Genomic DNA, 57,671 nt, shown 5'->3' with positions numbered 1-57,671 from the left:
AGTTACCGAACGTGAACTCGTCAAGGACACGCCAATGAGCGAGTACGTCGCCAACCTGGAGAACTTCGATCTGCTGATCGGTGCAGGTGGGGATGGTACGGTCAGCAGCCTCGCCTACGCGGCGCGCTACAAAGACGTGCCCATGCTCGCGTACCCGGCGGGCACCGCCAACCTGATCGCTAAGAATCTTGACTTGCCAAACGACCCTGCCGAACTGGCTGCCGTGTTGGCAGGTGGCCACACCGTCCGGGTGGACCTGGGGGAGATCGAGGTGAGGGGCGAGAAGCGCGGCTTTGCCATGCTCGCCGGCGCCGGCGCGGACGCCGCGATGATCCGCGACTCCGAAGATCTCAAGGAGAAGTACGGTGAACTCGCCTACGTCATCAGCGCGATGCGGCAGATCAATCCCAAAAAGACCACCTTCCACCTCGTCATCGACGGCGAGGAGCGCACCTTCGAGGGCATCGGCGTCATGGCCGCCAACTTCGGCATGGCCAATTACCGCCTGCCCATCACCTCCGATATCAGCCCCAGCGACGGTAAGTTCACGGTCGTGCTCATCAAGGCCGGGAACATCCTGCGCCTGGTGCCCAACATCATTGACTCCGTCCGCGGCAAGCTCGGCCTCGGCGATCCGATGTTCAGCGGCAACCTCGAAACCCTGGAGGCCAAGAGCGTCACCGTGGATGCCGACGAGCCCTTTCCCCTGCAGTTCGACGGTGAGCTCCACGTCGAGACCACGCCGTTTACCGCCAACATCCTGCCGGGTGCCATCCGCTTCCTGACGCCTATCAGGAAAGCGGATCTGGATACCTGAGCCCTTGTAAAAGGAGAAGGTGTTCAAAAAGAGAACGGAGTGTGTGCCGGCAAACGCGACAGCTCCGCGCGAGCGAGGCCGGCAGACAACGCGCGTGGCTCCCCGGTATCGGTCATGATCTTTGGCCATAGCCCATGGTGATTCGGAAAGCGTGTTGGGTGGCCCTGAGCTTTGATGTCCACGAAGGCACAGACGTTCGGGGCTTACGTTCAGATTGCCTCGCCTTCATAAAATTTGTCAGGTCTTCTGCTGCTGCCCCTGAGCGGTTTATCCGTCTTCCCACCTCGAACCGTTCCCTCGAACCGTTCGGAAAGGCGGCTGCTCATCTGTCTCTCACGGCCGTTTTTCTACTGTTGTTTCAAGCAAAGAGAGTGCGACACAAACCTCCTGCTCCTCAGGTAATTCAAGGAGACAACCATGAATATTAAGACCAAAATACCGATGAGCGCCTTCACTGCAACCCTTCTGGCCACTTCCTGTAGGACCGCGAACTCGCTCGTGGATCCCACCACGCTGGGCTTCACGAGTTAAGGCACCGTAGAGAGATACATTACTAAGGAGGATTAGCCCGTTCCCCTCAGTAAAGTATGGAGTAATGTCGGCACGATTTGATCGGATAAGACCATCAGCATACAGGTGAGTTCTGAGGCTGCCCAATCGGTTATGAGTACTACTTTGGCCGGCTTTAAGAGAGGACTCTCAAGTATTTTTGATGCCAGCAAAGTAAGTGTGAACAATGTCTCTTGCGCCAGTGTCGGTAATTTTACAATTACTGATGGGAAGGTGAAACCAAAATATATTAGTGCACAAAGTCATACGCTTGGTATAGACGGTTATGGTAACATAACCCATTATGCCTTCATGTTTGCCCTCATACGGATCCCGATTATTTCGTTAATAAAGGCCACCAGTGAAAGAGGGTGTGCTGCGAGAGAAGATCGGGCTGGGTCTCCAACCAAGCGCACTGTTGAGCAAGAGTCTGAGTGAAGTCCTCCAGCGTGTCAAAGCAGTGATTGGCGACGGTGGGATCGGTTAAAGCCCAGAGCCGTTCGGCGGGTTGCAACTCTGGGGCATACGGTGGCAAGGTCACGGCTTCAACACCAGGTGGATGTCCCTGCACCGCAGGGACATGGAATCCCCCACCATCCTGAACCACGAGGACGTGGTGGTCTTGATCCGCTCCCACACGCTTGGCAAAGGCCGCCATCACGCCTTGGTAGACCTCCTTGTTCAGAACAGGCACCAACCAGAACCGGCTTTCTCCGCTCTCCGGATTGACGAACGCGTAGATGTAGAGCCACTCGTAGCGTGGATGCACGGGACGGACCAGGGGTTGTCCAGTCGGTGCCCAGACCCTACGGAGAATGGGTTGTCAGCCGAGACGATGTTCGTCCATCGCCCACAGCGACACTCGGGCGTGGAGAAGCTCCGTACGGCGGAGCTTCTCCACTCGCGCTTTGTTCTGAACGCTTCCTTGGCTTTCTCGTCTCCCTTGACGTGCCGTGGGCGTGGTTTCTGTGGAGAAAAGCCGGCAGCACGCATGAACGCGTAGGTACGGCTCAGATAGACGTCTTTGCCGAATTCCTGCTTGATCCAGGCCTGCAGCTGCTTGCCTTCCCACACGATGCCCTGCTCGAAATCCTGGTGGATCCGGGCTGCCAGGCGCTGCTGCTCTTCCGGCGTCAAGAGGGTCGGGGCACCGCGGTTGGTCTGTCGCCCTTCTCGCAGCGCCGCGCGGCCCAGTTCCCGATAGCGCTCCAGCAGTGTGGTAGGCCATGACCCGTCTATAGCGACTGATGGACAGGATCTCTTTCAGGGCGCGCTGCTCGCACAGCGGCGCGAAGAACTGTGACCGGCGGCGCTCCACCGCGCAGGTACTGGTCTGAAAAATCCTCCAGAATTCTTCGGCGGAATGTTCAAGGGGTTGGGTAAAAGCAGACTGCCTCATCCATCTAACGTAAATGATCTACTTGGAGCCCGTATTAAACCCAGCAGTGTGAAGGGAGTGGCAAAAAGTGCAAGTCGCCAAATAGGTTCACGGAAACATACACCTTCAGCATCACGCTGAAGCCTGGATGGAGTGTTGTTCATTTGATAGAGACGAACAATCCAGATGAAAAAGCACCTGGCTCAACTTACTCTATTATCTCGGCAGAGGATGGCAGCTGTTACGAAGGACCTTGAGTATTTGTAAAATACCATCTCAATAGGTTTGACTTACCGAGTCACCGCGAATAGGGGTTGACAGGGTGGCGATCAGCCACTGAGGTCAATGAATTTCAGGTTGTGCGCCAGGACGCCCAGCGCGACCTTCAATCGCAGACTGAGGTAGGTCTTGTCCCCAGCGCAGCCCTGCACCCACAAGGACGGAGAAGGCAGATTCGATGCACTTCCTCGCGGCCCCATATTCTTCCTTCCAGCGCGGATCAACCTGCTTGGCGTTCACTTTGGGAGGCGTCAGGCATGTTCCTGACGGGTACCCCTTATCCCCAATCTGTCTTGGAGCGCCGTAGGCGACCCAATCCAGGTTCATGTGGCACAGCACGGTGAAATCATGTTCATTCGCGGGATAAATGTCGTATTTCACGATCTTGCCATTGAGAGCGCTCCAGGCATGCAATTTGAAGCCATACACGGGTCCAGCGGTGCTGAATCCGTGACGAGCCCCACGAAATTTGCACCGAGGTGCGCGTTTGAACGTCGAGACGGGCAGGGGCTCGGAATCGACCACCACGAAGTCCAGGGTCTGGACTTCGGTTGCGAGCCGCTCAACGACTGGGGTCAGTTGAGCCAGTCGAATGCGGGCCTGGGCTTCGGATGGAAAGTGCGGGAAGTGGTTGAGCTTGAGAAACCGCCACCACCGGCTGAAGTACGGCACCTTATGGAGCTTTTGAAGCAGAGCGACCGCGAGCAGTTGAGCGTCTGACATTTTCTCGTATGGGTGAAGCAATTTCGCTGGGATGTGTGGCGCGATCCAGTGGGTGAGGCGCGTCACTGCGGCTTGAAGCGGTAGGAAAGTCAGATCGAGAGGGCTCATGAGCCCTCTCCCTAGCGCCCTTCGGGCCGCCCTTGTCAACCCCTATTCGCGGTGAGTCATAAAATTAACTGTTCGGCACGGGGCCAGCTCCCGTGCCGAACAGTTGCAGGACAATTTGAAGATGTGTGTCTAATTCTGAGATCGCTCCATTTTGCCGTCGAAGTCCTTCAGAAGGAAGGGGCAGAAGAAAAGGCACAAAGGCACGTTCCCACTGGGAACGTGCCTCTCTCTGGGTGTCTGACCGAGGCCAGGGGCGCTGCTGCTTCAAGGGTCACAACAATCGGGTAGGCAAGTTAAGATCCTGAGATTGAGGCGCGTTCGTCTCGGAGCAAGGTGTATGACGCGAGGTGGTGCAGGACGTTCACACCATACTCTTTTTTTCGTGAATGCACCGTTCTGGAGCGCTTTCTCCGTGGCTGATCCTCTACGGGGCCCAGCCCATCTGCAGCCTCAGCCCCTCCTCCCCCCACACCCGAAAACCCTCCCGGGCATACAGCCGTACGGCGGGATTATCCCGCATGACACGCAAGACCAGCGGATGCCCTTCTGCCCGGGCCCGGGTCTGCAGCCACTTCAGGGTGAGGGTCCCCAGACCCCGGCCCTGCGCCTGGGGATGAACGGCCAGGTCGATCAGAAGCAGGTGGCCGCTCCGTCCCGCTGTCAGGAAGGCGCCCACCGCCCGCTCCCCTCGGCAGATCATTTCCCGCTGTGCATGCGGGTACTGCCGGAGATACTCGCGTTCACGCGCCTGGTATTGCAGGGCCAGCAGCGGCTCCCGGACTTCGGGTGGCAACGCCTGGAGATCCGGGCGATTGGCGTGATGAAGTTCGTGCAAAAAGGGCGCGTCGCTGGCTGTGGCGGGCCTCCAGTTCACCCCTGGCCCTGTCACGCGTGCAGGTAGGTCTGCAGCCAGCCGCTGCGTACCGGGTCCAGCCCCGGGTGATGCGCTGGGGGACGGGTCAGCGGCCGGGTGGCCTGCAAGGTCGTGCCCCCGGCACTCAGGAAGAGGGGGGCGATGAGCCGGCCCTGGGCATCGGGCTTCATGGCTCCACGCGCCCCATCAAACGGTGTGCTTGCCAAGGCCGCGATCAGGGCAAGGGGGGTGTGGCCGGGTGCGGCCGCCAGGGCGTGCCGCAGCCACAGGCCTGTATCGAAGCCCAGGGTGGTCAGTGGCCCCGGGGCGCGCCCCAATGCCGCCTGCCACTCAGGGCGCGCCTGCCCTGACCCTGCCGCCAGAGCCTGCAGCACGCCAGCAGTGCCTGGGGGGACGCTCAGACCGCCTGCGGTGACCCGCAGCCCGGCGGTCCGACAAGCCTGGATCACGCCGGGTGCTCCACCACTGGCGAGCACGTGAACTGCGCCCGCGCCGCTCTGGCACGCCAGAGCGGCAAGTTCGGAGGGCGTTCGGCGTTCGGTAGGTGCGTCGATCAGTGTGGTGCCGGTTAGATTCCCCCCGGTCTGGACGAACCCGGCGGTAAAGGCGTAGGGGAGGTCGTAGCCTGCATCGAGCATCGAGATCAGCAGGTGCAGGGGGCCCGCTCCGGACCGGGCGAGGTGCGCGCCGTGGGCCCATTCTGCTTCCCACGCGTGCAGGGACGTGGTGACCGTCAGGGGCGGTGTGGCGGCTCCGCCCGGACGGGGCATCAGCACCCCGATCTCGGCGGCGATCAGGGGCACCGGGCGGGCCGTGAGCAGGGGGTGCAGGGCCGCCGTCAGGCCGTCCCCCAGGGTCACGAGCAGCTGCGCTCCCCCGTCCAGGGCGTCCCGCGCCGCCTGTTGCGCCTCCCGTGGCAGCGCTCCCGTCTGAAAGAGGCTGAGCACCACACCGCTGCCCCGCAGGGCCCGGGTCAATCCCTCCTCGAAGTGGGTGGCGAATCCCGGGTAAGGGCTGCGGCGGGGAACGATAAGTGCCACCCGCAGAGGGGCCGGTACGGCGGCCACAGGCGCGGCGGCCCCCAGACCTCCCAGGGCCAGGGCCGAGAGCGCTCCCAGGGATTTGAGGAGGCCGCGCCGGGTGGAACGGGACGGACCGGACGGATCGTGCGTCCCGGCCTCGGGTTGAAGTTCATTCATGCGGACCTCGGGAGTGCGCGCCGGTTATGACCGTGAAGGATAGATGCCTTGCAGCGCGATGATGTAGTTCAAGGTGAGGTAGGGAGGCATGTTGTTGTGCGGCTGATCGCCCCCAGCGGTCGACACGCTATCGGCAGCCAGCGACGTACCGGGCGAGTCGGATGCATAGGCAGTCAGTTCTGAACTGCGCGCCAGCGCTTTGGCATTGCCTGCGTTACTCTCCGCCGGATCGCTCACGGCCCGCACGGTGTGGGTGTGGGGTGGCAACTCGTTGGACACAAGCGTGACGGTCTCCGACCCTCCCACATCGCCGATGTACCGGGAAGTCAGTCCGGGCGCTGACCCACGGTGCATCGCTGCCCGCCCGCGCAGATCCGGCAAGGCGAACGTTGACGTCCCATTGCCGCCGTACATGCTGCCCAGCAGGCTGAACAGGGCCGTGTTCTGCGAGATGGACAGCACTTGACCGTCGCACAGCGCCCAACCGTTGGGAGCAAAATTCCCACTAAAGAGGCGAATCTCGCCGACGAAAGGATCCACACGCCACCTCCTTAATTCTGTTGGGGAAAGATTCCGTAGAGCGAGATGATGTAATTGACAGTCAGGAACGGCGGCATGTTCTCATGGGGCTGCGCGCCACCCGCGGCGGACAGCGCCCTGGGGTCCAGCGATACATTGGGTGTATCCGCCAGAAACAGTTCCCCAACGCTGGACCGGGCCAGGCGGTTCCCGGCGGGGCTCGCGTCCGTGGCCACCTGTGACGACACGCTGAGCGTGTGCGTGTGCACAGGAAGCTGCGTTGCCGTGAGCGTGACCTGTTCTGTCCCTCCCGTGTCGCCGAGCACGAGGTTCTCGGGTATGCCCGGGCCCTGTCCAGCATGTCGAGGAATCCGGCCCTGCAAGTTGGGCAGGGCGAACGTGCTCTGACCGTCTCCGCCGTAGGTGGTGCCGATCAGAGCAAACAGCGTGTCGTATTCCGCAATGGGCAGCATTTGGCCATCGCACATGGCCCAGCCCTGGGGCGCGAAGTTAAAGCCCACCGTCCGAATCTCGCCGATATAGGGGTTTGACATATCAGTTCCTGGAGGGAAAGATTCCCTGAAGAGCGATGATGTAGTTGAGCACCAAGAAAGGTGGCCTGTTCTCGTGCGGCTGCCCTCCCCCGAAGGAGGACACTGCGTCGGGCGAAAGGGCTGTATCGACTGGCCCGGTGCCGTACAGCCGTTCCCCCTGGGCAGGGGCGGCCAGCAGGTTCCCCGCTGGAAGCGGTGTGGTGGCTGGCCGCGAGGATGCGCCCAGCAGGTGGGTGTGGCGGGGCAGCTCGGCCGTGGTGAGGGTATGGAAGGATTCTCCCGCCCTTATTCCGAGCACGCTAAGTCCTGCGTGAACCGCCATGCGCCCCCGCAGGTCTGGCAGGGCGAAGTTCGTCCGGCCGTCGCCACCATAGTAGGTGCCCAGAATGGAAAACAGGGCCTGGTTCTGATTGATGGGCAGCAGTTGCCCGTTGCACATCGCCCAGCCTTTCGGAGCGAAGTTGAAGCTGATCGGACGAATTTCACCAATGAAGGGTTCAGACATGGCGGGTTACCGGTCCCTTTCAGCCGGGGGGAAGCGGCCCATCTAGAAGCTCGGCTCCACACACGTGCCAGCTTGAGCGTTCAGGGTGGCGCTGCTGCGGGTGCGGACGCTGGCCCCATTGTTGCGCGAAGAAATGAACGACTGGACGTTGGAAGCGTTGGTCCCGCTGCCTGTCAACCCCGGCAGCACAAACGTGGTGCCGGACCGCTGCCGGAGCACCACCCCCGAGGTCACCGCACCAGGATCTGGATTGCCCGAGACGTGGTTGTTGTCCAGGTTCGCGCACAGCGTGTTCTGCTCCCCATCTGCCGCGCCGCTCAGCAGGTTCACGCCGTCCAGGGGCAGCGCGGCGGCGGGGGTGGAGACGGTGTTGCCCCGCAGGGTGGCGTCCAGGCGGCCTGCACTCCCCGCGCTGCCTCCCTGGGCCGACAGAGAAAGCCCGTAGAGGCTGTACCCATTGATGGTGTTGTTCTCCAGCAGGAACCGGGCCGCGCCTCCGCCTTGCACCGACACCGTCATACCGTTGCCGCTGCCGGTGGTCGCCAGGTTGACCGTGTTGCCAGTGATGCGGCCCTGATCCACCGAACTGCCTGGGGCGTGTTGCGCCCGGTAAGCCAGCCCCGTGCTGCCAGTCGTGTTGCGGATGGTGTTGCCCGTCAGGGTAAACAGGTTGCTGCCGCTGCCGTCGGGCAGCAACTCTATGCCTGCGCTGCCGTTGCCCTCGAAGGTGCTGTTGCGTACGGTGAGGGACACCCGCCCCGAATCGCTCGCCTCGGTGCGGAACGACAGGCCGGTGCCGCTGTTCTGGACCTTCACCCGGTCGAGCGTGAACTGCAAGGCCGCTGCGCCAGGCTTGATCTGGTACCCAGTCCCGCTGGCCGTCACGGTGCCGCCCGAGTCCGCCGTTCCCGTGCCGGTCACGCTCAGGGTGCCGCCCACGCCCGTCAGGCTGACGCCCGCCCCACCGGCCACCGGGTTGGCCGCGTCCAGCCGCACAGTGGTGGCGTCCAGGGTGCCGGTGTCCAGGGCCAGGGCAGGTCCGGCGCTCGCGGAGACGGTGCCCAGGTTGGCGGTCAGCGTGCCGAAGTTCGTGCCACGGAGGCCGCCAGTGGTGCCCGAGACGTTCAAGCCGCTGACGGTGTTGTTCGTGGCCAGCGTGACGCCGGCGCCCGCCGCGTTGCCCACCATTGGCCGGGCTCCCGCAGGCTCGATGGTGGTTGTGCCGGCGCCCAGCGGCACGGTGAGGGCCACCCCCTGCCCGATCAGCTTCTGACCCGCCTGCAGGGTGATCCCGGCGTTCTGGCCGCTGGCCGTCCCGTTGCCGGTATAGACGTAGAGGATGTCGTTGGGGCCCGAAACGCTTTGCGCCGCGCTCAAGGTCGTCAACGGCGCGCTTCGCCGTCCATCCCCCGGCGCTGCGGCATCGTTCTTGACGTACCACACCCGCTGCCCGACGTTGACTTTGGTCTGGAGCACCCCGGTGGGCGTGGTGCAGTTGCCGTCTGACACACTGTAATCGATGGTATCGGTAACGTTGCCGTCCCCCACCTTCGGGTTGAAGCTGAAGCTGCCGTCGGGTTGGGCCGTGACGTCCCCGCCCCGGGTGCTTGTGGCAGGGGCACTGAAGGTCAGGCTCGGCGTGGTCTGCCCGGCCACCGCCACCGCCTGCACGCGCGACAGGAAGCCGTCGGTGGCCGCCACGTTCAGTCCCGTGTTGCCCACCGTGTTGAGAACAGGCGCCGGGCCAGTGAGGACGAAGTTTCCACCCAGCCGGGCGAGCCGCGCCGTGTTGCCGGCCGTGGTGACCGAGGGAATGAACTTGAGGCGGGGTCCGGTCAAGGGGGTTCCGCACAGGGCCGCCACCTCCGCTGACCCCAGCGCGGTGGCGCGTGCGGCCACCTGGCTGCCCAGCGCCTGTTCCTCCACGCTCTCGGTCACGCGGGTGTTGGGATCGTCCACCGCCTGGAACATCATGCTGAACGAGAAAGGATCGTCACTGGCCGAAGCCTGGAGTGGCACCTTCACGGCGAAGGTCACCACCCCGTCGAATTGAGCTGCGCCGGGCGAGGCAGGCAGGGTCCGGTTGGCCGCCGTCCCCACGTTCCGCACCACGAAACCGTAGGGAAACAGCCGGGTGACGCCCAGGGCCGCCGCCGTCGTCGGCGTCTGAAAGCGGGTGGGGTCCACCTCGCTCTCGGTAAAGATCTGGAAGTCTTCCCCTCCAGGCAACAGCGCGGGCTGACCATTCAGTGGATCGAGCGTCATGCCGTGCGTGGGCAGTACCTGCGGTGCGAGGGCCGCGTTCGCCGCCGTACCATCAAATTTCTTGAAGGTGCTGAGCGGCGTCTCGCCGATGGTGCTCGGCGTGCTAGCTGCCACGAAGGTGAGGTTCTGCCGCGACGAACTGTACGGCACCCCGCTGCCATCGGCGTTGCGGACGCGGAAGGTGGCGTACAGGTAACGCAGGCCGCCTGCACCGCGTGTTCCTGTGGTGAAGGACCCACGTGAAGCCAGCTGAAGCTGAATCCCGGTGCCCGGAGTGTTCAGCGCCTGCCCACTTATCCCGGAGACCGGCAGCGTCTGCGCTGAGGCGGCCATGTCGTCAGAACCGACGTGATCAAAGTGGATTTCCACCAATCCCAGCGCGCGCGCCAGCGGCACGTCGGGATGGACAGGTGTTTCGGTGGGTGCGGGTGCAGCGGGCGTGGGCTGGGAAGCGGTGGGGGGCGGCGTCACGGCCACGGGCGGCGCAGGGGGCGCGCACCCGAGCAGCAAGCCCAGTCCCAACACGGTCCCCAGCCCCAGATGCCCCCTGCGCGGCGGTCTGATCTCTCGTCCGTTCATCAGCAAGGTCCTCCCAGACGTACGGTGGGGGCCTGTGCTGTACCCGCAGTCCGCACCTGGCACACGCGCACGCCGTTCGCCCCGCTGTAGGTGCTGCCCGCCAGGTAAGCCACCTGGACCGTCTGCCCGCCAGACAAGGTGCCCTGAAGGGCAGCCCCCCGCTGCGTCACCGTCTGCTCCCCGGGCGTTGCCTGTTCTTCCAGGCTCTCGGTGACGCGCGGCTGGGTGTCCTCGGCAGCCTGCACGATGATGCGGACCTGGTACGGGTCAGCGGCGGCGGTGGCCTGGAGGGGCAGGCGGTAGGCGAAGGTGACGCGGCCATCGAATTGTCCGGGGCCTGGGTTGCCCGGCAGGGCCCGGCCTGAACCGGAGGCGCTGCGCACCACGAAGCCGTAGGGAAAGAGCCCCGTAACGTGCAAGGCGCCCGCCGTCGTGGCGGGCGTGAAGTTGGCTGGGTCCGCTTCCGCCTCGGTGAACACCTGAAAATCAGCGGCGTTCGCTACCACAAGCGCCCGGTTCTGCACCGGGCTGTACTGCATGCCGTGGGTCGGGAACATGGACAGGGCAATGGTGGGGTCGGCGTTCGTGTTGTCGAAGCGCACGAGCTGACTGACCGCTGTTCCCTGCAGCGTGGCCGCCGTACTGGCAGCAAAGAAGGTCAAGTTCTTGCGGGCGTCGGCATAAGCCGCGTCCCCCTGAACGTTCGCGTTACGGACCTTGAAGGTGGCCGAAAGGTAACGCTGCCCCCCGGCGCCCCGGTCCCCCACGTCAAAGGCCCCGCTCGACAACAGTTGCAGTTGGAGGCCTCCGGGCAGGGTCGTTAGCGACTGTCCCACCACCCCCGAGGGCACGGGCCGTACAGAGGCGTTCACGGTGGACGACCCCAGTCCCGTAAAGGTCAGCTCCAGCAGACCCAGGGTCTGGTGTTCTGCGGCAATGGGGGGCGACTGAGCACACCCAACCAGCAGGGCCGAAACACCGAAAGCAAGCCACGGCCGGGGAATGCCGAGTTTCTGAGGTTTGACCTCGGGGCCATAAGGGAATGCAGTCATGGGTTCATCCCTTCACAGAACTGAGAAGTCGACTCGCGCGCCAGCACCGCCTGTGCCAACGGACTTAATGGTCACGGCCGAGAGGCGCAAAAGGCCAACTCAAGCTTCCACTGATGGGAACAGTCTGCGCCAACGTCATCACCTGCCACGGACCGAGCGGCCGCAGCTGTGGAAGCAAATAGGATTTCCGTTCACGGGGTCCTTCCCGCTCGTCCTGAGGAATGGGTGGCAAACTTTTGAGGGTCATGAGGACATGTTAACCTTTTGGCCACCTGATCCGCAGACTTTCTGCGCGTTCGTCACCTGATTCCAGCTGCAGTTGAGCTGCTCGTCGGTCTTCGCTGTGACCGTGACGCCCTGGACCGTGATGCTGACGCGGTTCCCAACCGTATAGATCTGGGCTTCCCTCCAGCAGGAAGGACTGCAGAAGGACGTGGTGAAGTTCGGGAGGTGCTTCATGCCCAGGGCTGGACCTGGTAAGGCCCGAACAGGGGCCCAACGCTGACTCCAACCTGGAGTAATGGGGGCGTAGGCGAGGCGGGGCCTCCAGCAGGGCGATAGACTCCATGATGCGGGTCAAGCCCAGTGTTGAGCGCGCGGTCGATCTTCAGGATGTTCAGCGGTCCCTTGACCCTCGGAAGAAGAGTGCGGGGGCAGCGCGCAAAATCACCGGTCCCGCATTCGCCATGGGGCTGTTTCGGAGCCAGGTTCAGACGCGCAGGACCCCCGGCTCAGGGTCGCCCTGGCCCACAACCTTAAATTCTGCGACCTCATCCTTTGCCTTTACCTTGGATCACAACACGCAATGTTGAAGAGTTGTCCTGGGCCCTGCTGTCCCTGCTTGGACCTCCCAGGCAATGGCAACATTGTGGGACGCCTCCGCTGCAGCTCCGCGCGAGGACCAGGACGCAACTTGCAACGCGTTCAGGTCACCTCACGCAGGGGTGGCCGGTCCGGTCTCCTGACGCCGTGCAGTGTGGCGGTTGGCGTAGCACCTCCCCGACTGGGCCTGACATCATCAACCCAGCCGCACCGGAGGTCTTTCCCATGATGTACACCGGAATTCCAACTGTTCTTGCCAACGACACCTCTGGGCGTATCTCGCAACTGCTGGCCCAGGCCGACCCACTGGTGGTGTCTGACGTGCAGGCGGCCATGGCGCTCACTCAGGAGGCGATGCGCCTGGCGGCTGACGGGGGGCATGAACGTGCGTATGGGCAGGCGCTGTGTCTGTACGGCGCGACCCTGTTCTTCCAGTCGCGCTACGACGATGCCCGCGCAGCGTACACCGAGGCCCGCACGGTGAGCCGGGCACTCGCGGACGCGGGCATCGAAAGCCGCGCCGTAAATGGCCTCGGCATCATCGCGCGCGCGCTCGGGGACTACGCCGCGACGATGGAGGCGTTCATGACCAGTGCGCAACTGGCGCGCGCGCATGGTGATCAACTGGGGGAGCTGCGCGCGCTCAGCAATATGGCGCTGCTACACAATCAACTCGGAGATCACGGGGCGGCGCTGAGCATGCAGCGCGAAGTGATGGCGGGCGCGTTGGCAGCGGGCCAGCGGGTGCTGGAGTCCTCGGCGGGCGTGAACGCTGTGGCTGCCCTGCACGCTCTGGGCGATCACGCAGCGGCGCTGGCGCTGGCGGATGAGCGCCTGGAGGTGACGGCGCAGCTTGGATTGCAGGAGCATCAGGTGCTGCTGCGCATGTACCGCGCGCGCAGTCTGCTGGGACTGGCGCAGCCGGACGCGGCACTGCGCGAAACAGAAGGCCTGCTGGACTGGGCCCTGGGGCAGGGCAACGCAAACAACATCACCCTGCTGCTGCTCACTGTCGGCCGGGCGCACGCAGCGCTCGGGGCGCATCGGGAGGCCCGCGAGTCCCTGGAACGGGCGCTGGACCTCAGCCGGGAATCCAGCTTGCGCCCCCGTGAGGTCGAGGCGCTTCAGGCGCTAAGTGAACTCGCCGCCGCGCAGGGTGAGCATGCTCAGGCGTACACGCATCTGCTGGCCTACCACACACTGGAAACCCAACTGCGCACCGAAACAGTCGAGCATAAAGTGAAGGTCATGTCGGTGCAGCAGCAACTTGAGCATCTGCAACGCGAAGCGGTGCTGACCCGCGCGCGCGCAGAGGAGCTTGAAGCGCGTGTGGCCGAGCGGACCCTGGACCTGCAACGTGTGAACACCGAGCTCAGCGTCCTCACCCATTCCCTGGAAGCGCAGGTGGAAGAGCGTACCCGCGCGCTGAAGGACAGCCAGGTGAAACTGCTTGCCATGGAGAAGCTCGCCAGTTTGGGGCGGTTGACGGCGGGTCTGGCGCATGAGATCAACACCCCGCTGGCTTCGGTCATGGGCATCATGGAACACGCCCGCACGCTGGCAGAGGAGTACCGGGAATCCATCGGTCACGGCGGCGTCACAGATGACGATCACCGTGAAATTGCCAATGAACTGCTGGGTGACCTTCAGCAGGCTGGACAGGGCGCGGCCCGCATCGGGGAATTCATCCGCAACATGCGGGGGCACACCCGAAACGTGGCGAGCGGAGCGGTGCGCATTGACCTGCCGCCGCTGATCAGTGACACGCTGGCGATGCTCGTGTACCAGGCGCGTGAGATGAACGTCGCGCTGAACTTTACGCCCGCGCAGGAAGGATGTGCGGTGAACGGGGAGCCCGGGCGGTTTACGCAGGTACTGACGAACCTGGTGCTCAACGGAATGCACGCCGCAAGTGGCCTGCCTGGCGCGCAGGTCACCGTGGATGTGGCGTGTACACAAAAAGGCGTGGTGCTGAGCGTGCAGGACAATGGCTGCGGAATTGCTGATGACGTGCTGCCGAACATCTTTGATCCGCTGTTCACGACCCGTGAGGTCGGCCAGGGCACGGGCCTGGGCCTGAGTATCGTGCACGACATCATTACGGGGCATTTCTCCGGAGAGATTGACGTCATCACCGAGGTAGGGGTAGGCACGACCATGCGGGTGACCCTGCCGGGCGCCTGAGGGGGCGGGGCGCGTCGGTCGGTGGGTTTCGAGCAGATTCGATGAAAGCAGTCCCTGTGCAAAGAGGGCGCTGAATGCGCTGCACCAGGTTCGTACGCTCTCTCGGAGGAGTGGCGTCCTCATGGGCGTCCGTTCCCGACGGTAGGGCACGGCGCTCCCCCACGAGAGCAGCAGTTCTTCGGCGTCCCGAGCGCTGCGCCTGAAGCGGGGACCGGGCCAGCTGGCGCAGCGAGAGGGAACCGGTCCCCAAGTTCAGGTTCTCTCAGCGGGTGGTGGGGAACCCCAGGTCAACCCGGCTGGTCGCCGGATCGGGCCAGCGGCTGGTCACCACCTTGGCCCGGGTGTAGAACTGCACGCCCTCGGGGCCGTACATGTGGGTGTCGCCGAACAGGCTGGCCTTCCAACCCCCGAAGGAGTAGTACGCGACGGGCACCGGCACGGGCACGTTGATGCCCACCATCCCCACCTCCACGTCGAACTGGAACTGCCGCGCTGCGCCGCCGTCCCGCGTGAAAATCGCCGTCCCGTTGCCGTAAGGATTGCTGTTCACCAGGGTCAGGGCCTCGGCGTAGGTGTCGGCGCGGACCACGCACAGCACCGGGCCGAAAATCTCGTCGTCGTAGCAGGCCATGCCGGGCTGCACCCGGTCAATCAGGGTGGCTCCCAGGAAAAAGCCCTCCGCAGGGGCACTGTGGATGCGGCCATCTACCACCACTTGCGCGCCCTCCTGCTCGGCGCGGTCGATGTATCCGCGCACCCGGTCCCGGTGCTCACGGGTGATGAGGGGACCCATCTCGCTGCTCGCGTCGTCACCCGGTCCGACGCGCAGTTTGGGCAGGCGTTCGGCGATGGCGTCCACGAGGGGGTCGGCCGCAGTCCCCACTGCCAGAACCACGCTGACCGCCATGCAGCGCTCGCCCGCACTGCCGTAGGCCGCACTCACCGCCGCGTCCGCCGCGAGGTCGATGTCCGCGTCCGGCAGGACAATCATGTGGTTTTTCGCGCCCCCAAGCGCCTGCACGCGTTTGCCGTGGCGGGTTCCCGTTTCGTACACGTACTGGGCGATGGGCGTGCTGCCCACAAACGATACGGCTGCCACGTCGGGGTGGGTCAGCAGCCGGTCGACCGCCACTTTGTCGCCGTGAACGACGTTCAGAACGCCGTCTGGCAGCCCCGCTTCCTTCAGCAGTTCGGCGAGCAGGAGGGTCACGCTGGGGTCGCGCTCGCTGGGCTTCAGGACAAAGGTGTTGCCGCACGCCAGCGCGTTGGCAAGCATCCACAGCGGCACCATCGCCGGAAAGTTGAAGGGCGTGATGCCCGCGACCACCCCCAACGGTTGCCGGATGCTGTACACGTCCACTCCGCGGGAAGCCCCCTCGCTGTAACCGCCTTTGAGGAGGTGGGGCACCCCGCAGGCGAACTCGACGTTCTCCAGGCCCCGCGCCAGTTCGCCCAACGCGTCCGCGTGGGTCTTGCCGTGCTCCAGGGTGATCAGCCGGGCCAGGTCGTCCCGGCGGGCCACCAGCCGCTCCCGAAAGCCGAACAGAATCTCCGAACGCCGGGACAGCGACGTCTCCCGCCAGGCTGGAAAGGCCGCCCGCGCCGCAGTGACCGCCCGGTCCACCTCAGCCACGTCCGCGAGGTCCACCTCGGCCTGGACCTGCCCGGTGGCCGGGTTGTACACGTTTTGCGTGCGGCCCATCCCGGGCGTGCGCGCTCCGGAGAGCCAGTGCGGAATGCGGGGCAGGGTAGAGGGGGGGATGGGAGCGGGTTCGACCTGGGTCATGGGAATCTCCTGTGAAGTGGGGCGTCGGGGCGTCAGTCGGCCGCGACGCCGAGCAGTTGCCGGTCGAGCATGGCGAGGGCGTCCTCGTACACGGCCAGTCCCTCGTCGAGTTCGGCGCGGGTGATGACGAGCGGGGGACAGACCCACAAGAAGTTGAAGCGGCTGTACGCGTACACGCGGTGGGCTTTGAGGTAGGCGGCCAGCGCATTCATCTCCGGGCTGCTGCCGCCGTAGGGCGCGAGCGGCGCCTTGCTGCCCTTGTCCCGAACGAGTTCCAGCACGCTGAACAGGCCCTTGATCCGCACGTCACCCACACAGGCGTAGCGGTCCCGCATGGCGAGGAGGCGCCCTTCCAGGTACGCACCCTGCTCACGCACATTCTCAAAAATCCGCTCCTCCTCGTACACCCGCAGGTTGGCAACGCCCGCCGCACAACTTACCGGATGGCCAGAGTACGTCAGGCCGCCCCAGAGCATGTGGTCCTCGAAGTAGGCGGCGATCTGCTCATTCACAATGACGGCGCCCAGCGGCATGTAACCGCTCGTGAGGCCCTTGGCGCAGGTCACGATGTCGGGCATGATGCCGTAATGCTGCGTGGAGAGGTACGTGCCGGTGCGCCCAAAACCGCTCATGACCTCGTCCGTGATCAGCAGGATGCCGTACTTGTCGCACAGGGCACGCAGGCGGGGGTAGTAGTCGTCCGGAGGTACCAGCAGGCCGTTGCTGCCCGTGATGCCCTCCACCAGCACCGCCGCGATGTTCTGCGGTCCCTCCATCTGGATGACCTCCTCGATGTGGGACACGCACTCGCGTCCGCAACTGTCGGGCGTCTTTCCGAAGGGGCAGCGGTAGCAGTAGGGATCGAAGACGCGGACGATGCCCGGCATGCCCGGCTCGACCGGCCAGCGCCGCATATCCCCACTCGCGGTCATGCTGCCCATGGTCGCGCCGTGGTACGAGCGGTAGCGGGTGATGATCTTGTGCCGCCCCGTGAAGTGCCGGGCCATCTTGATCGCGTTCTCGTTGGCCTCGCTGCCGCCAAGGGTGAAAAAGGTCTTGGCGAGGCCCGTGACCTCGCTGAGCTTGGTGCCCAGTTCGGCGCGGGGTCCAGTGGCAAAGCCGGGTCCAGCGAAGCACAGGGTGTCCACCTGCGCCTTGATGGCCTCCAGCACCTTGGGGTGCTGGTGCCCAACGTTGAGGTTGATGAGCTGGCTGGAAAAGTCGAGCCAGCGCGCGCCCGTATCGTCGAAGAAGTACACGCCCTGGCCGCCAGTCATGTGGATGGGGTTGGCCTGAGACTGCACCGACCAGGAAAATAGGGTGTGTTCGCGGTTCTGGCGGGTGACTTCGTCCATACGCGCCTCCAGCGGTAAAGGGAACAGGGGGAAAACACGGGAGAGGTGCTCGCCTGCCCGGGCAGGGGGCGAAACAACAAGGGCCGTACAGGGACCCGGGTGTGGATTGAGACCTTCTTATTCTGGCGCTGGGCGCAACAAATCCTCAAGAGACAGGGTGTCCAGTTCAGCACCAGGCAGGGGCATGCGGCGCAGGGCCAGAGCGACGCTCAGCGTCACGTGCCGTCCCTCCAGATCGCCCAGCATGCCCCGCAACTGCTCCAGGCGGTAATAGACGGTCTGACGACGTACCCCGAGTTGCCGGGCCACTTCGGCCACGTTGAAGTTGGTGCGGGTCAGGGCATCGAGGGTGCCGAGCAGGGCGGCGCGAGGACGGGGCGGCAGGTCGAGCAGCGGCCCAAGCTGCGCGCGCAGGAAGGGCAGCGCCCGGCCCGTTTCGGTCAGTGCGTCGAGTATGGGGGCGAGTTGACCGGTCCCCACGGTCGCCACCGGCGTAGGCTCGTGCAGGATGCGGTCATGGGCTGCGCGGGTGAGGTCCGCAAAGCGCACCTCCTGGGAAAAGACGATCAGCGGAAAGTCGATCAGCCGCGCGGCATGCAGCAGGGGCGCGGGCACAGCCTGGAGAGGATGCACGAGCTCGAGAACCAGGCCCAGCGCGCCAGCCTCCGCCAACGCGTGCAGGTACGTGACCTGGCCGTCCTCACCGCAGCGGGCCAGTTCGAGGCCGGTCGAGAGCAGCAGTTCACCGCCCGACAGAAAACGGCGCACATCCAGAATCTCCATGACGTGCACCCACGTCACCCGGCCGTCCAGCGCGCCCTGACCGCTCAGCACCTGCGCCCCCACGAACTGCGGCAGCGCCAGCACTTCCCGGAGGGTCGGCAGGGTCATGGGACCGTCCCCGCGGGAAGCTGCGTCAGCCACTGCGCGGTCCGCTGCGCCAGGTCAGCCAGTGCCCGCACGCTCAGCTCCAGATGCTCCTCCCGGGTGTCCTCGATCTTGTTGTGGCTGATTCCCCGCAGCGACTGCACGAACAGCATGACCGTCGGTATCCCGGCGCGGGCCACCTCGGCAGCGTCGTGCAGCGGCCCACTGGGGAGGCGGTGGCTTTGCGCGGTCACCTGCAGGATGGACCGGTCGCCCAGCTCAATCAGGTCGGGGTGAAAGGGAATCGGCCCGATGTGCCATAAATCGGCGAACGTCACGGTGCAGCCGCCCTCTTCGGCGAATTGCGCCGCGGTCGTCCGGGCATCGGCCCACATCGCTGCGAGCTTCTCTGCGTCGAGGTGCCGCTGATCGAGCGTGATCTCGCAGGTTTCCACCACGCTGGTCACGATGCCTGGCAAGGTCTTGACGCTCCCTACGGTGCAGACGCCACCATGCCGCGCGGCAATGGTATAGATCTCCTGACTCAAGCGTGCCGCCGCGAGGAGGGCGTCTCGCCGGGCGTGCATGGGCGTGCTGCCGGAATGCGCTGCCTGCCCGCGAAAGGTCAGCGTATGCCGCTCGACGCCCACGGTACCGAGAACCACGCCGAGGGGCAATCCCAGTTCTTCCAATACGGGCCCCTGCTCGATATGCAGTTCGAGATACGCGCCAGCGTGCCGCAGCTCCCGTCCGGCCTGCGGCGCGTCCGCGAGCGTTACCCCCACCCCTTTCAGCGCGTCTTCCAGCGAAACGCCGTCGCGGTCTTTCAGGCGGGCCATCTCCTCCACGTTCAGGTGCCCGCTGACGGCGCTCGAACCGTAGAGGCTGCGGCCAAAGCGCGCGCCTTCCTCATCGGCCCAGTCCACCAGCCGCACCGTCACCGGAGGCGTTCCCGCCGCCGCGAAGCACCGCAGCACCTCCAGCCCCGCCAGCACGTTCAGGCAACCGTCCAGCCAGCCGCCATTGGGCACGCTGTCGAGGTGGCCCCCGATGAGCAGCGCCGTCTCCGACGCTCCCCGCAGCGTGGCCCAGAAGTTGCCCGCCTCGTCCATGTGCTGCTCGACGGGCAATTCATCCAGCCGTTCCTGCAGAAACGTTCGGGCCGCACGCCAGGTCGGCGTGAACGCCACACGCTGCGCACCTTCCTCGTCGCCCGTCAGCGCCCGCAGCGCTTTCAGGTCACTGAGCACGCGTCCGGGCTGGGGGTCTGCCATCATGCGCTCTCCTCCTTCCGCGTCACTTTTTCTTGCCGGTGGCGGCTTCCCAGACGCTGTAATCCACGACGGCGGCGCTGGGGTTGGCCTTGAGGATACCGAGGCTGCGCAGCAGGCTCACGTTCGCCGCATAGGTTTTGGGGTCGAGGAACCCGGCGCGGCCCTGGAGGGTCGGACCGGCGCGGTAGAGCTTGGCGACCTCCGTCATCTGCCAGGTCTGGTGCGCCCTGGCGTCGCTGCGTGAGCCGGACCCCTTGCAGGTGTTGCCGCAGCGGGGCAGCACGATTGATACCGCCTGCGCCTGGTTCTTCGCCGCGTCGTCCCAGCCTTTCAGACTCGCGCGGACGAGCTTGGCCGCCACTTCACGCCCACTCAGGCCGCTGCCCTTGAAGTTCTTCTCGTTCAGGACGCGCTCGCTGGTAAACATCAGGTCTTCGAGGAGGTTGATGCCGTAGTCGGCCGTCTTGAACACGCGCAGCTTGTCCATCGGGTAGCCCAGCCCCATGATCTGGTCGAGTTCGTTGTAGGTCATGGCGCTCACCACGTCCACCTTGCCCGGAAACACCAGGCCCGGGTCGAAGGGGTAGGTGACGGCCTGCACGTCGGGTTTTCCAGCGCTGCTGTCCAGGCTGGTCGTCAGCCCGGTCTTCTTCATCAGGGCGACGGCGGGGTATTCGTTGCCACTGGGCCAGACCCCGAGCCGTTTGCCCTTGAATTCGGCAGGCTTGGTGATGCCGCTGCTCTTGAGGGTCACCAGCGTGTACCCGCTCTTCTGGAAAATCTGGGCGATGTGCACCACCGGCAGCCCCTGCTGACGCGCGGTAAGCAGGTCCGTGATCCAGGTGGTGCCGAAATCCGCCGCTCCAGTGGCCACCGTTTGGATGGGGCTCTGGTCCCCGATGGGCAGCAACTGCACGTCCAGGCCCTCGGCCTTGTAGTACCCCTTGTCCAGCGCCACGAAAAAGCCTGCGAACTGCGCCTGCGGAAACCATTTGAGCTGGAGCTTCACGGGCGTGAGCTTCTGCGCGCCCGCAGACGAGAGCAGGCAGGCGGCGGTCAGGGCAATCAGCTTCAGGGGGGATGCGGTCATGAAAACCTCCGGGGTGGGGGAGAAGGTGGCTGGGCGGAAAAAGTGCGGAAGCGAGGTTAATCAGGCCGCTGCCACCGAAGTGCCCAGCGCTCGAGCAGGCTGATTGCCCCGAAAAACGCGAGGCCCAGCGCGGCAGTCACGACGATGGCCGCCCACACGACGCCGAGGTTGAAGCGGCCCGCCTCAATCTGGATGCGGAACCCCAGGCCCTGTCCGGTCGAACCGAAGAACTCGCCCACCACCGCGCCGATCAGGGCGAGCGTCGAAGCGACCTTCAGCGCATTGAACAGGTAGGGCAGCGCAGCGGGAATGCGCACCCGAGCCAGCACCTGCGCGGGCGTCATGGCGTACGTGCGCGCGAGGTCGAGCAGCAGCGGCGAAGCGCTGTTCAGGCCGCGCGAAACGTTGAGGACCACAGGGAAGAACACAGTGATGGCCACGATGACCGCTTTGCTGGGCCACTCCAGGCCGGCGGCACGCACCACGACCGGGGCGAGCGCGACGATGGGTACGCTGCTGAGCAGCGCGGTGTACGGCAGCAGGCCCAGTTCCAGAAAGCGGCTGCGGCTGACCAGCAGGGCCGTGACCAGCCCGGCCAGCACGCCCGCGCAGTAGCCGACCAGCGTCTCCCGCAGGAAGGTCACGCCCAGGTCGGCCGTGAGGGCTGCGCGCGCCTCCCAGAGGGACTGCGCCACGCGCGAAGGGGTGGGAATCAGCCCCGCCGGAACGTTTTGCGCGCGCAGCAGGGCTTCGGAGGCCAGCACCGCGAGGACGAAGGCGAGGACCGCCGCCAGCACCCCCGGACGCCTGGAGAGAACGCGGACACCAGCGAGGCCCACAACCAGGCCCACCAGCGTCAGGACGAGGGCCGGAAGGCGCAATTCGGCGGGCACCTGCTCGTAGGGCCGCAGCCATACGCTGGCAGCGAGCAGCAGGCCGGCACCGAGCACGTACCCGGCCCAGGCCCGGCCCAGGGAGGACGGCGCGGGCATCAAGCGCGGTTGGAGGGCGCGGACCGCCACGGCGTCACCCACCTTTCCAGCAGGCCCATCAGTCCGACCAGCCCAATGCCGAGTGCGGCGCAGTACAGCATGATCACCCACAGCGCCAGGGTGTCCGAAGCGCGCGAGTTCTCCGCGAGCATCTTGCCCAGCCCGACGAAACTGATGGTGCTGCTTTCGGCCACGAGCGTGCCGATCAACGCAGCGGTGGCGGCCACCTTCAGTCCTGTAAAGAGGTAAGGCAACGCGGCCGGCATCCGCACCCGGAAAAACACCTGCGCGGGCGCCGCGTGGTACGTCCGCATCAGTTCCAGATGGAGGGGATCGGCGCTACGCAAGCCCCGCGCCACGCCCACAGCGATGGGGAAAAAGGCAATGTAGGCGGCGATCAGCACTTTGGGGAGCCAGCCCTGCACGCCGTACTGCCCCAGCAGCACCGCCAGCATCGGGGCGAGCGCGATCACCGGAACGGTCTGCGACGCAATCAGCCACGGCAGCACCACCCGTTCGAACGCGCCGCTCAGCACCATCAGCGCGGCGAGCAGCAGTCCCGTGACTGTGGCGAGCAGCAGTCCCAGCAGGGTCTCGCCCGCGGTGACCAGCAGGTTGTACGGCGCGCTCGTCTGGGCCATCGGCGGGGTGCTGAGCGTTCCGAACGCCCTCAGCAGCTGACCCGGTGCGGGCAGCACCGGGTCACGAAGCTCGGTGGCACATGCCAGCGCCGAGGAGCAGCCCAGTTCTGCTCCACTCGCGAGGGCGCGGGCTGCGCTGCCGCTGTTGGCCCAGAGCATAAGCGGCCAGTACAGCGCCAGGCCCAGCAGGGCGACGCCCAGCATGGGCAGCAGTGCCGGAGGAAGCCGGGAGCGGCGCACGGTGGTCACGCGTGACCCTCGCGCAGGCGCTCGCGCACCGCGGTGCACAGCTCAAAAAAACGTGTTGATCCGCGCGTTTCCACGCCGCGTGGATGCGGGAGGTCCACATCGATCACGTCCGAGATGCGCCCGGGCCGCGCGGTCATCACGACGACGCGCGTGCTGAGAAACACCGCCTCGCTGATCGAGTGGGTCACGAACACCACCGTTTTGCCCGTTTCCTGCCACAGCCGCAGCAGTTCGAGGTTCAACCGCTCGCGCGTGATTTCGTCGAGTGCGCCGAACGGCTCGTCCATCAGCAGCAGTCCGGGATTCAGGGCCAGGGCGCGCGCGATGGAGACCCGCTGCTGCATCCCGCCCGACAGTTGCCAGGGCCGGTGGCCTTCGAAGCCCTCCAGGCCCACGAGGTTCAGCATGGTGCGCGCGCGCGCCGTTGCCTCCGCCGGTGCCAGACGGCTGAGGTCGAGCGGCAGCGTGACGTTTTGCAAGACGGTGCGCCAGTCCATCAACGCGGGGGCCTGGAACACATAGCCGTACGCCCGGGCTTCGCGCGCCTCCCGGGGTGTCAGGCCCGAGAGGCGCAACTCTCCGGCAGTCGGCTGGTCGAGGTCTGCGATCAGCCGCAGCAGCGTGGTCTTGCCGCAGCCCGACGGCCCAATCAGCGAGATGAATTCGCCAGGCTGGATGTCGAGGTCCGCGCCCTGCAGGGCCACCGTCTCGCCGCCGCCCTCCCCAGGAAAGACCTTGCTGACGTTCTCCACGCGGATGCCGCTTGCGGCGGGGGGTGGGACGGCGCCCGTGCGGGCGGGCCGCGCCGTCATACCGGCACCAGGCCGCGCGCTGCCGCCCCCTCCGGCATGCGCCGCAGCAACTGCCCCCTCGCCGGGTCACCGACGAAAATGCCGTCGCGCACCGCGACCTGACCGCGCACGGTGACGACGCTGGGACGGCCGTGGATGGCCCAGCCCTCGAACCCGCTGTAATCATTGTTGACGGTGGTGGTCGCGACGCTGACGGTGCCCGCATACGCCGGGTCATAGATCACCAGGTCGGCGTCGCTGCCCACGGCGACCGTGCCCTTGCGGGGAAAGAGGCCAAACAACCGCGCCGCGCGGGTGCTGAGCGCGTCCACGAAGCGGTGCAGATCCAGCCGTCCGGCGCCCACCCCATAGGTGTACAGCAAGTTCACCCGGTCCTGAATGCAGGGAATGCCGTTGGGGATCGCGGTGAAGGCGCCGCGTCCCATGTCCTTTTGCGCAAGATCGAAGGGGCAGTGATCGGTCCCCACCGTGTCGATCATTCCGGCTTGCAGCGCGTTCCACAAGACCTTCTGGTTGCGGGCGTCGCGCAGGGGTGGACTCATCACGTACCGCGCGCCCTCGAAGTCGGGCCGCTGGGCGTAGGTCTTGTCGAGCAGCAGGTGCGGCACCACGACCTCCACGCCCAGCGGTACGCCGCGCGCTTTGGCACTTAGAGCGGCCTTCAGTGCCGCTTCGTTGGACAGGTGAACCACGTACCCGCGCGCGCCCGTCATCTCCAGAAAGGTGGCAAAACGGTGCGTGCCGTCGGCCTCCACCGCTTCTGGACGGCTGGGTTCGTGCCACTCAGGGCCGGTTTTGCCTTCGGCGAGCAGCCGGCCCTGAAGCTGCGCCACGAGCTCGGCGTTCTCGCAGTGGGCGGTGACGATCACGCCCAGCTCCCGCGCGAGGGTGAGCGCTCCGTAGAGCTCCTCGTCACCGACGCCGAACGCCCCCTTGTACGCCAGGAAGACCTTGAAGGAGGTGGTGCCGTCCGCGACGATCTCGCGCAGTTGCGCCTGGGTCTGGGCATCGAAGCGGGTGACGCCCATATGGAAGGCGTAGTCGCAGGCGCTGCGGCCCGCCGCCTTGCTCTTCCACAGCTCATATCCCTGCAGCGCGTCCTCGTGGCCCGCCGGGCAGACCATCTCGATGTAGGACGTTGTTCCCCCGATCAGGGCGGCCTGACTGGCCGTGGCGTGGGTGTCCTTGGCGAAGGTGCCCATGAAGGGCAGGTGGATATGCACGTGAGGGTCAATAAAACCGGGGAACACGTATTTGCCCGCGGCATCGATGGTTTCGGTGCCTGGCGGAACGTCGAGATCAACGCCGATACGCGTGATGACCTCGCCCTCGGCATACACGTCCGCCACGTACCGCGTATCGGCCGTGACAATCTCACCGCCCCTGATCAGTAGTCCCATACGCCTCCCTTCCGTCTCAGTGAATCTCGATTCCCGTCTCTGCGCGGAACGCGTTCATCGCGGCCCACTCCTGCGTCACTTCAGGCCGTGTGGCGGTCAGCTCATTCCACGTCACGCTTTCGCGCCCAGAGGGCACGCTGACCATTTCGATGCAGCCGTCCACCGGGCAGACGTTCGCGCACAGCGCGCAGCCCACGCAGTCCGATTCACGCACCACGGGCTGGGGCCGGGTGTCGGCGACCTGGCGTCCGTTGACCCGCGGATCGAAGCCGGGCTGAACCCGCACACCATCGGCGGCGTACAGATCGATGCACTGGTGGGCGGTGTCGTTGCAGGCCACGTAGCAGAGGTTGCAATTGATGCACTTGTCGGGGTTGATGCGCGCCACTGCCTGGTACGCGAGGTCAAGGTCCGCGAACGTGCTGACCTGCGGCAGGCTGCGGCCCGCGAAGTCGTAGATCGTGGCAAAGCCCTTGTCGTCCATCCAGTTGGACAGGCCGTCGATCAGGTCTTCTACGATGCGGTAACCGTGGTGCATCGCAGCGGTGCAAACCTGCACGGCGCTGGCCCCGAGCAACATGAATTCGGCAGCGTCGCGCCAGGTTTCGATGCCGCCCATCCCACACACGGGTACGCCGCTGCGCAGCACTTCCGGGTCGGTCAGCAGTTCGGTGAGCATATTCAGCGCGATGGGTTTCACGGCTGGTCCCGCATATCCGCCGTGTGTGCCTCGCCCCCCGATATTGGGCGTGATCTGCAGGGTGTCGAGGTCCACCTTCATGATGCTGTTGATGGTGTTGATGAGGCTCAGGGCGTGGGCGCCCCCCGCAATGGCTGCATGGGCGGGCTCTGTGATGCGCGTGACGTTCGGGGTGAGTTTGACGATCACCGGGAGCCGGGTGACGCTGGTGACCCAGTGGGTGTTGAGCTGGCACATCTCGGGCACCTGCCCCACCGCGGCGCCCATGCCGCGTTCGCTCATGCCCTGCGGACAACCGTAGTTCAGCTCAATGCCGTCCGCGCCGGTGTCTTCGATCATCATCACCATGTCCCGCCACGCCTGTGGGTCGGCCTCCACCATTGCGGAGACGATCAGGGCGCGGTCGGGCCACAACCGCTTGATCTCCGCGATTTCGCGGAGGTTCACGTCCAGCGGTCGGTCGGAAATCAGCTCGACGTTGTTGATCGCCATCATCCGGCGTCCGCCCAGCGTCAGGCCGCCGTAGCGGTTGCTGATGTTGAGGACGGGCGCGCCGATGGTCTTCCAGACCGCGCCGCCCCAGCCGTGCTCAAAGGCGCGGTGAATCTGCGCGCCGCTGTTTGTGGGCGGGGCGGAAGCCAGCCAGAAAGGATTGGGCGCGCGGATACCTGCGAAATTGATGCTCAGATCAGCCATGCAGGGCCTCCGGTTCGGGGGTGACGCTCAGGGACGCGGCGCTCGGAGACCGCTCAGCGCGCCGCGCGGCGATATCGCGGTGGATGGCCGCCGCCGCGATCTTGCCGTCCTGCACAGCCATGACGGTGCTTGCGCTGCCACGCACGCGCACCCAGTCGCCGCCCGCATACACCCGGGGCAGGTTGGTGCGCAGATCGTCGTCCACCCGGACGTATCCGCCTTCCAGCTCGAGGTCGAGCGTGCGGGCCAGCGTAGGTTTCTCCTGGCCGATTGCGCTGATCACCTGATCGCACGGCAGGACGAACTCACTGCCGGGCACCGCGACCGGCCGTGGACGGCCCGAGACGTCGGGCTCGCCAAGAGCGACCTCCAAGCATTCCAGGCCCAGAACAACGCCGGCCTCGTTCGTGAGGACCCGTACCGGCTGGGCGTAGAAGCGGAACTGGACGCCCTCGTGCAGCGCGAATTCGTACTCGTGGCGGTAAGCGGTCATCTCCCGCTCGCCCCGGCGGTAGACCATCGTGACCTGCGCTCCAGCGCGGCGGGCGATGGTGGCGGCGTCAATGGCGGTGTTCCCCGCACCAATGACGGTAACGGTGCGTCCCACACCGATATTGGCCGGGTCCATCTTGCTCGCCTCGATAAAGGTGAGGCCGTCGGTGATCGCCTCCTCGCCCGGAATGCCCACAGCCGGAACAGCGCCCAGGCCGAGGGCGAGGAAGACCGCGTCGTAGATGTCCAGCAGCGTTTGCAGATCGGCTTTCCCCGTCAGTTCCCGGTTCGTCTGAATGTCGACGCCCAGGTCGCGCAGGGCCTGGACTTCGCGCAGGGCCACTTCCACCGGTTCGCGCAGCACAACGATGCCGTAGGTCGAGAGGCCTCCAGCCAGTTCACGTTTTTCCAGCAGCGTGACTTCGTAACCGAGCTTGGCGAGTTCGGCGGCGGCGCTGATCCCCGCTGGACCGCCGCCGACCACAGCCACCCGCGCTCCCTGCTCCGGACCTGGCTGAAAGACCTGTATACCGCGTTCCTGCACGTGGTCCACGGCGTAGCGTTGCAGCCGTCCGATGGCGATGGCCTTGTGGTCGGGGCCAAGAACGCAGGCCCCTTCGCACAGCTCCTGCACTGGACAGACGCGCCCGCAGGTGCCTCCTAGAAAATTGGCTTCCAGAATCGTGCGCGCGCTGCCGCGTAAGTTGCCGGTGGCGATCTTCCGGATAAAGGTGGGTATATCGATGTGCGTGGGGCACGCCTGCAAGCACGGCGCGTCGTAGCAGTACAGGCAGCGGTTGGCCTCAACGCTGGCCTCGTGGGCGCTGAGGGGGGGGAGCAGTTCCTGGAAGGCGGTATGGGGGCCGTCGGTCACGCTGCAGTCTCCTTCCTGTGCGCTGCTTGCCGTCTTCCCTGGACCGATAAAACGCCAGAGGAGGAGCAGCGCCCCCGGTCCGGTCCCTCACAGGAGACGATTAACCGAATTGAAACTAGATTAAGGTACGTTTTACATTTAAACAAGGGGCAGAATGTAAAAAGTGATGTCAGTTCTGCTGTCTGTCCTACTTTTTACGAACAGATTGCAGCATCTCCTCGCAACCCTGAGGCGTTGACGGGATGGGAGGTGCCTCCCGCTTGATCTCTCGACAGAGGGTGCTGAAGCTGCTGTGGCTAAACTTTGCCCTCATCATACGCCCAGAGGAGCGGTTCTGGCAGTTCCCCCAAGCAGGTTTGGGGCAAGGTACTGGGGGAGGGTGACGCGGCGAGCAGTCAGAACCGCCCTGGGTACCGGTTCCCTCTCGCTGCGCCAGCTGGCCCAGTCCCCGCTTCAGGCGCAGCGCTCGGGACGCCGAAGAACTGCGGCTCTCGTGGGGGAGCGCCGCGCCCCACCGTCGGGAACGGACGCCCATGAGGACGCCACTCCTCCGAGAGAGCGTACGAACCTGATGCAACGCATTCAGCGTCCTCTTTGCACAGGACTGCGCCAGCGGAGACCCTGCCGGGTTTCCCAGTGGCACCTCGACGTTACGGCACGTGGTTAGCGGCGGAGTGAGCCATCGGCTGTGACGGGCCGTCGACGAACACGGCGCCGTGCTAAACGTCCTGCTTCTGCAACATCGGGACACCAAGGCTGCCAAGTCGTTCTTTCGGCACCTGTTGGGGAGGTAGGGCACGCCAGAGTGATCCACACCGACAAGCTCTGAAGTTGCGGCGCAGCTCTACGGCAACTTGCCCTGCTCCACACAGCGCGGCACGTCCTGAAGTCGCACCTGTGCGCACCTGCAGTTCACGCGCGCGCGTTCAACGTGCTGTGCAAACTGCACCCGTTGCCCTGGGCGTCCCCGCACTTGTCTCACCCGGCGTTGCTGCATCGCCTGTGCTGCCGGTCATCTTCATCGCGGCGAGTGATGCCGCGTCATCCAGCCAACGTGAAGACCGGGCTGTTCTGTCCGCTGACCGTGAATCTGAGGTGGCACACGTTGTAACAAAGGACCCGGGTGTCACTCCTGTTTTGTCGGGAATACCGATCCTGACTTGCCGTCTGCTGCACCGGAAGTGCAAGCGCTCTCCATGGTGAGTGCCCCACCAACAGAAACCCCAGACCTCGAAGTTACACTCCCGCTGCACAACCACGGTGAGTTGCGGACCCTGTACACGGCGGCAGCGGGAACGCGCCCCACCACCGAGGCGATGACTCAAGCCATGCAGGTACCTTGTGCGGCCAGAGTTGGGTGACCTGGGCCTGGCGGGGAGCTGCGCCAGGGAGACGCGACAGGAGAAGGTCTTGCTGACCGATCGCCTGGTGGCGTTGATGGAGAGGGTCCCGGTACAACCGGAAGATCTTCAGGAGTGGCTCTTCACGCAACTGGAGGCGTTTGACCGTGGGATGCAGCATATCGTTCAAGGCCACCGCTGGGTCCCAGCATTTCAGCACCACACGGGAAAGGGCGCTCCGGGCGTGGCCGCCCTTCCCCATCAGGTGCTTGCGCTGCAACGGCTGGACGACCGCCGTCGTGGTGGAGTGAATGAGTTGCGAGAGAGCTGTCCGCCTAGAGTGAAGTGTGACCAGTCCAGGGTGGGAGATGCCAGAGCGCGGTGGGGACAGCCGCTTCGAGCAACTGTTCTCCGTCATGCCGATCGCGAGTGCGATCGCCCGTGCTGAAGACGGATCTATGCTGAATGCCAACGACGCCTGGCTCACGCTCCTCGGGTACTCCAGAGAAGACGTCATGGGGAAGCCCACCCGGAGCCTGAACCTCTGGGTAAACCTGACAGACCAGGCGCATGTGGGACAACTCATGGAACGCCACGGCCGCGTACATGACCTGGAAGTGCCGATTCGTTCTCGCAGCGGTGAAACCGTCTACGTGCTGTTGTCCATCGAAGCCATGTCGTTCGGTGGTGAAGCCTGCTTCCTGTTCATGATGGTAAACATCACGGCGCGCAAACAGGCGGAGCAGGAACGCAAGGAAACGCGAGCGTTGTTCGAGGCGCTCTTCAAGGAGTCGCCCGACGCCATCTTGTTGATTGACCCCCACGCGACAGACGTGAACTGGAAGATTGTGGAGTGTAACGAAGCCGCATGCCGCATGAACGGCTTTGCTTCCGGTGAACTTATCGGGCAGTCCGTGCGGGTGTTGGACACGGTGGACACCGCGGTACCGACAGATACCGAACTTCAGGAGCAGCAGCGTTTCCTGGAGCAAGTCCGCCAGAGTGGTCACGTCCACTTCGAGAATGTGCATCGTCGGAAGGACGGGAGCGTGTACCCGGTGGAAATCAGCACAACGGTGGTTCACATTGGTGGCCGAGAATTGGTCCTCGGGATTGACCGGGACATCACTGGGCGCAAGCGAACGGAGGAAGCCGTCGCGCGGAGTGAGGTGCGCTTCCGCTCGCTGGTGCAGAACAGTAACGACATCATCAGCGTCCTGAACCGTGGCGGGTACTTCCTGTATGCCAGTCCAGCCATGACTTCCATTCTTGGGTACGAGGTGGAAGACCTAAAGGGGCGTACCTGTCTGGAAGTGATGCATCCTGATGAACACGCGGCGATCCTTCAGACGTTCATGGAAGTGCTGCTCGGTGGCCCGGGTACGACGCGACAACTCACGAGTCGTTTCCAGCACGCTGTCACCAAAGAGTGGCGCTGGGTGGAATGGCTCGCGTCGAACTACGTGGATGACCCGAACGTGCGAGGTGTCGTGTTCAATTCTCGGGACGTGACAGACCGCATCCGCGCGGATGCTGAACTGGACGAGAGCAGACGCACGCTCGAAGTGCTGTTTGATCACTCGCCGGACGGCATTATGCTGGTTGACTTCGCGGGTGACATGCCAGTCCTGCGCTGCAATGAAGTCGCGGCGAGAATGAATGGGTACCTCCCGCATGAGCTGATTGGTCAGAGCGTATACGTACTTTTGTCGGATGGGGAGACGCTGCTCGCTGACCCAGCCGCAAATGATGCGTTTCGGGAGCGAGCGCGTTCGGCGGGCATCCTGCGGTTCGAGACGCAACATAGACGCAAGGATGGAACGCTTTATCCACTGGAGGTCCACACCACTCTCCTGAACATCGGCGGGCAGGAGATGCTATTGAGCCTGGAGCGGGACATCAGTGATCGCCGCAGAGCAGAGGAGGCGCTCAGGACCAGCCAGGAGCGCTTGATGATGAGCGAGAAGCTTGCAGGACTGGGGCGTCTCACTGCTGGTCTCGCCCACGAGATCAACACGCCTCTGGCAGCCACCATGAACTACTTGCGGGAAGCTGAACACCTGGCGCAGGAGTACCTGGATTCGATCGGCCACTCGGACGTGACCGAGGATGATCACCGAGAGATCGGACGGGAGCTGAAGTCATCCATCATGGAGGCGAGCAAAACGGTGTCGCGGATTGGCGAGTTCATTCGGTCCATTCGCGGACATACCCGGGATACGGTGACAGGGGTGCAAACCTTCGACGCGGTTAAGCTGGTTTCGGAGACGCTATTGATGATTGCCCATCAGGCGAGGACTGCAAAAATTGACTTGCTGCTGGAGCAGACAAAGGACGCGGTGTTGTTGCAAGGTGAACCGTCACGCTTTACGCAGGTCGTGACAAACCTGGTGGTCAATGGTATCCACGCGTGTGAGGAAAGCGGGAAAGCGAAGGGGAGCGTCTCCGTCCGCTTCGCTGTCGAAGATGGGAAGCGCGTCATGCGTGTGGAGGACACGGGCACCGGCATTCCCCCAGCGGTCCTCCCGCGAATCTTCGATCCAATGTTTACGACGAAGGACGTCGGGAAAGGCACGGGTCTGGGCTTGCCGATTATTCGCGACATCGTGACGGGGCACTTCCATGGAGAAATTGAGGTTGAGACACATGTGGGTGAGGGCACGGCGTTCACGGTGATCTTTCCACCGATGGCGAGTGACGTCTTGATCGCGTAGGCTTCCCCGGGCCAGAGGGTCTGAGTATGCCAGCAAGAAGGGCGGCCGTGCACAGGCCGAATTATCGGTGAGGTCATAGTCCCGTTCTGCACGTCCTGATTGTTCGGGAGCATGCCGTTCTCGACCCACCATCACGCGCTGCACCATTCCAATACACGCGTGTGGCACCTTGCCCTCGCCACTGGTTTGGAGGAACATGCCGATGAAATCTCACCGCTGCGGTCTTCCTGCTGAATCCGGATCATGTCGCGCAGCAAGGGCGTCTTCCCAGTACCGGTGGACCAATGCGTTCAACCGTCGCCGCAGTGAGCGGCAATGGTTCGGCAACGCCGAATGGGGCGCGTCCCAAGCGGAACCCGCCGATGCCCGCCAGACTGTCCATATTTTGGAAGCGATTTACGCGGTGAAGTGTGGGGTCGGTCCCGCGCCGTCTGTCCTCGTGTAACCAGTTACTGGAGTCAATCACGAGGAGGTCCCCATTCGCCGTGACGCGCAGGCACGTGACGCTGACGCTCGCGTATGCCCCTTCCCCGCCTTGGCTGAGTGCAACGTCAACTTCCTCTACTTCGCGCACCCGCGGCCCGGTCATGAGGTCGTCCAGGATGAGCACCCTGCCGGTGTGTCGTGGTCGGTGGAGTGGAAGGGTGAGGGTCTGAAGAAAATGAGAGCTGTGTGAGGCGCTGAGAAGGCCAGGAAGGGGCTTTGAAATGTTTTTGAGTGGTACAGGAGGGGAGTAGAAAAAGACATGAAGTGAGGGGGCATCTTCACTTCACTGGAAAGAGAGTTGGATCCTTCGAAAAGGATGGTCATTCAGGTGGGTTATTTGGGGGGAAGCGGCGCTTCTTTTTACTCCGGAATAGATCTCCGGCCTTCTCTTACCTAAGACTGATTAGGTAAGAGAAGGCGTCCAAAAATTTAGCAGGCAACAAAAGGGCCTCCCGTCCCCAGATTCACCCCTCGAGCTTCTTCTTACCCCCATCTTGGGTCGCCTGACGTACACCAAAGATGAGGCCAAGAAGCTCGGAGGGAACCTGTGGGTACTCGTGGTAGTCAACGCCCAGCCGCTCGGCATGAGCGCCAGGAGGTTTCAAGGACGCCGAGTTCAGCCAGGTCCCTGTATGCCGGGCCTTCCCCGCTGCCTCTTGGACAGGGAATCGCGCCTCGCCTGGGTGCCAAGCAGTGCGGGCGTCCAGAATGCGATCATCATGCAGTTCACCACGCCTTCCATCAGTTCCCAGGCGTCCTGATGGTGGAGGATCGGCGGCCAGATGAACATGCCGAAGCCAACGACGGTGAACAGGTACGTCACTCTCGACAGCTACGGCTGAAACAGTGACACTTCGCGCATCCAATCTCCTTTGTAGGGCTGACGTAGATTTATTTAAATCCGGGGACCATTTCCTCTTTATCACTGCTTCTAAAGACGAGTTGCATAGGAGGCAGGCCCAGTAATTTGACCAAGATTTCAACAGTCCCGGCACGTTGACGCACTCGACGCTTTGGAGACAGTCGGGTGCGTCGGGTCAAGTACATAGCAGGCCTGGGTTGCGAACCCTTGGTGTAGCAAGGGTCACTCCGATGGGGAGCAACTGACTCGGGAGTCGGAGGACCGACGCACTTTCAGCCGGACGGCAGGTATGAACTTACCGGGTTGCCGACGATGCTCAAGCGCATCGTTCGTCTTCGCCAAGCGGTGACCTCAATGCCTGGTACCGACGTATTTTCACTTTGAAATCATTATGACAAAGTGTGCCAGCGCCTCTATTGCCACCCCCCGTTGGCGTGGGCCGGTTCGCATCTTGAGCATCGGCCGATCAGCAGTGGGTGACATCCTCTGGGTCCTTTGCTCCGGGCCACTCCAGTTCAGAACTGCCTCAACAAGTTTTCCCTGCCAGCGCCAGTGATTGTGTTGCAGTGTCACAGCGTGCTGGGAGCGGCGCCACACTTCCGGGAATGACGAGGTGCAGGGCAGTCTGATGCTGAGCGAGCCGCTGTGTGGCGTTGACGGAGCACCATGTGGAGGTGCTGTGGAATGCAGGGACAGCAGTACCTGGTGGTGCGGTGGACCGGAGACAGGGGGCGGCGAGTGGGGGCTGGTCTGAGGGACTATGAACGCTGTCTCTTGCATGAAAAACACGTGTGCAGGACACTGGGGCTGAGGAAAGGACGTGGGATGCGCGAGACGGCCATGCAAGGGCAGACGTGGTGACGGCACTGAACCTGCGCCGGGCGCAGGTCCGGTCTCCTCAAGATCAGGGGCGCCGGATTCCCGCACACTTTACGGCCCAGCAACGGGCCTTTGTTCAGGCGGTCCGGGATACGCCCCAGCACCTCGTCTTGCGTGCTACGGCGGGAAGTGGGAAAACGACGACCTTGACGGAAGCCGCCTGGCATCTGGATGTCGGGCGCCCTGTCATTTACTTCGCGTATAACAAGCACTCCGTCACGGAGGTCGGGCCGCGCCTGCCGCCCCGCGTTTGGGCGAGCACGCTTCATGCGTACGGTCGTCGCCTCCTGTGTAAAGAACGGGATGCACAGCTGGAGGTAGACCCGGAGAAGAGTCTGCGCCTGGCACACACGTTGTACCAGGACGAGCGTGTGGATCGCCGTGTGATTCGCGCAGCGGGACGGGTATGGGATGCCGCTCGGGAGTACGGCTTGGACGGGGACGCGCACGAAGATGATTTGGTGGGATTGGCTCTCGCGGCGGAATGGCCGGAGGATCAAGGCCTCCCTGCGCTGCGCCGAGTCATGCATGGGATGCGGCAGTTGAGTCTGCAGGCGTGGCAGGAAGGGGGGCTCCCGGACTTCACGGATTTCCTGTGGTTGCCTCTGGAGCTGGGGTATGCGGCAGGAAGTCTGGGTGTGGCGCTGGTGGATGAGGCGCAGGATTTGACGCCACTGCGGCAATGGTTCGTGACGCATCTGCTGGGCTTGCAGGAGGAAGTGCAGCAGGCTGGACGGCTCATTGCGGTCGGGGATCCCGAGCAGTCAATCTACGGATACGCGGGTGCTGATCCCGCAGGGTTATGGCGTCTGGCACAGCGAATCGGCGCTCGGGAGTTGCCGTTGAGCGTGTCGTTCCGTTGTCCGGGAACACACATTGCTTTGGCGCGGAACGCGAGTTCGTTTATTGAACCTGCTCCACAAGTCAAGCCCGGAGTGGTCGACCATATCGAGGCGGACAAGGCTGTATACAGGCGGGGGGACGTCATCTTGTCCCGCCTGAATGCACCGCTGGTGCGTGCTGCACTCATCCTGATGACCCGGAACGTGAGTGTGCACATCCGGGGACGGGACTTGGCGGTGCGTCTGGAGACGGCGGCGCAGGAAGCGTTTCCAGAGACGTTTGGTCAAGAACTCGTGCGGGACCTGGTGAACGCCGTGTACGAGCGGCGGGCCAAGCCACTCGTCACGAAAGCGAGGGAAGGTGACCTCGCAGCGAAGAAGGCGTTGGGGGAACTCAAGGACTTATGCGCGTGCTTGCGTCTCCTGGCCTTGCGGGCGGTCTCGATGGGGGGAGGGAAGACGGACGCCAACGGGGTGTCGGGGGTCCTGCGGGGGTTGTATCACGAGGATGCGGACGTGCTGCTCAGCACAGTGCACCGGGCGAAGGGATTGGAGTGGGACCGGGTGACGGTGTTGTACCCGGAGTTGATGCCTTCCCCGCATGGAGACCCAGAAGAAGAACGATGCGTGTTGTTCGTTGCATTGACGCGCAGCAAGGATACGTTGCGTCTGGCCTACGGGAAGGAGAGCTGGGCGAACGGGTGGCGACTCAAGCCGGCAGATCTTCCGCAAGCGGTTCCGCACGAAGAGGAGGTGGTGTGGCACGCCGAACCGCTGCTTCCCCTGACCCCGTCGTCTGACGTCGTGCAGAAAGGTGGGCGGGCGGAGGTGGTGTCTCGGCAAGCGTCGGCAGAACATGTTCCGCAACCCCCGCGACGGCAGACGTCCGGTGTGCGGCCGGAGGACCTGGCGGCGCACGCGCAGCGTGTCCGGGAAGCAACGCGGACGGTGAAGTTGGAGGATGGACGTCCCCTGGCATTGTTCAATGGTTCCGACGTAATGCAGGTATCCCTGTTGTGGGAGCGTCTGGAAGCGCTGGTGGAAGAACCGCGGCCGGCATTACAGGAGTGGGCGCAAGGGTCCTTGACGTTGCTGCGTTCAGTGACGGGGAAGCGCGTCCACCTGGACCTGGGGGTGCTGACCCTGGTGGAGCGCGCGGCGAATCAGGTGCGTTTGGCTGTGCCGTTGTTGCAGGCATTGGACGCGAAACAGGTGCCGGTGGTGGTGTTCGCGGAGAGTTTTGCGCGGTTACGGGTGGGGCAAGTGACGCGGCGCGGGGACCGGGTATGGAGCGTGACGGTGGAGGGTCAGGCGTTGCGGTTTGATCCCCGCACGGGAGAGTTGCTGGGAGAAGGGTTCACGCCCCGAGCTGTACATCTTCGGTGGAAAGCGTCGTAGCAGGGGCCAGGACGGCTTGACGGTGGGCCTGGGGAGGGCCTCACGGCGCAGGATGCTCCGCAGTTCCGTCTCTGAGAGGCGTGCGCGGTAGGGGCGGTCGTCGGTGAGGGCACCATGTCGCACGCGGCGGTGAGGGAGGCAGTTTGAGTCCGTTTGGCACGCGGTGCGGTGGGCGCGGCCGGGGTCATGTCGGGCAACGAGGATGGGAGGCAGGGTGAGGGGTTCTGGGGAAGGGCTGGGCATGCTTCCTGGGGGAGTCGGATGGGGCGTTGCGCATCCTTGCGTGCCGGGGGAGGCCGGAGATCACGCTGGAGAATCTTGAGGAAGGCGTGATTGACTTCAGGACCCTCGGGGAAGAGACCCGGCGCAGACTGCAGAACAGTCGCCAGAAGGGGCAGAGCCTCGGCAACTCCCGCAAGCAGGGGCAAGAAGCCCACAAAGCCAAGCGCACCACCCAGAAGTAACCCCACCTTCTGGAGCATTTGTCATAGTAATGGCATGAAGTTAGGGGGCGGGCGAGGGTACAGTCTGGGTCCGCGGGAACGGATGGTGGCGGCGGTAGAAGGCGGACAGACGGCCCAGCCACGCCCTCACCGTCACTGGCCTGACGGGTATGGTCGCTCTCCTGGCCGGAGGTCACTCCAGCCTGTCCGTGCTGGCAGACGGGACCGTGCGAGCCTGGAGCCAGAACTCCTCCGGGCAGCCGGGCAACGGCAGCAAGAACAGCAGCACGCCCGTCTCCATCTCCGGCGTGGCCCAACCCCTGACCATTTTGACCGGCACGAGGAGCAGCAAATGCAAAGGTGTCGCGCCTCATCCCTGTTTGTGGGGATAGCGGTACTCCTGTCCAATGAGCTGTGGAGGTGGTCTGCGGTGCGTGTTCTGCTATTTACGTACTCTATGTGTGCTTGTATAGGGGCATGATGGAGACGGGGAACGTGATGATTCAGGAGCAATTGCTGTCTCCAGGAGCAGACGAGCTCGCGGCGTTCTTGCGCCGTCACACGCAGAAGCGGGATTGTTTGGTGCGCGTGGCGGGCTTAGCGGAAGTGACGTACCACGGACGGGCGACGAGCACGGTGGACAGGGGCTCGTGCCCGCTGCTCTTGAAGCGGGATGGGAGTGTGCGGGTCCATTCGCCGAAGGGGGTGGAGTCCATGAACTGGCAGCAGCGGACGGACGATCTCTCGGCGTTCGTGGAGGACGGGCAGTGCGTGTTGATCGCGTCCAGGTGGAGCTGGAACGAGGTGGTGCGCATGGTCTTCCTGGAAGCTGCACTGGCGCTTGCGTTCGCGTTGACCGAGGAAGCGGGCTTTGTGCTGGCTGGGTCTGAGCCCGGTCTTCAAGGGGCGCTCACGAGGAATCCTAACCCGATTGGGCCTGGCTTACACACGCTGAAGCGCGAGTCGTTGGTGGACTCAGGCGGTATTGATTTGTACGCGCAGGGCCAGCAGCTCCGGTACGTCGGGGTGGAGGTGAGGCGGGGGCGAGCACTGCAGGATGAGGTCTCACCGCTGGGACAATCCGTGGCTTCCGTGCAACGAACCGTCGGGAACGCGGTGGTGCGGGAGATCTTGGCTGCTCCCTCCATCACTGCTCCTGCACCTCTTCAGCTGGGAACCCGGAACTTTGAGTCCTGCGGGGTACGGACCCTCGCCCTGCCCGAACCTAAAGCGCTGCAACCGTCCTTGTTCGGGGAAGGGTGGTGAGGCCGTGAGTACGCTCGTGATCGTGGAGAGTCCAGCAAAAGCGAAGAAGATCGCGGGGTATCTCGGGAGTGGGTATGTGGTGCGCGCGAGTCTTGGCCATGTGCGGGACTTGCCTTCCAGTAAGGGGGAGATTCCGGAGAAGTACCGCCAGGAGGCCTGGGCGAACCTGGGCGTGAACCCGGAGAACTTCCAGCCCATCTACGTGGTGCCGAGCAAGAAGAGCCAGACGGTGCGGGAACTCAAAGCGGCAGCGAAGCAGGCAGACCGAATCTTGTTCGCTTCTGATGCGGATCGGGAAGGGGAAGCCATCGCGTGGCATCTCTCCCGACTGCTGGGCGTGAAAGAGCCCGAGCGGATGACGTTTACGGAGATCACGAAGCCTGCCTTGCAAAAAGCCGCGGCTCAGACTCGCCCCTTGAATCTCCAACTGGTGGCGGCCCAAGAAGCCCGGCGAGTGATTGATCGATTGGTGGGGTACACGGTCTCTCCCCTGCTCTGGAACAGTGTGGGGAGTGGGTTGAGTGCGGGCCGGGTGCAGAGTGCGGCGTTGATGCTGCTCGCGGAGCGGGACTTGGCGCGGATGCGCTTTGTGCCGTCGTCGTACTGGCTGGTCCGGGCGGACGCGCAGACGAAGCCGAAGTTCATGGCGACGGTGATCGCGGTGCGGAGCCGGGAGCATCCGGAAGGCAAACCGCTGGCGAAAGCGAGCGACTTCACGTCAGATGGGAAGCTGAAAGGCGGCGTAAATGTGTTGCAGCTGACCGCTGAGCAGGCGAATGCTCTGGCCGCCCACTTGGATAACCGCCCGGCCACCGTCATGGATGTGGAGAAGAGCGAGGTCCGGGTGCGACCTGCACCCCCCTTCACGACGAGTACGTTGCAGCAGGCAGCAGGACGAATTGGGCTTGGGGCAAAAGCAGCGATGGATGCTGCGCAGCGGTTGTACGAGGGGGGGTACATCACGTACCACCGCACGGATAGTCCGGCGTTGAGTGATGAGGCGCTGGAGGCCGCTCGGCAGGAAGCCGTTCGGCTGTTCGGTCCGGACGCTGTACCGGCCAGGCCCCGGCAGTACGCGACGCGGAACGCCAACGCGCAAGAAGCGCACGAGGCCATCCGCCCGGCGGGAACGGCCTGGCGCACGCCGGAGTCCGTGGGCTTGGACGGGGTGGACGGGGCGTTGTACCGCATGGTGTACGAGCGGACGGTGGCGTCCCAGATGCACGACGCCCTGTACGAGAAGACGCAGGTGACGCTGGTGTGCGGTGCAGCCACGCTCACGGCTATGGGCCGAGTGCTGTTGGTGGCTGGGCATACGGCGTTGTTCGCGCAGGAGAAGGAGGAGGAGTCAGACCAACGTCTCCCTCCCCTGTCGGTAGGTCAGACCTTTCCCTTGAAGGCGCGCAAGCCGGAGGAGAAGAAGACGAGTGCGCCGACGCGGTACAGCGAGGCAACGCTCGTACAAGCGATGGAGAAAGCGGGGATCGGGCGGCCCAGCACGTACGCGCAGACACTCGCGACGTTGCAGAACCGGGGGTACACCGTGCTGATGGGCAAGCACCTGGCAGTGACGGCCACGGGGCTCCTCGTGACTGCGTATCTGGGGCGGCATCTGCCGGACGTGCTCGCACGGGAGTTCACCGCAACGATGGAAGCAGGCCTCGACGAGATCGCGCAGGGGGGAACGACGCGAATCGCGTACTTGACGCGCTTCTGGACGCAAGGCCTCGCACTTGGTATCCAAGGGGCGCGCCGGGAAGCGCCGGAACTGGCTTTGCCACACTTGCCTGGGGTGTTCTTGCACGCGGGGATTCAAGGGCCAGGATTGACTGTGGAGGGGCGACGCTTCAAGTTGCCGGAAGGGGTGATTCCGGCAGAGTTGACGCCAGATGACGTGCAGGCGGTGGTGTTGGGGGCGTGGGCTCCACCGAAGGCTCGGGCGACCTCCTCAGGCAGTCAGGCGCGGACGACGCGTTCCCGGACGGTGAAGGCGGAAGGCGAGACGCCCACATCTCGGAAGCGGCGTGCAAAAGCGGAAGGTGAGGGAAGCACGGCTGCCAAGCCGAGGAAGGCAGGGACACGGAAGCGTCGAACAGCGTAGGTGGGATGAGCGGTTTTGTTCGTTGAAGGCGTCTGTTTTCCCGGTTTGGCTGGGGTAGAACAGGAGTGGTTCCGTCCGCGGAGTGGGGTGCATGACAACCGGGGATGGAGGCGCAAAACGGAACGTGCGAAAAGCACCCGGAGGGCCGTCCGGGTGCTGAAAGGCGGTGATATTCTTATGCTCTCTTCCCGGAGCTGCGCCCTCCCTCTTGCCCTCGTTGGACGGTCTTTGCTGTAAAAAAGGTTCCACTTAATCAGTTGTTAAATCATGGGCCAACTCGAGCGGAGCGAGAAGGAAAAACGGTGGCAGAGAGGTGTGGAAGCTCCGAAGCGGAGTGGAGGGGATAGAACGCATGATCCGGAAACGGTATGAGACGGGCCGTTACCTCTCGCCATTCCAGGGCACGCAAAAGAGACCAGCGCCTGGGTGGGCGCTGGGATGTGGGGGAAGCGTTACTCGGGGTCGCTGAGCGCGCCCTTTAGGGTGCTCGCGGCTTTGAAGGCGACCTTCTTGCCAGCGGGAATCTGAATGCGCTCGCTCGTGCCGGGACGCACACCGGTACGGGCCGCGGTTTCCCGAACGCTGAAGGTTCCCAGGCCGGGGAGTCCGACGCTCTGACCTTTTTGCACGCCCCGCACGACGATTTCCATAAAGGCATTGACGGCCTGGTCCGCCTGCTTCTTGGTCAGACCGGTTTTCTGTGCGACCTGCTCCACGAGCTGGGTCTTGGCGACCTTGGTGCTCTTGGCCGAAGCGGCTTCGGCCTTCGGGGCGGGTTCAGCGGCGGGAGCCGCCTTCGCGGAGGCCTTCGTTGACTTTTTCGTCATGCTGGGCAGTTTGACCGATGGCCACGGCGAAAAGCAAGCGGGAGGACTTCGACTGGGCTCTTCCAGAATCTGCTTGAGATGCAGGTGGGCCTCAAACCCGTTCTTTTTGCTTTGAGGCGGCTTTCGCGCAATTTGATGCGGGAGAGCGTTTGGACCCGGTCGGGTGTGATCTGCGCGCCGAGCGCTGGGTCTGCCATCAGGTCTGCGAGGCTGGTGGGGAGGGCGCCCGCAGTGCCGGGCAAGCGGTCACTCAACAGAAAGCGGCTTTCCGAGAACGCCTGAAGGCCGGAAGAATGGACGTTGAGCGACCTCAACCGCTTGCTGGTCTGCCAAGCCTCAGAACGTGCCCGGTGCTCCTGACTTCAGTGGATGGCAGGGCGAGGATTGGTGCCGCGAGTATGTTCCTGTGCGTGAAGCGAGGTGAGCGTGCGGCGTACGGCTTGCTCGTTGGGCGTGGGCTGGAAGCTGAAGTTCAGGGCGAACGCCGACCCGTCCAGTACGTAGGCCTCCTCGAACTCGTAGAACATCTCGCCAAATTCGCGTGCCACGGGGCTAAACAGTCCCGCGATCCGGATAAGGGCTTTGGGGAGGACGCCAGGACGAGCTGGAACGCCCCCTTCCCGCGCCACAAGCTCGATCCAACGACGGCCGGTCAGCGGAACGTCTGTTGGAACGTGCCACACCCGTCCAAGGGCGCGTTCATGCGTTCCCAAGATGGCCAGTCCCCGGGCATAGTCCTCAATGAATGACAGGCTGTGCAGGCGGTCAAGGCGGGCGGGCCACTGCACGGCCTTTCCGGCGGCCGCCTTGCGGAAGAAGTTCAGGTCAGCCACGCTCGCCTCCACGCCTGGCCCGAAGAAGGAAGACGCCCGCCCAATGACGACGCGCGCCTGGCCTGCCCGGTGAGCCGTGAGCAGACGGTCAGCCACCTTCGCCCTCACCTTGCCCTTACGGTCCGTTGCGACCGCTGGAAGGCCCTCGTGGATTGGCCCAGTCACTGGGCCATACGCGTACAGGTTATCCACCATCACCAACCGAGTATCTGGTGAGGGGAGGGCCAAAAGCACGTTCTCGATGAGAGCGGGAAATTCCTCGGGCCAGCGGTGGTAGGGGGGCTGGGCTGCCATGTAGATGACTGAGGCGTCCGCGAGTACCGCGCGTAGGGACTCAAGGTTTGTCAAATCGGCGGCGCGCCACTCTACTCCCGCAGGCCAGCCCCCACGGTTTGATCGGGACACAGCGCGTACGCGGTGCCCGAGGTGGGCGAGTTCGTTCACGAGGGTGCGGCCGGCTGCGCCTGTGCCGCCAAGGACGACATGCAGGTTGCTAGATGTGGTCATGGTGTTCTCCAGATATGAGGTTGAGGCGGGTGGAGGCCAAGGAATTGAGGCCCACGGCCGGTTCGGGCGCTGTAGGAAGGTCAACCCCAAGACCAGCAACCAGGGCTTCAAGAGACATTGAGGACCAGCCCTAGCGGTATTCCGAGAACTTCGTCAAGCAAGAGGCTCCAAGACGGGAAGTGGGCATATGGCTGGTAGAGGGATGACCTCTCGCCTCATTACCGTCCTTACTGTACCGTCTAAAATGGACGGTGTGAGAAAAGCCTACACTTCTGCCAGCCCTCACGCAAGTAGCGCTGCCTTGAATCTTCAGAGGTGCGTCCATCTCGTCCTGCGCCGCTCTGCAGTCTCCGGATACACCGTGAGGCGTTGCCTTGAGCGAGTGCACACGGCGCAGGACATGGAGCAGCGTGAGGCGCTGCGGGCCTTGGGCGGGCTGTTGACCCGGATCACTGGGCCAGCACCGACTCGAAAGGCCGCCAGGCGGAAGGACCTCCTCAATTGGTCTGATGGGCGTGAAGCTCTGTCGCGTTCAGGCGGCCCTGAGCGCGTATCCTTAGTCCTCTGACAGTTCAGATGGTTCCGTGTGCTTCGGCATCCCAAAATTTCGCGCGAATGTTCGCAACATGCACGTCCACCACATTACGCTGGCCCGGCTGGGTTGCCCGCCAGCGTTCCTGCGCGTTGTCCTCCATCTTGCTGATGGAGGAGGGCATGCCTTGATCGTACGGAGGAGGCCACGGGACGGGCTGATGTACAAGGGCCTTGATTCAATAGGCGTGCTGGATCGTCGTTCTCGGCGTCCGTGCTCGCCACGATGCACCATCAAACCGCAGGCCTTTGGTGAGCGGCCGGATGATCACGCCGCCCTCGTAACGCGCCTGCTCATTGAGGAAGGGCCGGGCGTGTTGGAGCGCTGTGACTTGGCGCTCGACTTCCAGGACGCGGCGCGTCACGGTCGCAATATTCCGGTGGCCTTCCGCATGCAGGCCCTTCACGGCCTGAGCAATCAATTTTCGCCAGGGGTGCCCCATCAAGGCGTAAGACCTCTCCCCTACCGCGGTAGAACAGCATTCCTGGTCTTGCGCTTTGCCGGCAGAACCGAACGTGGCAAGGTTGAGATCAAGGCCTTTCAGAAGGAGTAGGTGGGATGAACTCTTGCTTTCTGCACGTGGCACATCGGTCAATTTTAATCAGTTGCGCTATGCTTTGCCGCCCTGCTGTGGTATAGTAAAGGGTGATAATTTTAGAGGGTAAGTACAATGTGCAACAAAATAAAAGGTTATCTATCTTCGCTGAAGGCAAAGCTTTGCCAAAGGGCACCTTAGAAACAGATATAGCCGCGCTCCAGAAGAACTGCGCGGGCACAGGGCGTTGCGATGTACAGGTGATGACCCAGCACGGAATTATGTTCGGAACTTTGATTGAGAAAAAGCCGTTGCAGTTTAGTCTATGGCAATTCGAAGGCCACTTGTCTTTCCCCCCCAGAACATACCCAGGTCTTACACTGAAGAGTTGAGTAGGTACGCTGGCGCAGAAATTCCTCGCGCTTCCACCTCTGTAGGGCGAGGCGCTGGATCACGAGGATGGGAAGTCCGAGCTTCATGGTGATTTCCGCCACCGCCAGGCCCAAGTCCTCCGTACGGTACAGCTACAACAGGGCCGGCGGGCACCTGGCGGAGAAGAGTAACAGCAAGTGGGGAAGGCCCCGGACCGTTCGCCATGCGAACTCATTCAGCCCGAACCCGATGTTTGGGCTCTTTGTAAAACGGTTCAATGGCCCAGGTTGCTTGCCCTCCCAGGCAATACTGTCACCTGGGAGCAACTGCGACGGGACGGGCAAGAAGGTCCGGTCCACACGTGCCAGAGTCAGGGCTTTCCAGGGCCGGTTCGCAAGGGAGGCTCTACCGTCACCTGTCTTGGGTGATTGGGTCGCCGGGTAGAATGCACGCCGACAACAACCCCGAACCTCTGGCTGCGGATCCCTTGCAGAATGGTGGTGAACCCGGAGCCGCTGTCTGTCAGGATTCACATCTCAAAGCGGCACCTTGTTGTCGCTCCGTTTAGTCTTGCTGCGTTTCCCTAAGATCTATGGCAACGTTTCTGACGTGAAGAGACCCGTTTTAGCCTTATCGCCCCGTCACCTGCGTTGGTCTTTTTTCCTACTTGGGCTGGGATTGGGCGTGAGCGCTCTGTTGCGAACAGGCTGGCACTTCGCAGATGCTCTGGTATGGGCCCCCTCCGTTCGCCGACGCATCCCAAGGACACGCGTCCTCAGCGTGACTGGAAGCCCAGAGAACGCAAACCCGGGAGATCTGGCTAATGCTGGGCCTCTCCAGATCACACTCCCCCGAAATGCAGCCACCATTCGTCCGGGGGTCTTAGGCCTGGAGTGGGAGGACGGTGCTGGGACTCGGTACCACGCGCAGCTGGGCCCCAAACTGAGTGAGACCCGCCGTACCGTGACTCGCACCGTGCAGTGGCAGGAAGCTGCCCTCGTGACCGGGCAGGAGGTCTGGCCCAGCACCATTGGCCTCGGTACGCCTATCTCGCGCGGACTGCCTTATAAGGACGTTCTCGTCCCCGCGCAGCATGGGGGGATGCCCGCTTGGCTCGTGCCTGGCAATCCTGCTGGAGAAGTGAGGGGCACCGATTGGGTGATCCTGACCCATGGGTACAAGGGGCTGCGGCAGGACTCGCTACGTATCCTGCCGACATTCAGGCGGTTGGGCCTGACCAGCCTCACCATTACCTACCGCAATGCGCACGGAGCGCCCCGAACGAAGCAGGGGGTCTACCGCTTAAGTGCCGAAGAGTGGCAGGACCTGGAAGCGGCTGTGGTCTACGCCCGTACGCAGGGAGCACGGCGCCTCTTGCTGATGGGGTTTAGCATGGGTGGCGGAATTACCTTGGCGTTCCTGCGTTACAGCACGCTTGCTGCAGAGGTGAGCGGCGTCATCCTCGACTCTCCCTCCCTGGAATGGCGTGCCTTGATTCGCCACTTTGCCCGACGGTACCGTCTCCTGCCTCTGGCTGGAATGGTAGAACGGCTGACAAGTCTGAAGAGTGGGCAGGACTTTGATGCCGTCGATCACTTGAGTGTGATGGACCGCTTCTCCACACCGATGCTGCTGTTCCATGGGAGCCACGACCGAACTGTTCCGGTTGAACAGGTGGAGTTGCTGGCAAAGGCCCGGCCCGACATTGTGGAATACCACCGAATGGAAGGGGCCGAACACGTTCGGGGTTGGAACGTCGATCCAGAGAGGTATGAGGCAACACTGGCGGAATTTGTGCAGCGCATCATGTCCTGATTTCCGAGGCCAGCGTCATTTGAAGACAACCCCAGGCGAGCAGTTTTCCAGCGCTCTTGAAGACGAGGTCCTGTGGATCTCACGCTGGCTGAGAGGTGGGGCAGGTTCTCTACTCGCAGCTTGAGTAGGGTGCCCCCGGTTCTATCCGTCAGAACACGAAGCCCGTACCCTGAAGGTCAGCCTCTGCGGCCATACCTTCTGGGCTGGGGCGCTGCACGATCATCCCTTCCGGCCCGGGGTGCGGGAATACTACGAACTCAGCACCACGTCTACCGCCAGCAACCTCACCCCTTCCGCAATATGGCTCCTGCTGTGCCCTGCCGCTTCAGGACCGCGCAGCGCGCGGTGCGTGTTCAACTGGCCAGCAAGCGCCTCCTCCTGGCCTCGGACGGGATGTTGTGCAATGTCACGGCCAGTCGGTTCCCCACCACGCGAAGAGCTTGACCTTGCAAGACGGGATTCGGGCTCTCGCCTGAGCCCTGACCCGCAACACCTTGAATGCCGGGCAGCACCACCAGCTGGAAGATCGGGGGTTGGCCCTTCAGATGGATTTTTCGGGACTGACCGGAATAGGGGTCAGGGTCAGGCGTAAGAGGTAGGTCTTTCCCCCGCCAGAGGTTCGCCGGCTATAGCGGCGTTGTAGAGCGTGGAGTTCGCGCTGCAACGCCTTGGCGTCCTCTGCCCTGAGGCTCAGCGCCGTGGTGTTGTCCCAGATGGTGGGCGCGTGTTCATCCAGCAGTGGTTCCAGAAAGCCGCGTTGGGTGAGGTCATGAACGTTGTCTGCGGGTCGATAGGGCAGGAGGGCGTGACTTTTCAGGCCGCTCTCGTCGCCGTAGGTGTACAGCCCAAACCAGCGTGGATCATCGGCCAGAGCACCCCACGCGCGCGTGAGGGTCGCCAGAACCGAGCGGCGGGTGTTGTCCACCGATGTCTCGTACAGCGCCTGTACGGACTCGGCGGAGGTCGCAGTGAAGGGCACGAAGTACCCCTGGGAGGTGGCGCGGTAGTACCGCACGGCACGGCCCGCTCGAGGTTCGGTTCGCGTGACCTCCAGTAACCCCAGGCGCAGGAACTGCCGCACGCGGTAGAGCATGGCCGTCTTGCTGACCTGCAATTCCCGGGCCACGTCGCTGACCCGGCGTTCCCGCCAGATAAACGGCTCGAAAAACTGCCGGGTGTACGCGTCGGCGAGCACCCGCGCCGACGCGGGATCATCCAGCCGCTGCCACAGCTCATGCTCTGCGCCATCCTTTGCGGAAAGTCTGGGTGAATTTGGAGCTGTCATGTTCACCAGAGTAGCGATCAGTGTGCGTCCATGCACACCAAGCGCACTGGAAAACTATGGGAGACAGGCTTCGGCTGGTTGTGGCTCGGTCAGGCGGTGACGGCGTTGGGGGACCGGGCGCTGGGCATCGCCCTGCCTTACGTGGTCTACCAGCAGACCGGCTCGTTGACCTCGACCGCGCTGCTGGCGCTCTCGGGCTACCTGCCGGGCCTACTGTTCGGGTCGGTCGCCGGCGTGTTCGCCGATCGCTGGGATCGGCGGTGGTCGTTGGTCACCGCGCAACTGCTTCAGGGCGGAATCATCCTCCTGTTGCTCGCCGCCAGCCCGGAGCGGTTGTGGCTGACCACGGCCGTTGTCTTTGCCGAGCGCACCCTGAGCCTGCTCGCGTTGCCTGCCGGCGCGGCCCTGTTGCCGTCGCTCGTCGGTGAGGCCGCCCTGGCGAGGGCCACAGCCCGCCTGTCGGTGGCGACCACGACAGCGCGGCTGCTCGGACCCGTGCTGGGCGGCGCGCTCGCTGCCGCAGTTGGGATGCACGGGGCGGTTGTGCTCGACGCGATGAGTTTCTTCGTCGCAGCGGCGCTCTTCAGCCGGTTGCCGTTCCTTCCGAACCATGGCCGTGGACCAGCTCCCGCCTCACTGCTCGCGTCCTGGCGCAGCATGACCAGGGAATGGAAGGACGGCCTGCGGGTGATCGGGCAGCGCCGGGCGATCGGAACTCTATTTATCACCCTGTCCCTCACCAGTCTGGGCGGTACGCTGGTCGACCCCTACTCCATGGGCTTCGTCCAGGGCGTGCTGCAGGCCAACCCAGCCCAGGTCGGCCTGCTCAGCTCAGCGGTCGGTACGGGGACCTTGCTGGGCAGCCTGCTTTCCACCTGGGCTGTGGAGCGCTTCGATCTGCGGCGGCTGGTGGCCGTGGGGACCCTCCTTGTCGGTGGCCTGATGCTGGGGCTGTACCACCAGGCGGAACTGCCCCCTGTGCTTCTGCTGGGCGCACTGATGGGCCTGCCGATGGTCGTGGCGAACGTGGCCGCTTCCGCCATGCTGCAACTCAAGACGCCAGACCGGTACCGAGGCCGGGTCTACGGAGCGCTGGGCACCTCGAACGCCCTCGTCGGCGTCCTCGTCACGACCGCAGCCGCGCTGATCGGTGACCGGGTGGCAGCGGTGCCCATGCTGACCCTCGCAGGAATCCTGACGCTCATGGCCGGGATGGTGGCGCTGGCCCTACCGCACAGTTCGGAGGAATCGCCTTCCACCCTCCCGTTGGGTCGTGAGTAGCGCCGCTTGTCCGTTGTGTGACCCTCGCTTGCCCCCGTGGCGTCTCCCAGATATCTCAGTGTGCATTGATGGGAGGAGATCCTCGGCATGACAGGTGCCGGCCCAAGGGGTGCCGGGCAGTCCACACGGCTGAGCGAAACAGAGTCCAGTCCTCCCGCGTCCGCACCCTCGACGTACTCTCTCCGGATGCGGAAATCCTCGACGCGGCCCAAGACGCTGCGGAGCTGCGCCGCTGTGGCCGCCGGGCCCGTGAGGCTTTTGACCCGCCGGCCTGCCCGCTCGTCGAACCTCACTGAGAAGAACGTCCACGAGAGGCCGGGATGCTGAGGCAGGGCCAGCACCAGGGTGGTGCCCCGTTCGAGTTCAGGTCAGGGCTTGAAGACCATGACGTTAAACTTCACATCCAGAGGCATGGTGAGGGCGTTGTTTTCCAGGTAGATGCACCACCTCTCGCCGTTGTACCAGGCGCTGAAGGGTGAGGTGATGTAGGCCATGCTGCCGCCATTGCCCCAGCTCCGGCTAAAGACCACCACGGCGTTGGGCTGGTTGTTGGCGAGAGGATGATCCACGCAGGTGTAGTTGCCAACGGAATTGGCCGCACTGCTCGTGTGAACGAAGGCCGCCGAGCGGTTGAACTGGGTTGCGACGGCACCAAAGTTGGCATTCATGTCGGCAGCGCGAATCGGGCCGCCGGGCGCAAACGTATTGGGAACGCTAAACTGCGCGTAGGCCGTCGAGGCGAGGGTCAGCAGGGTCATCGTGAGGGTGATGTTTTTCATGACAGCTCCTTGAAGGCATTCAGTACAAAGGGTGTGAGGAACGCGGTGCAGCCTGCGTTCCCGGTGGCCGAACCGGCTTACTGAAAGGTGGCGGTGTCCCAGGCTGCTGTGTCCCAGACCCCGGCAGGGGGGCCGGAGGCGATATTGACGGTGACGTTCTGTTCGGCGGAGGCAGTGCTGTTTCCTGCGGCGTCATAGGCGCGGGCGGTGTAACGGTGGGTGCCGTTGGAAGTCGCCGTCTGCAGTTGGATGAAGGTGTAAGGCGCGGTACTGTCGGTGCTCAGCAGCGTTGTACCGTCGTAGAACTCCACCTTCGTCACCCCCACGTTGTCGCTTGCCGTTGCGGTTAGGGTCACGTCACCCGGCGAGGTGAGCGTTCCCGGCGAGGCGCTTAGACCGACAGTGGGGGCCACCGTATCTTGAGTGGGCGTGGGGCCTCCACTTCCACAGGCGCTGAGGCCGACAGCACCCATCAGCAGGAGGGTGGAGAGTCTGTACGTCATGCAAAACCTCCGGGAAGAGCAAGGGGGATCACTTCAGGCCACCGGGAGGCCGCTCCTGGGCCTCCAGTCGTGCGAGCAGGTCCAGGGGGCTGTCAAACTGCTCGGAAAACGCCGCCTCCTCGTGAATGCCTGAGCTGTGAAACGTGGGTAGGCACTGCAGGGTGGCGCGCCAGGGCCGAGCACGGATACGCAGGCGGTATTCCCATTCGCTGTCTTCGTCCATATCACCTCCGGTTTGAATGAAGTCAGCGTAGAAAGGGAAGCGTTGATCTGGCGTTACGTGCACCGCAGTGCGCGCGTAACGCCAGGTGCGCTCGCCCACCTCGACATGGCAGCAAAAAGGGGCCACTTTCGTGGCCCCAGGTCCAAGTTCCCCGCTGCTGTTACGGCACCGCCTGCCCGACATATCCGTAGGTGTACTGACCGTTGCCCTGGTCTTTGACCCATTGCAGGGAGAAGGAAAACGCTTTGCCATAGAACGCTGGGTCCCACTGCCCCACGGTGAACAGCACCTTGCCGACGGAGAACTTGGCGTTGTCCCCTTTGGGAAAGCGGCCCTGCAAGGTCTGGCCTAACAGGCCACCCAGATCCTTGCTGCCGGTGATGGTCCAGTCGGCGGGAATGATATCGCCGCCCATTCCGGGCCGCTGACTCAGGAGGTAATTGCCGCACCACCGGTAATCGGGTGGGCAGTACACCGAATTGTCCAACGCCTGCGCCGAGAGGTTCGTCGGCACATGGGCGGTGCTGGGCCCGCTGACATCCTGTCCAGCGGTGCAACCAGCGAGCGTCAGGGCGATGAGGGGTAGAAACAACATGTTCTTCATGGACGTCCTCGCTCGGGGGAGATGGGTTGACTTGCCGAGGGTAAGGGAACGGGCGTTACTTTGGCGTTACGGCCCTGCCAACCGGTGGAAGTTCTCCGTCAGGGCTTCCAGGCGCGCCTGTTGCTTTTGCTGCTGCGCCTCTGGACAGGCCGCGAGAAGGGTGGGCAGGCAGGCCAGAAGCTCCCGGCACTCGGCTTGCCCCGCTGGATCGTCCAGCAGCGCCTCCAGCAGCGATAGGCGGCTGCTGACGCTCCAGGTCGCGTAGTGGTATTTGTCGGCGCGGTCCCGCCACTGCCGCAGGCTCACGCGTTGCCGTTCCCGCTGACCGCGCGCCCGGTGGACCAGCGACAGCCGCTCGTACATCAGGCATTCCGTGTAGGGATCGGGCCATTCTTCCAGCAGTTCCAGGGCGCTGTTGGTGACTTCTAGCGCAGCCTCAAAGTCTTCCAGTACGAGGTAGATGGCGCTGAGGCTGGTGAGCGCGAGGCGTTCGGAGGTGCGGTCTCCGATTTCCACCGCGAGCGTGTGTGCCAAGCGGTACTGCTGCGCGGCCGCCTCGTCGTGCTCGGCCATATAAAGCAGCGTTCCAGCAGTGTTGTGCGCCATCGCCAGTCCCTTGCGGTGACCGCACGCCGAGAAAAGGGCCTGGGCCTCCTCCACCTTTGCCTGTCCCAAGTCGAGGTCGCCCACCTGACTCGCAGCGTAGGCCCAGCCGTTCAGCAGGCGGCCTCTAAGTTCCAGGGAGGTCGCCGGAGCGGCGGAGAGGGTCGAGGCGTAGGTGACCATCGCTTCCGGCCAGCGGTCCAGCCGGTTCAGGGCGTTGGCCTGCCACAGCCCGGCCCAGCCCTGTTCCTCCGCGGAGAGGGACTGGCCCGCACGCAGGGCGTGGACCCCTGCCAGTACCGCGCTGTATTCACCCTCCGAGAATTCCAGCTCCAGACGGTGCAGGATCAAGCGTGGGGGCGCGGTGGGCGAAAGCCGGGCCGTGACTGCCTCCAGCGCTGCGCGCCAGCCGGGTCGGTCATCCAGGGCGCGAAAGGCGGTCACGCGCTGCCACTCGGCCTCCAACGCGAGCTCGGGCGGCAGGCCCAGCGTGAGGGCACGCTCCAGGGACTGCAGCGCCTCACGGTGGGCATACATCCGGGCCGCGTCTCTCGCCGCCAAAAGCCAGTTGCGTGCGGCGCCTTCCCAGTCACCGCCACCCTCCAGGTGCGCCGCAAGTCGGGCGGCGGACGTCCCGAGATGGCTCAGGTTGGCCGCGAGTCGCCGGTGAAGCAACCTCCGGCGGTCGGCACTGAGGTGTTCCAGGAGCGTTCGCTGGATGAGGCTGTGCGCGAAGCCGTAGCGTCCGTCCTGTAGGTGGCCCAGCAACCCGGCGTCCACCGCCTGATCGAGCAGGTCCAACAGCGCCCACTCGTCCAGGGGCAAGCTCCCCGTGAGTTCTTCCAGGGAAAAGCCGTCCCCCAACAGCGCAGCGGCTGCCAGCACCTGCGCCAGAGGTCCTCCCGGGGAGAGGCGGGTCACGCGGGACAACACCGCGCCTGCCACGCTCGAGGGCAGCGGCAGTTCGTGGTAGTCGTCGGTGTCAGCGTCGAAGTCGGTGTGCCACTCTCCTCCGGACTCGCGCAACTGTCCGGTCGCCAGCAGTGTTCGCAGCATCTCCAGCAGGAACAGCGGATTGCCCTGCGTGCCCTCATGGAGTCGGCGGGCAAAGCGTGTCCCACCCATGCCAGAGGGAGAGAGGGCGCGGAGCAGGCGCAACGTGTCGGTTTCCGACAGGGGCCCGACCTCGACGGAACACAGGTGGCGGCGCCGTTCGAGGGCCAGCAGCAGGCGTTCCAGGGCCGCGTTCTGACGGCGTTCCAGCGTCCGTACGGTTCCCACGGCGCGCCACTCTCCCCCCCGCAACAACAGGCCCAGTACCTCCAGGGTCGAGGGATCGAACCAGTGCAGGTCATCGAGCCACAGCAGGCCCCCCGCTGACGCCGCCTTCACGGCCCGCGCGAGCCCTTCGAGGAACCGTGCCCGGCCCTCGCCGTGCGTGTCGGCCGTGGGCGGTATGCCTGCCCCCTGCGCCCATTCGGGCAGCAGCCGCGCCACCTCCGCTCGCCACACGTCAGGTAAGGCGCGCAACGCATCCGCGCGTGGGCGTAGGGCCTCCGCCAGCGGCAGAAAGGGCGTATTGCCCGTCTCCTCGTACCCCTGCAGCTTGAGGGCGTGACCCCAGCGTGTGGCCAGCGCCTGCGCGAGTGCCGATTTACCTGCGCCTGGTTCACCTTCCAGCAGCACGAGGCGTTCACCCGCTCGAATCTGCTCCTCCAGACGCGCGAGCAACCCGTCACGGCCGATTAGGGGTGGACGGTCGAGGCTGGCGCGTTGGCGGGCGGCGGGCGGCGCGGGCGGGTGCAGCACACCCCGCAACCGCTCGGCCAGGACGGTCAACTCCAGCGCGGGTGACAGGCCCAGGTCAGCCAGCAAGCGGCAGATCTCAGCGTACACCTGTCCCGCCGCCTGCAGTTCGCCCAACCCCACGTGCAGCCGCATGGTCGACAGACAGGCCGCCTCGTCTGCCGCGGCCCGCAGGGGAGTCAGGGCCTCTATAGCGCCGCGGGGATCACCCTGCTGTTCCAGCTGATGGGCCCGTGCCCGGCACAGCTCCAACCAGCGCGCATTCAGCCGCTCACGCCGGCTGGTCAGCCACTCCTCGAATGCGGGCGCATGGGGGACTTCCACGCCGTTTAGTAGTGGTCCCCGGTAGATCGCCAGGAGGTCAGCCGCGTCAAGGGTATGCGCCTGTGTCTCAAAGGTCAGGGCGTCACAGCTGAGGGAGCGCAGCCCGACCACTTCCCCCTCCAGGACGAGAAAGGGGGCCAGGGGCGAGCCTTTGAGGCGGTGCAATTCCTGGCGCAAATTGCGCCGGGCTCCCTCGTCCGTGCCGTCACTCCAGAACAGGTCGGCCAGATGGGCGCGGTGCAGAGGACGGGCAGAGCCTTCCACCGCCAGATAGGTCACGAGGGCCAGGCGTTTGGGCGGCAGGGACAGTGATTCCCCAGCCAACCGCACCTCCGGCTGACCCAGCACCCGCAGTTCGACCTGGCCCATTTCCACGTTGAACCCCACAGTCTGCTTCCCGAATAGGCCGAGTATAAGCGTTTCAAGTTTTGGAGTTATCCGCTACGCCCTGTGGCTGGACCACCGCTACGCCCTCAGCCAGTGAGACGTCCAGGAGTTGTTGTACGGGCGCGGTATCACCGTCCGTCACGAGACCTTCTGCCAGCGGAACGACAAATTCGCTCCCTTGCTCACGAAGACACTCCCCCACCGGGAACCCGTGAGGGTTTCCCGGCGACATCTTGACGAGGTCCGCGTAAAGGTGGGGGGAGTGAAGCACTGACTGTGGAGGGCAGGAGACGAGCACGGCGGCGTACTCGACATCCTGCTTCAGCCCCCCTCGGACTACGGAGGCTGCAAATCTGGTGGGTGGTTTGGGGAGGGACGGTGTGGAGCATGCGGGAATGAGAGGGAGGGGTGTTCTGGGTTGGGCACGGTGAAATTGAGAGGACTTTTCCCACTTCTCCTCTGCTCTCCGCCTCCGGTTGCAGGTGACCAAGTACCAGGCAGAAGTGAGGGTGCTTCCCCGCTGTCGCCGAAGACGACAGGCCGCGTTTCTGCAGAACGTTCAGGGTCAAGTTCAGTACAGACCTCGGTTCCAAGGCTTGACCGTGTACCTCAATGTCGCTCAATTCCTACGGTTCAAACGGGTTGGGGATGAGCTGGAAACGCGGTACGGACTGCGCTCCAGTGAAGGTGCCCCCGCGCTCCCTCACCGTGTCGTCACAGAGAGGTTGGCTGGATTTGAGGCAGGCTGAGGGGAAAGCGGTGAGACAGCCGCAGGGGGTCACCGATGACGCTGAGGGAGAAACGGCTGTGATAGGGCGTCCTGTCCACAACAGCTCGCCGCCCTACTGGGGCGTATTTTGCACCTCCCACAATCTTAGACCGTTTGTCATAAAGATGCTGAAGGATACGCACGGTGGAACCAGGCGCTGGTGGGAGGGGCGATGGGCGTGCTGTTCACCCTCCGGGTAGGGCCAACAACTGCAGAACTCCATTGGCTGATCAGGTCACGGCGGAATGGAGACGTGCGGCGCCCGACATCCTTTTCAGGCGGCGGTGATGACCGTAATGACGTGGAGATTGTGGCCCTGATGAAGTTGCTGAACGATCAACTGCCGATACTCGTTTGCCCGTTCCACGCCGATTTCTTCCACGAGCCGCACGAAGTCAGGCTCGGTGAAGCGCTGCTCACCCGCAGGTTGAGACAGGAAGAAAAAGGCGACCAACTCTTCCAGAGTCAAGGGTGTCATGGTGCATTGTTGAAGCGTCCGTCTGACATGCTTATGACAACGACCAGGAGGAAGTCGAGGAACAAGACTGCATAAGGGGCCCAGTCGCCTGACGCTTACCGGTGAAGATTCGTCGCACCGTGTCCTTCGCCCCAAACCCCCGCGGGCGGGTTCTTTAGAGCTGCATCCCGACGCGGTCAGCCTTGAAGAAAATAAAGACGCGCATACACCTCAGGCGGGCATGTCCTTGCCTGCATGACCCTCACGGGACCGCGCGGTCGCCACGACGCGCGGCGGCTACACCTCCCCAGGATACGGCGGCTGGGAGAGGATTTCAGAGCGGAAGGAATTACGAGTTGGACGTCCTGGAAACTGTCCATTACTCGCCTCCTTCTCTCCCCGCCTCGATCCCACATTCCTGGCGGACACTGCCTGTACCGGCGAACGTCTGGTTAAGGATGCAGTTAATCAGTGATGAAACAACGGGTTGATCCGAGCAGGGCGGGCAGGAAAAGCGGTGACGAACAGAAGCGGAATCACCGAAGCGGAGTGGATGTAACAGATTGTCCGGGAATTGTCTGAGAACACGCGCCGGATGGGTGGATGCTTTTCAGGTGTGCCGGGGAGCTGGTGGGACTAGTTCGAGCCGCCCCCTGGAAGCTGCAGGATTGGCCACCTTACGGGGAAAGCTGCCTCGTCCGGCCGTGTTTTGGGGAAGGGCGTACCAGAGCGGGAAGCCCTGCTGTCACTCCAGCTCCAGAATGCGGCGACCTCCAGAAGCGGTGCAAGTAAAAAGACACCGACGGCAGAGCAGGTCGTGACAGCGACCTTTCAGGCTCAGGGGAGGTTGGCGTTCCACCTGGCGCCTCCGGACAGGTGGGGTAACCGTCCAGCTGTCCGGAGGCGCTCCCCGCCTTTGTACCGCTGACTCGGGCTTCTTTCATGCTCAGGGCAGCAGGGGAAGGGTCAGGACGTGCAGCGCCCGGTCTTGCCCACTTAGGTAAACCAGGCGTGTGCCGTCCGGCGCCACCCGCCAGTCATCGCCCGCAATTTTGTCCGAGAGGGACGTCACCTCTGCGGTCTGACCCGTGGTGACGTCCACACGCAGCAAGCGTTGTGAGGCCGCTCCAGGCTCGTAGGGCACCAGCAGCGCCCGCGTCCCGTCCAGCCAACGCGCAGATCCGAATGCTGGAAGGGCCTGGACATCGCCGCCTGACGTGGGCACGGCAAACATCCCGTTGTGTCCCGCTGTATCGAGCGTCACCCGAAACAGTACCCTCATGCCGTCCGCACTGAGGCGCACGCCGCTGAGCACCTGCCCCTGCGCCAGGACTCGCGTTTTGCCACTCGCGAGATCGACCGTCAGGACCGAACGGCGGGGGTCGTTTCTGGCCTGCCGTCCGGTCAGCAGCAGCGTGCCCTCATTGACCCAGCCCACCAGCCGCCCTCCATACACGGTCACGCTCCGTCTGGACGTTGGCCGGGGTTCGCCTCCAAAGGGATCGGTGGTCCAGACGGTGAGGGGAATCCAATCGTTCCGGTTGGCCGTACCGTACGCCGGCCACGCCAGTCGGCCACCCGCCGACCACACGGCGTCCCGCCCACTGGTGGCCACGATGACAGGCGTGGCAGCGGATGAACCGCCGAGCCGTACGGCCAGCGCTGCCGACGGTCCAGTAGGTTGTAATCCATACCTGCCGCTTTCCGAGAGCAGCGTCGGTGGCAGGCGCCAGGTGCCCTCTTGCGTCCCACCAGCGGCGGGAACGCTGTACACCCCAACTTCTCGCCCTGCTGGGCGATCCAGGTACAGCAGGTGCGCACCATCTGCCGTCCAGACAGCGTGGGCACAACAACCGGAGCGGGTGATACGGATATTTGCAGGCTCAGCGGCAGGTCTATTCGCGGGAAGCGGTGCAGCAGGTAAGGGGAGAACCGGAGCGGACACATCAGGCAGTCGGAGCACCTGACCCGCCTTCAGGTCCGTTCCCGTCAGACCGTTGAGCGCCTGGAGTTGCGCGACTGTCAGACCGACCGACCGGGCCAGACTGTACAGGGTGTCGCCGGCCTTGACCGTGTAGGTTGTGGCCGCGGCGGGGGAAGTCAGGAGCGTCGCGAGCAGGACGGTTTTCCAGAACCTTCCCGCCTTCATCTGCCCACCAGCGGGAGGGGCGGCCAGGGTTGCGCGAAGTTGTTGAGCAGTGGACCGTGCAACCGCACGCTGGGCTGGTCATCAAGAAACTGCCAGATTCCCGGTTGCCGCAGGTCCTGTTGAAAGCCCCCGCCCTCCATATCCGGATTGACCAGGCCGAGCGAAGCCCAGTCAGCCTGGAGGTAACCGATAGGATTCACAAGCGCCTGATGCGAATGGTCCCTGAGCTCCAGATGCAGATGCGGCTCTGACGCGCACGTCTCCTGCGAGTCGCCGGATAAGGCCACCTCCTCGCCGCGCCAAATTCGCTGGCCTACCTTTACGGTAGGCCTTTTCAGCAGGTGTCCATATAGGCTTGAGAGACCGTCTGGGTGATCGATGACCAGGTTGTGTGGTGCGGAGCCGTGTGGGCCGTCCACCTCCGCCACGGTGCCGTCGGCGATCGCCACAACGGGGGTACCGCACGGGGCACTGAAATCCAGCCCGAAATGCACGCCCTGCCCGTTTCCATACAGGTTGCGCCGCTGCTCATACGCAAAGGTGGTGTTTCCGTACACCTGCCCCAGCAACCAGGTGTCTGGACCGGGAGGCGCAGCGAATGGCAAACCGTACTGTCCTGTGGGCCGAGGCAAGCTGGAGAGCGCGGTAGGCGTTCCCGAATGTGCTGAACCGGTGCCCGTGAGTTGTAACAGAAACGTCAGGCCAAGCAGGCAAAACTTGGCCTTCCGCTGTACGCTCACCGCAGCACCTGCTGCGGAAACAGGTGAGCAGTGGCTGTGTCCGGCAAGGCGCCCAGAATCTGCAACTGATCGGCTCGCTCGTCCTCACGGCAACCCATGAACGCGCTGCCCTTGTGGTCCGGCGCGAGGAGTCTGCTGTGGAAGCGGACGGAGCGGTTGGGACCGCTCAGGACGACGGTGTGGGGTGAGGTCATAGGACTGATCTCAATATAAAAGGCAAACACCACTCAGGAGTTGGAGTGAACCCAACAGGGCGGACCGCAGGGCAAGTCACATCGTGAAGGAGGCTGCCGATGAGGCTACCAGCACCGAAC

The 57,671-nt window shown here is 64.0% G+C and carries 44 protein-coding genes and 4 pseudogenes (1 of these 48 running past the window's edge); 12 read left to right on the top strand and 36 right to left on the bottom strand.

Annotation, left to right across the window (positions count from 1 at the left end; all coding sequences use genetic code 11):
- Positions 1-817 carry the 3' portion of a diacylglycerol/lipid kinase family protein gene (locus tag B9A95_RS08905; protein WP_084046620.1) on the top strand. The gene continues 158 nt to the left of window position 1, outside the view, so the window shows 817 of its 975 coding nt (coding positions 159-975); its start codon lies off the left edge, out of view; it ends in the stop codon at positions 815-817.
- Positions 818-1,703: 886 nt separating this feature from the next.
- On the opposite strand, the gene B9A95_RS08900 is transcribed toward B9A95_RS08905, so the two are convergent.
- The 10 genes and pseudogenes from B9A95_RS08900 to B9A95_RS08855 all read right to left on the bottom strand — a co-directional run bounded on the left by B9A95_RS08900 (position 1,704) and on the right by B9A95_RS08855 (position 11,401).
- Complete coding sequence (locus B9A95_RS08900) at positions 1,704-2,183, bottom strand: transposase (RefSeq protein ID WP_139806613.1); 480 nt, start codon at positions 2,181-2,183, stop codon at positions 1,704-1,706.
- 104 nt (positions 2,184-2,287) lie between these two features.
- Positions 2,288-2,440, bottom strand: a pseudogene (locus B9A95_RS36970) (helix-turn-helix domain-containing protein); the annotation flags it as partial.
- A 633-nt stretch (positions 2,441-3,073) separates the two neighbouring features.
- Positions 3,074-3,854: pseudogene (locus B9A95_RS08890) on the bottom strand (IS982 family transposase).
- A 424-nt stretch (positions 3,855-4,278) separates the two neighbouring features.
- Complete coding sequence (locus B9A95_RS08885) at positions 4,279-4,728, bottom strand: GNAT family N-acetyltransferase (protein WP_084046618.1); 450 nt, start codon at positions 4,726-4,728, stop codon at positions 4,279-4,281.
- 11 nt (positions 4,729-4,739) lie between these two features.
- Entirely contained in the window at positions 4,740-5,927 is a 1,188-nt protein-coding gene (locus B9A95_RS08880) for an ABC transporter substrate-binding protein (RefSeq protein ID WP_084046617.1), read from the bottom strand.
- Between the two features lie 24 nt (positions 5,928-5,951).
- Positions 5,952-6,467 (bottom strand): phage tail protein, encoded by a 516-nt coding sequence (locus B9A95_RS08875; protein ID WP_084046616.1) that lies wholly within the window; start codon positions 6,465-6,467, stop codon positions 5,952-5,954.
- 11 nt (positions 6,468-6,478) lie between these two features.
- Positions 6,479-7,000: a phage tail protein gene (locus tag B9A95_RS08870; protein WP_084046614.1), complete on the bottom strand. Its 522-nt coding sequence runs from the start codon at positions 6,998-7,000 to the stop codon at positions 6,479-6,481.
- A 1-nt stretch (position 7,001) separates the two neighbouring features.
- The gene (locus B9A95_RS08865) at positions 7,002-7,505 is read right to left on the bottom strand and encodes a phage tail protein (RefSeq protein WP_084046613.1); all 504 of its coding nucleotides are present in this window, start codon (positions 7,503-7,505) and stop codon (positions 7,002-7,004) included.
- A 42-nt stretch (positions 7,506-7,547) separates the two neighbouring features.
- The gene (locus B9A95_RS08860; RefSeq protein WP_084046611.1) at positions 7,548-10,349 is read right to left on the bottom strand and encodes a beta strand repeat-containing protein; all 2,802 of its coding nucleotides are present in this window, start codon (positions 10,347-10,349) and stop codon (positions 7,548-7,550) included.
- On the bottom strand, positions 10,349-11,401 hold the full coding sequence (locus tag B9A95_RS08855) for a hypothetical protein (protein ID WP_084046609.1): 1,053 nt from the start codon (positions 11,399-11,401) through the stop codon (positions 10,349-10,351). The genes B9A95_RS08860 and B9A95_RS08855 overlap by 1 nt, the downstream gene beginning before the upstream one ends.
- Before the next feature lie 1,047 nt (positions 11,402-12,448).
- Between B9A95_RS08855 and B9A95_RS08850 the strand changes: the two genes are divergently transcribed.
- A complete protein-coding gene (locus B9A95_RS08850) occupies positions 12,449-14,407 on the top strand; it encodes an ATP-binding protein (RefSeq protein WP_084046608.1) in 1,959 nt (652 codons plus the stop codon).
- A gap of 262 nt (positions 14,408-14,669) precedes the next feature.
- Here the strand turns inward: B9A95_RS08850 and B9A95_RS08845 are convergent, their stop codons facing one another.
- From B9A95_RS08845 to B9A95_RS08795, 11 genes are all read right to left on the bottom strand, one after another.
- Complete coding sequence (locus B9A95_RS08845; RefSeq protein ID WP_084046607.1) at positions 14,670-16,193, bottom strand: CoA-acylating methylmalonate-semialdehyde dehydrogenase; 1,524 nt, start codon at positions 16,191-16,193, stop codon at positions 14,670-14,672.
- Positions 16,194-16,225: 32 nt separating this feature from the next.
- Entirely contained in the window at positions 16,226-17,548 is a 1,323-nt protein-coding gene (locus B9A95_RS08840) for an aminotransferase class III-fold pyridoxal phosphate-dependent enzyme (RefSeq protein ID WP_084046605.1), read from the bottom strand.
- Positions 17,549-17,665: 117 nt separating this feature from the next.
- Complete coding sequence (locus tag B9A95_RS08835) at positions 17,666-18,439, bottom strand: PucR family transcriptional regulator (protein ID WP_084046604.1); 774 nt, start codon at positions 18,437-18,439, stop codon at positions 17,666-17,668.
- Positions 18,436-19,692, bottom strand: coding sequence for a hydantoinase/carbamoylase family amidase (locus B9A95_RS08830; protein WP_212648278.1), 1,257 nt, complete (start codon positions 19,690-19,692; stop codon positions 18,436-18,438). Before B9A95_RS08830 ends, B9A95_RS08835 begins: the two co-directional genes overlap by 4 nt.
- 19 nt (positions 19,693-19,711) lie before the next feature.
- The gene (locus tag B9A95_RS08825) at positions 19,712-20,779 is read right to left on the bottom strand and encodes an ABC transporter substrate-binding protein (RefSeq protein ID WP_084046602.1); all 1,068 of its coding nucleotides are present in this window, start codon (positions 20,777-20,779) and stop codon (positions 19,712-19,714) included.
- A gap of 56 nt (positions 20,780-20,835) precedes the next feature.
- On the bottom strand, positions 20,836-21,813 hold the full coding sequence (locus B9A95_RS08820; protein WP_245808214.1) for an ABC transporter permease: 978 nt from the start codon (positions 21,811-21,813) through the stop codon (positions 20,836-20,838).
- A complete protein-coding gene (locus B9A95_RS08815; RefSeq protein ID WP_245808213.1) occupies positions 21,771-22,661 on the bottom strand; it encodes an ABC transporter permease in 891 nt (296 codons plus the stop codon). Before B9A95_RS08815 ends, B9A95_RS08820 begins: the two co-directional genes overlap by 43 nt.
- Positions 22,658-23,473 (bottom strand): ABC transporter ATP-binding protein, encoded by an 816-nt coding sequence (locus B9A95_RS08810; RefSeq protein ID WP_084046601.1) that lies wholly within the window; start codon positions 23,471-23,473, stop codon positions 22,658-22,660. The genes B9A95_RS08815 and B9A95_RS08810 overlap by 4 nt, the downstream gene beginning before the upstream one ends.
- The gene (hydA, locus tag B9A95_RS08805; protein WP_084046599.1) at positions 23,470-24,873 is read right to left on the bottom strand and encodes a dihydropyrimidinase; all 1,404 of its coding nucleotides are present in this window, start codon (positions 24,871-24,873) and stop codon (positions 23,470-23,472) included. Before hydA ends, B9A95_RS08810 begins: the two co-directional genes overlap by 4 nt.
- A 16-nt stretch (positions 24,874-24,889) precedes the next feature.
- The gene (gene preA, locus B9A95_RS08800; RefSeq protein WP_084046598.1) at positions 24,890-26,269 is read right to left on the bottom strand and encodes an NAD-dependent dihydropyrimidine dehydrogenase subunit PreA; all 1,380 of its coding nucleotides are present in this window, start codon (positions 26,267-26,269) and stop codon (positions 24,890-24,892) included.
- A complete protein-coding gene (locus B9A95_RS08795; protein WP_084046596.1) occupies positions 26,262-27,635 on the bottom strand; it encodes an NAD(P)-dependent oxidoreductase in 1,374 nt (457 codons plus the stop codon). Before B9A95_RS08795 ends, preA begins: the two co-directional genes overlap by 8 nt.
- Before the next feature lie 704 nt (positions 27,636-28,339).
- Between B9A95_RS08795 and B9A95_RS36965 the strand changes: the two are divergent.
- Positions 28,340-28,429 (top strand): annotated as a pseudogene (locus B9A95_RS36965) (IS6 family transposase); the annotation flags it as partial.
- An 893-nt stretch (positions 28,430-29,322) separates the two neighbouring features.
- Positions 29,323-31,689: a PAS domain-containing protein gene (locus B9A95_RS08790; protein ID WP_139806612.1), complete on the top strand. Its 2,367-nt coding sequence runs from the start codon at positions 29,323-29,325 to the stop codon at positions 31,687-31,689.
- Between the two features lie 1,102 nt (positions 31,690-32,791).
- Here the strand turns inward: B9A95_RS08790 and B9A95_RS08785 are convergent.
- Positions 32,792-32,998, bottom strand: a complete 207-nt coding sequence (locus B9A95_RS08785; protein ID WP_084046594.1) for a hypothetical protein — start codon at positions 32,996-32,998, stop codon at positions 32,792-32,794.
- Between the two features lie 896 nt (positions 32,999-33,894).
- On the opposite strand from B9A95_RS08785, the gene B9A95_RS08780 reads away from it, so the two are divergent.
- The 5 genes from B9A95_RS08780 (at position 33,895) to topA (ending at position 39,966) form a co-directional block, all read left to right on the top strand.
- Positions 33,895-36,156 carry a UvrD-helicase domain-containing protein gene (locus tag B9A95_RS08780; protein ID WP_170928534.1) on the top strand — a complete coding sequence of 754 codons (2,262 nt, stop codon included), beginning with the start codon at positions 33,895-33,897 and terminating at the stop codon, positions 36,154-36,156.
- 329 nt (positions 36,157-36,485) lie between these two features.
- A complete protein-coding gene (locus B9A95_RS36145) occupies positions 36,486-36,620 on the top strand; it encodes a hypothetical protein (RefSeq protein ID WP_281255831.1) in 135 nt (44 codons plus the stop codon).
- Positions 36,621-36,769: 149 nt separating this feature from the next.
- On the top strand, positions 36,770-36,991 hold the full coding sequence (locus B9A95_RS31895) for a hypothetical protein (protein ID WP_139806611.1): 222 nt from the start codon (positions 36,770-36,772) through the stop codon (positions 36,989-36,991).
- An 85-nt stretch (positions 36,992-37,076) separates the two neighbouring features.
- Positions 37,077-37,865, top strand: a complete 789-nt coding sequence (locus B9A95_RS08770) for an endonuclease NucS domain-containing protein (protein WP_139806610.1) — start codon at positions 37,077-37,079, stop codon at positions 37,863-37,865.
- Positions 37,866-37,869: 4 nt separating this feature from the next.
- Positions 37,870-39,966, top strand: coding sequence for a type I DNA topoisomerase (topA, locus tag B9A95_RS08765; protein WP_084046588.1), 2,097 nt, complete (start codon positions 37,870-37,872; stop codon positions 39,964-39,966).
- A gap of 452 nt (positions 39,967-40,418) precedes the next feature.
- Here the strand turns inward: topA and B9A95_RS08760 are convergent, their stop codons facing one another.
- The 4 genes from B9A95_RS08760 to B9A95_RS31885 form a co-directional block, all read right to left on the bottom strand.
- Positions 40,419-40,793 (bottom strand): HU family DNA-binding protein, encoded by a 375-nt coding sequence (locus tag B9A95_RS08760; RefSeq protein WP_084046587.1) that lies wholly within the window; start codon positions 40,791-40,793, stop codon positions 40,419-40,421.
- A gap of 362 nt (positions 40,794-41,155) precedes the next feature.
- Positions 41,156-42,133 carry an NAD-dependent epimerase/dehydratase family protein gene (locus B9A95_RS08755; RefSeq protein ID WP_084046586.1) on the bottom strand — a complete coding sequence of 326 codons (978 nt, stop codon included), beginning with the start codon at positions 42,131-42,133 and terminating at the stop codon, positions 41,156-41,158.
- A 572-nt stretch (positions 42,134-42,705) separates the two neighbouring features.
- Entirely contained in the window at positions 42,706-42,849 is a 144-nt protein-coding gene (locus B9A95_RS31890) for a helix-turn-helix domain-containing protein (protein ID WP_139806609.1), read from the bottom strand.
- Positions 42,850-42,903: 54 nt separating this feature from the next.
- A complete protein-coding gene (locus B9A95_RS31885; RefSeq protein ID WP_139806608.1) occupies positions 42,904-43,089 on the bottom strand; it encodes a hypothetical protein in 186 nt (61 codons plus the stop codon).
- Positions 43,090-44,595: 1,506 nt separating this feature from the next.
- Between B9A95_RS31885 and B9A95_RS08740 the strand changes: the two genes are divergently transcribed.
- Positions 44,596-45,447, top strand: a complete 852-nt coding sequence (locus B9A95_RS08740; protein WP_245808212.1) for an alpha/beta hydrolase — start codon at positions 44,596-44,598, stop codon at positions 45,445-45,447.
- A 541-nt stretch (positions 45,448-45,988) separates the two neighbouring features.
- Here the strand turns inward: B9A95_RS08740 and B9A95_RS08735 are convergent.
- Entirely contained in the window at positions 45,989-46,732 is a 744-nt protein-coding gene (locus B9A95_RS08735) for a winged helix-turn-helix domain-containing protein (protein WP_084046581.1), read from the bottom strand.
- Positions 46,733-46,762: 30 nt separating this feature from the next.
- On the opposite strand from B9A95_RS08735, the gene B9A95_RS08730 reads away from it, so the two are divergent.
- Complete coding sequence (locus B9A95_RS08730) at positions 46,763-48,013, top strand: MFS transporter (protein ID WP_084046579.1); 1,251 nt, start codon at positions 46,763-46,765, stop codon at positions 48,011-48,013.
- 368 nt (positions 48,014-48,381) lie between these two features.
- On the opposite strand, the gene B9A95_RS08725 is transcribed toward B9A95_RS08730, so the two are convergent.
- The 5 genes from B9A95_RS08725 to B9A95_RS08705 form a co-directional block, all read right to left on the bottom strand.
- Positions 48,382-48,792 (bottom strand): DUF7452 domain-containing protein, encoded by a 411-nt coding sequence (locus B9A95_RS08725; RefSeq protein ID WP_084046578.1) that lies wholly within the window; start codon positions 48,790-48,792, stop codon positions 48,382-48,384.
- Between the two features lie 77 nt (positions 48,793-48,869).
- Positions 48,870-49,295, bottom strand: coding sequence for an Ig-like domain-containing protein (locus B9A95_RS08720; protein WP_084046576.1), 426 nt, complete (start codon positions 49,293-49,295; stop codon positions 48,870-48,872).
- Between the two features lie 28 nt (positions 49,296-49,323).
- Complete coding sequence (locus B9A95_RS08715; RefSeq protein WP_139806607.1) at positions 49,324-49,518, bottom strand: hypothetical protein; 195 nt, start codon at positions 49,516-49,518, stop codon at positions 49,324-49,326.
- Positions 49,519-49,678: 160 nt separating this feature from the next.
- Entirely contained in the window at positions 49,679-50,122 is a 444-nt protein-coding gene (locus tag B9A95_RS08710) for a hypothetical protein (RefSeq protein WP_084046573.1), read from the bottom strand.
- A 66-nt stretch (positions 50,123-50,188) separates the two neighbouring features.
- Positions 50,189-53,242, bottom strand: coding sequence for an ATP-binding protein (locus B9A95_RS08705; protein WP_245808211.1), 3,054 nt, complete (start codon positions 53,240-53,242; stop codon positions 50,189-50,191).
- A 25-nt stretch (positions 53,243-53,267) separates the two neighbouring features.
- On the opposite strand from B9A95_RS08705, the pseudogene B9A95_RS08700 reads away from it, so the two are divergent.
- A pseudogene (locus tag B9A95_RS08700) lies at positions 53,268-53,597 on the top strand (transposase domain-containing protein); the annotation flags it as partial.
- 688 nt (positions 53,598-54,285) lie between these two features.
- On the opposite strand, the gene B9A95_RS08695 reads toward B9A95_RS08700, so the two are convergent.
- The 4 genes from B9A95_RS08695 to B9A95_RS08680 all read right to left on the bottom strand — a co-directional run bounded on the left by B9A95_RS08695 (position 54,286) and on the right by B9A95_RS08680 (position 57,551).
- Complete coding sequence (locus B9A95_RS08695) at positions 54,286-54,489, bottom strand: hypothetical protein (protein WP_084046569.1); 204 nt, start codon at positions 54,487-54,489, stop codon at positions 54,286-54,288.
- 925 nt (positions 54,490-55,414) lie between these two features.
- Positions 55,415-56,617 carry a LysM peptidoglycan-binding domain-containing protein gene (locus tag B9A95_RS08690; RefSeq protein WP_084046567.1) on the bottom strand — a complete coding sequence of 401 codons (1,203 nt, stop codon included), beginning with the start codon at positions 56,615-56,617 and terminating at the stop codon, positions 55,415-55,417.
- Positions 56,614-57,357, bottom strand: a complete 744-nt coding sequence (locus B9A95_RS08685; protein ID WP_245808210.1) for a M23 family metallopeptidase — start codon at positions 57,355-57,357, stop codon at positions 56,614-56,616. Before B9A95_RS08685 ends, B9A95_RS08690 begins: the two co-directional genes overlap by 4 nt.
- Complete coding sequence (locus B9A95_RS08680; protein WP_084046566.1) at positions 57,354-57,551, bottom strand: hypothetical protein; 198 nt, start codon at positions 57,549-57,551, stop codon at positions 57,354-57,356. Before B9A95_RS08680 ends, B9A95_RS08685 begins: the two co-directional genes overlap by 4 nt.
- Positions 57,552-57,671 lie beyond the last annotated feature (120 nt).

This window comes from Deinococcus hopiensis KR-140 (assembly GCF_900176165.1).
In the GTDB taxonomy this organism is placed as follows: Bacteria; Deinococcota; Deinococci; order Deinococcales; family Deinococcaceae; genus Deinococcus; species Deinococcus hopiensis.
Note: the sequence above shows the minus strand (reverse complement) of the source record. Positions and strands in the feature narration are given on the sequence as shown.

Bases quoted from the DNA above. Each gene is read 5' to 3' on its own strand.
- B9A95_RS08715 (WP_139806607.1), bottom strand. From the start codon at position 49,518: ATGGACGAAGACAGCGAATGGGAATACCGCCTGCGTATCCGTGCTCGG.
- B9A95_RS08755 (WP_084046586.1), bottom strand. From the start codon at position 42,133: ATGACCACATCTAGCAACCTGCATGTCGTCCTTGGCGGCACAGGCGCA.
- B9A95_RS31895 (WP_139806611.1), top strand. From the start codon at position 36,770: ATGGTCGCTCTCCTGGCCGGAGGTCACTCCAGCCTGTCCGTGCTGGCA.
- B9A95_RS08845 (WP_084046607.1), bottom strand. From the start codon at position 16,193: ATGACCCAGGTCGAACCCGCTCCCATCCCCCCCTCTACCCTGCCCCGC.
- B9A95_RS08860 (WP_084046611.1), bottom strand. From the start codon at position 10,349: ATGAACGGACGAGAGATCAGACCGCCGCGCAGGGGGCATCTGGGGCTG.
- B9A95_RS08735 (WP_084046581.1), bottom strand. From the start codon at position 46,732: ATGACAGCTCCAAATTCACCCAGACTTTCCGCAAAGGATGGCGCAGAG.
- B9A95_RS08835 (WP_084046604.1), bottom strand. From the start codon at position 18,439: ATGACCCTGCCGACCCTCCGGGAAGTGCTGGCGCTGCCGCAGTTCGTG.
- B9A95_RS08690 (WP_084046567.1), bottom strand. From the start codon at position 56,617: ATGAAGGCGGGAAGGTTCTGGAAAACCGTCCTGCTCGCGACGCTCCTG.
- B9A95_RS08810 (WP_084046601.1), bottom strand. From the start codon at position 23,473: ATGACGGCGCGGCCCGCCCGCACGGGCGCCGTCCCACCCCCCGCCGCA.
- B9A95_RS08730 (WP_084046579.1), top strand. From the start codon at position 46,763: ATGCACACCAAGCGCACTGGAAAACTATGGGAGACAGGCTTCGGCTGG.
- B9A95_RS08710 (WP_084046573.1), bottom strand. From the start codon at position 50,122: ATGAAGAACATGTTGTTTCTACCCCTCATCGCCCTGACGCTCGCTGGT.
- B9A95_RS08880 (WP_084046617.1), bottom strand. From the start codon at position 5,927: ATGAATGAACTTCAACCCGAGGCCGGGACGCACGATCCGTCCGGTCCG.
- B9A95_RS31890 (WP_139806609.1), bottom strand. From the start codon at position 42,849: ATGCCCTCCTCCATCAGCAAGATGGAGGACAACGCGCAGGAACGCTGG.
- B9A95_RS08865 (WP_084046613.1), bottom strand. From the start codon at position 7,505: ATGTCTGAACCCTTCATTGGTGAAATTCGTCCGATCAGCTTCAACTTC.
- B9A95_RS08855 (WP_084046609.1), bottom strand. From the start codon at position 11,401: ATGACTGCATTCCCTTATGGCCCCGAGGTCAAACCTCAGAAACTCGGC.
- B9A95_RS08870 (WP_084046614.1), bottom strand. From the start codon at position 7,000: ATGTCAAACCCCTATATCGGCGAGATTCGGACGGTGGGCTTTAACTTC.
- B9A95_RS08720 (WP_084046576.1), bottom strand. From the start codon at position 49,295: ATGACGTACAGACTCTCCACCCTCCTGCTGATGGGTGCTGTCGGCCTC.
- preA (WP_084046598.1), bottom strand. From the start codon at position 26,269: ATGGCTGATCTGAGCATCAATTTCGCAGGTATCCGCGCGCCCAATCCT.
- B9A95_RS08840 (WP_084046605.1), bottom strand. From the start codon at position 17,548: ATGGACGAAGTCACCCGCCAGAACCGCGAACACACCCTATTTTCCTGG.
- B9A95_RS08770 (WP_139806610.1), top strand. From the start codon at position 37,077: ATGATGGAGACGGGGAACGTGATGATTCAGGAGCAATTGCTGTCTCCA.
- B9A95_RS08680 (WP_084046566.1), bottom strand. From the start codon at position 57,551: ATGACCTCACCCCACACCGTCGTCCTGAGCGGTCCCAACCGCTCCGTC.
- B9A95_RS08825 (WP_084046602.1), bottom strand. From the start codon at position 20,779: ATGACCGCATCCCCCCTGAAGCTGATTGCCCTGACCGCCGCCTGCCTG.
- hydA (WP_084046599.1), bottom strand. From the start codon at position 24,873: ATGGGACTACTGATCAGGGGCGGTGAGATTGTCACGGCCGATACGCGG.
- B9A95_RS08850 (WP_084046608.1), top strand. From the start codon at position 12,449: ATGATGTACACCGGAATTCCAACTGTTCTTGCCAACGACACCTCTGGG.
- B9A95_RS08695 (WP_084046569.1), bottom strand. From the start codon at position 54,489: ATGACACCCTTGACTCTGGAAGAGTTGGTCGCCTTTTTCTTCCTGTCT.
- B9A95_RS08760 (WP_084046587.1), bottom strand. From the start codon at position 40,793: ATGACGAAAAAGTCAACGAAGGCCTCCGCGAAGGCGGCTCCCGCCGCT.
- B9A95_RS08830 (WP_212648278.1), bottom strand. From the start codon at position 19,692: ATGATGGCAGACCCCCAGCCCGGACGCGTGCTCAGTGACCTGAAAGCG.
- B9A95_RS08725 (WP_084046578.1), bottom strand. From the start codon at position 48,792: ATGAAAAACATCACCCTCACGATGACCCTGCTGACCCTCGCCTCGACG.